The organism is Anaeromyxobacter sp. Red801, assembly GCF_049201065.2.
GTDB lineage: Bacteria > Myxococcota > Myxococcia > Myxococcales > Anaeromyxobacteraceae > Anaeromyxobacter.
The window spans coordinates 1,800,844-1,857,240 of record NZ_CM181236.1; the positions used below are offsets into that span (position 1 = coordinate 1,800,844).

At 75.2% G+C, this 56,397-nt stretch carries 49 protein-coding genes and 3 pseudogenes (1 of these 52 only partly in view); 36 read left to right on the top strand and 16 right to left on the bottom strand.

Annotation, left to right across the window (positions count from 1 at the left end; translation table 11 throughout):
• Nucleotides 1-54: 54 nt before the first annotated feature.
• From ACOQFB_RS08180 to ACOQFB_RS08195, 4 genes and pseudogenes are all read right to left on the bottom strand, one after another.
• The gene (locus ACOQFB_RS08180) at nt 55-315 is read right to left on the bottom strand and encodes a hypothetical protein (protein WP_421610221.1); all 261 of its coding nucleotides are present in this window, start codon (nt 313-315) and stop codon (nt 55-57) included.
• Nucleotides 316-324: 9 nt separating this feature from the next.
• The gene (locus ACOQFB_RS08185) at nt 325-1,215 is read right to left on the bottom strand and encodes an MBL fold metallo-hydrolase (protein ID WP_494492575.1); all 891 of its coding nucleotides are present in this window, start codon (nt 1,213-1,215) and stop codon (nt 325-327) included.
• A gap of 57 nt (nt 1,216-1,272) precedes the next feature.
• A pseudogene (locus ACOQFB_RS08190) lies at nt 1,273-1,623 on the bottom strand (ComEC/Rec2 family competence protein); the annotation flags it as partial.
• A 20-nt stretch (nt 1,624-1,643) separates the two neighbouring features.
• Nucleotides 1,644-2,627 (bottom strand): annotated as a pseudogene (locus tag ACOQFB_RS08195) (ComEC/Rec2 family competence protein); the annotation flags it as partial.
• Nucleotides 2,628-2,821: 194 nt separating this feature from the next.
• Here ACOQFB_RS08195 and ACOQFB_RS08200 point away from each other — a divergent pair.
• From ACOQFB_RS08200 to cysS, 3 genes and pseudogenes are all read left to right on the top strand, one after another.
• Nucleotides 2,822-3,337 (top strand): CarD family transcriptional regulator, encoded by a 516-nt coding sequence (locus ACOQFB_RS08200; protein WP_011420328.1) that lies wholly within the window; start codon nt 2,822-2,824, stop codon nt 3,335-3,337.
• 177 nt (nt 3,338-3,514) lie between these two features.
• Nucleotides 3,515-4,675 (top strand): 2-C-methyl-D-erythritol 4-phosphate cytidylyltransferase, encoded by a 1,161-nt coding sequence (gene ispD, locus ACOQFB_RS08205; protein WP_059436985.1) that lies wholly within the window; start codon nt 3,515-3,517, stop codon nt 4,673-4,675.
• Nucleotides 4,676-4,710: 35 nt separating this feature from the next.
• Nucleotides 4,711-6,155 (top strand): annotated as a pseudogene (cysS, locus tag ACOQFB_RS08210) (cysteine--tRNA ligase).
• A gap of 30 nt (nt 6,156-6,185) precedes the next feature.
• Here the strand turns inward: cysS and ACOQFB_RS08215 are convergent.
• The 3 genes from ACOQFB_RS08215 to ACOQFB_RS08225 form a co-directional block, all read right to left on the bottom strand.
• The gene (locus ACOQFB_RS08215; RefSeq protein ID WP_059436987.1) at nt 6,186-6,377 is read right to left on the bottom strand and encodes a hypothetical protein; all 192 of its coding nucleotides are present in this window, start codon (nt 6,375-6,377) and stop codon (nt 6,186-6,188) included.
• Between the two features lie 88 nt (nt 6,378-6,465).
• Nucleotides 6,466-6,669: a cold-shock protein gene (locus tag ACOQFB_RS08220; protein WP_059436988.1), complete on the bottom strand. Its 204-nt coding sequence runs from the start codon at nt 6,667-6,669 to the stop codon at nt 6,466-6,468.
• 133 nt (nt 6,670-6,802) lie between these two features.
• Complete coding sequence (locus ACOQFB_RS08225; RefSeq protein WP_421610219.1) at nt 6,803-8,035, bottom strand: MXAN_6577-like cysteine-rich protein; 1,233 nt, start codon at nt 8,033-8,035, stop codon at nt 6,803-6,805.
• A 114-nt stretch (nt 8,036-8,149) separates the two neighbouring features.
• Here ACOQFB_RS08225 and uvrB point away from each other — a divergent pair, with 114 nt between their 5' ends.
• The gene (uvrB, locus tag ACOQFB_RS08230) at nt 8,150-10,249 is read left to right on the top strand and encodes an excinuclease ABC subunit UvrB (RefSeq protein WP_421610218.1); all 2,100 of its coding nucleotides are present in this window, start codon (nt 8,150-8,152) and stop codon (nt 10,247-10,249) included.
• Between the two features lie 168 nt (nt 10,250-10,417).
• Here uvrB and ACOQFB_RS08235 read toward each other — a convergent pair whose 3' ends face one another.
• Together ACOQFB_RS08235 and ACOQFB_RS08240 are read right to left on the bottom strand one after the other, a co-directional pair.
• The gene (locus tag ACOQFB_RS08235) at nt 10,418-11,779 is read right to left on the bottom strand and encodes a sigma-54-dependent transcriptional regulator (RefSeq protein WP_059436991.1); all 1,362 of its coding nucleotides are present in this window, start codon (nt 11,777-11,779) and stop codon (nt 10,418-10,420) included.
• Nucleotides 11,779-13,743: a sensor histidine kinase gene (locus ACOQFB_RS08240; protein WP_421610217.1), complete on the bottom strand. Its 1,965-nt coding sequence runs from the start codon at nt 13,741-13,743 to the stop codon at nt 11,779-11,781. The genes ACOQFB_RS08235 and ACOQFB_RS08240 overlap by 1 nt, the downstream gene beginning before the upstream one ends.
• A 161-nt stretch (nt 13,744-13,904) precedes the next feature.
• Between ACOQFB_RS08240 and ACOQFB_RS08245 the strand changes: the two genes are divergently transcribed.
• From ACOQFB_RS08245 to ACOQFB_RS08290, 10 genes are all read left to right on the top strand, one after another.
• Nucleotides 13,905-15,116 (top strand): c-type cytochrome, encoded by a 1,212-nt coding sequence (locus ACOQFB_RS08245; protein WP_421610216.1) that lies wholly within the window; start codon nt 13,905-13,907, stop codon nt 15,114-15,116.
• A gap of 97 nt (nt 15,117-15,213) precedes the next feature.
• Nucleotides 15,214-17,337: an excinuclease ABC subunit UvrC gene (gene uvrC / locus ACOQFB_RS08250; protein ID WP_421610215.1), complete on the top strand. Its 2,124-nt coding sequence runs from the start codon at nt 15,214-15,216 to the stop codon at nt 17,335-17,337.
• 51 nt (nt 17,338-17,388) lie between these two features.
• A complete protein-coding gene (gene cysK / locus ACOQFB_RS08255) occupies nt 17,389-18,318 on the top strand; it encodes a cysteine synthase A (protein ID WP_059436993.1) in 930 nt (309 codons plus the stop codon).
• On the top strand, nt 18,315-19,253 hold the full coding sequence (gene epsC / locus ACOQFB_RS08260; RefSeq protein WP_059436994.1) for a serine O-acetyltransferase EpsC: 939 nt from the start codon (nt 18,315-18,317) through the stop codon (nt 19,251-19,253). The genes cysK and epsC overlap by 4 nt, the downstream gene beginning before the upstream one ends.
• Before the next feature lie 36 nt (nt 19,254-19,289).
• Nucleotides 19,290-19,910 (top strand): inorganic diphosphatase, encoded by a 621-nt coding sequence (locus ACOQFB_RS08265; RefSeq protein WP_059436995.1) that lies wholly within the window; start codon nt 19,290-19,292, stop codon nt 19,908-19,910.
• A gap of 72 nt (nt 19,911-19,982) precedes the next feature.
• Nucleotides 19,983-20,465 carry a DUF2721 domain-containing protein gene (locus ACOQFB_RS08270; protein ID WP_059436996.1) on the top strand — a complete coding sequence of 161 codons (483 nt, stop codon included), beginning with the start codon at nt 19,983-19,985 and terminating at the stop codon, nt 20,463-20,465.
• A 35-nt stretch (nt 20,466-20,500) separates the two neighbouring features.
• Nucleotides 20,501-20,701: an FmdB family zinc ribbon protein gene (locus ACOQFB_RS08275; protein WP_041453372.1), complete on the top strand. Its 201-nt coding sequence runs from the start codon at nt 20,501-20,503 to the stop codon at nt 20,699-20,701.
• Between the two features lie 145 nt (nt 20,702-20,846).
• Nucleotides 20,847-22,682: a GspE/PulE family protein gene (locus tag ACOQFB_RS08280; RefSeq protein ID WP_421610214.1), complete on the top strand. Its 1,836-nt coding sequence runs from the start codon at nt 20,847-20,849 to the stop codon at nt 22,680-22,682.
• A gap of 40 nt (nt 22,683-22,722) precedes the next feature.
• Entirely contained in the window at nt 22,723-24,222 is a 1,500-nt protein-coding gene (locus ACOQFB_RS08285) for a Ycf46 family AAA ATPase (RefSeq protein ID WP_059436998.1), read from the top strand.
• Entirely contained in the window at nt 24,219-24,881 is a 663-nt protein-coding gene (locus ACOQFB_RS08290) for a GNAT family N-acetyltransferase (protein ID WP_059436999.1), read from the top strand. Before ACOQFB_RS08285 ends, ACOQFB_RS08290 begins: the two co-directional genes overlap by 4 nt.
• On the opposite strand, the gene ACOQFB_RS08295 is transcribed toward ACOQFB_RS08290, so the two are convergent.
• From ACOQFB_RS08295 to ACOQFB_RS08315, 5 genes are all read right to left on the bottom strand, one after another.
• Nucleotides 24,781-25,572 carry an inositol monophosphatase family protein gene (locus tag ACOQFB_RS08295; protein WP_059437000.1) on the bottom strand — a complete coding sequence of 264 codons (792 nt, stop codon included), beginning with the start codon at nt 25,570-25,572 and terminating at the stop codon, nt 24,781-24,783. The genes ACOQFB_RS08290 and ACOQFB_RS08295 overlap by 101 nt on opposite strands.
• Before the next feature lie 103 nt (nt 25,573-25,675).
• On the bottom strand, nt 25,676-27,208 hold the full coding sequence (gene scpC, locus ACOQFB_RS08300) for a succinyl-CoA:acetate CoA-transferase ScpC (RefSeq protein WP_421610213.1): 1,533 nt from the start codon (nt 27,206-27,208) through the stop codon (nt 25,676-25,678).
• Between the two features lie 131 nt (nt 27,209-27,339).
• Nucleotides 27,340-29,943: a 1-acyl-sn-glycerol-3-phosphate acyltransferase gene (locus ACOQFB_RS08305; protein ID WP_421610212.1), complete on the bottom strand. Its 2,604-nt coding sequence runs from the start codon at nt 29,941-29,943 to the stop codon at nt 27,340-27,342.
• A gap of 88 nt (nt 29,944-30,031) precedes the next feature.
• Complete coding sequence (locus ACOQFB_RS08310) at nt 30,032-30,781, bottom strand: HEAT repeat domain-containing protein (protein WP_059437003.1); 750 nt, start codon at nt 30,779-30,781, stop codon at nt 30,032-30,034.
• Between the two features lie 66 nt (nt 30,782-30,847).
• Nucleotides 30,848-31,804 carry a DnaJ C-terminal domain-containing protein gene (locus tag ACOQFB_RS08315; RefSeq protein ID WP_059437004.1) on the bottom strand — a complete coding sequence of 319 codons (957 nt, stop codon included), beginning with the start codon at nt 31,802-31,804 and terminating at the stop codon, nt 30,848-30,850.
• 105 nt (nt 31,805-31,909) lie between these two features.
• Between ACOQFB_RS08315 and ACOQFB_RS08320 the strand changes: the two genes are divergently transcribed.
• The 15 genes from ACOQFB_RS08320 to glyS all read left to right on the top strand — a co-directional run bounded on the left by ACOQFB_RS08320 (nt 31,910) and on the right by glyS (nt 44,086).
• The gene (locus ACOQFB_RS08320) at nt 31,910-32,572 is read left to right on the top strand and encodes a hypothetical protein (protein ID WP_421610211.1); all 663 of its coding nucleotides are present in this window, start codon (nt 31,910-31,912) and stop codon (nt 32,570-32,572) included.
• Between the two features lies 1 nt (nt 32,573).
• A complete protein-coding gene (gene rimI / locus ACOQFB_RS08325; protein WP_059437006.1) occupies nt 32,574-33,053 on the top strand; it encodes a ribosomal protein S18-alanine N-acetyltransferase in 480 nt (159 codons plus the stop codon).
• Between the two features lie 67 nt (nt 33,054-33,120).
• Nucleotides 33,121-34,215: a quinone-dependent dihydroorotate dehydrogenase gene (locus tag ACOQFB_RS08330; RefSeq protein WP_059437007.1), complete on the top strand. Its 1,095-nt coding sequence runs from the start codon at nt 33,121-33,123 to the stop codon at nt 34,213-34,215.
• Between the two features lie 185 nt (nt 34,216-34,400).
• Nucleotides 34,401-34,859, top strand: coding sequence for a hypothetical protein (locus ACOQFB_RS08335; protein ID WP_059437008.1), 459 nt, complete (start codon nt 34,401-34,403; stop codon nt 34,857-34,859).
• Between the two features lie 2 nt (nt 34,860-34,861).
• Entirely contained in the window at nt 34,862-35,209 is a 348-nt protein-coding gene (locus ACOQFB_RS08340; protein ID WP_059437009.1) for a phasin family protein, read from the top strand.
• Nucleotides 35,210-35,214: 5 nt separating this feature from the next.
• Nucleotides 35,215-35,901: a lytic transglycosylase domain-containing protein gene (locus tag ACOQFB_RS08345; protein ID WP_059437013.1), complete on the top strand. Its 687-nt coding sequence runs from the start codon at nt 35,215-35,217 to the stop codon at nt 35,899-35,901.
• Between the two features lie 59 nt (nt 35,902-35,960).
• Nucleotides 35,961-36,593 carry a radical SAM protein gene (locus ACOQFB_RS08350; protein ID WP_059437010.1) on the top strand — a complete coding sequence of 211 codons (633 nt, stop codon included), beginning with the start codon at nt 35,961-35,963 and terminating at the stop codon, nt 36,591-36,593.
• Between the two features lie 146 nt (nt 36,594-36,739).
• A complete protein-coding gene (locus ACOQFB_RS08355; protein ID WP_421610210.1) occupies nt 36,740-37,369 on the top strand; it encodes a hypothetical protein in 630 nt (209 codons plus the stop codon).
• A gap of 16 nt (nt 37,370-37,385) precedes the next feature.
• Nucleotides 37,386-37,856, top strand: coding sequence for a hypothetical protein (locus tag ACOQFB_RS08360; RefSeq protein WP_421610209.1), 471 nt, complete (start codon nt 37,386-37,388; stop codon nt 37,854-37,856).
• A gap of 2 nt (nt 37,857-37,858) precedes the next feature.
• Nucleotides 37,859-38,611 carry a tetratricopeptide repeat protein gene (locus ACOQFB_RS08365; RefSeq protein WP_421610208.1) on the top strand — a complete coding sequence of 251 codons (753 nt, stop codon included), beginning with the start codon at nt 37,859-37,861 and terminating at the stop codon, nt 38,609-38,611.
• A gap of 13 nt (nt 38,612-38,624) precedes the next feature.
• Nucleotides 38,625-39,056 (top strand): helix-turn-helix domain-containing protein, encoded by a 432-nt coding sequence (locus tag ACOQFB_RS08370; RefSeq protein ID WP_421610207.1) that lies wholly within the window; start codon nt 38,625-38,627, stop codon nt 39,054-39,056.
• Nucleotides 39,057-39,092: 36 nt separating this feature from the next.
• Nucleotides 39,093-39,857, top strand: a complete 765-nt coding sequence (gene recO / locus ACOQFB_RS08375; RefSeq protein WP_421610206.1) for a DNA repair protein RecO — start codon at nt 39,093-39,095, stop codon at nt 39,855-39,857.
• A gap of 64 nt (nt 39,858-39,921) precedes the next feature.
• Nucleotides 39,922-40,872 (top strand): carbohydrate kinase family protein, encoded by a 951-nt coding sequence (locus ACOQFB_RS08380; RefSeq protein ID WP_421610205.1) that lies wholly within the window; start codon nt 39,922-39,924, stop codon nt 40,870-40,872.
• A 115-nt stretch (nt 40,873-40,987) separates the two neighbouring features.
• Nucleotides 40,988-41,917 carry a glycine--tRNA ligase subunit alpha gene (locus ACOQFB_RS08385; protein WP_059438555.1) on the top strand — a complete coding sequence of 310 codons (930 nt, stop codon included), beginning with the start codon at nt 40,988-40,990 and terminating at the stop codon, nt 41,915-41,917.
• Between the two features lie 63 nt (nt 41,918-41,980).
• Entirely contained in the window at nt 41,981-44,086 is a 2,106-nt protein-coding gene (glyS, locus tag ACOQFB_RS08390) for a glycine--tRNA ligase subunit beta (protein ID WP_421610204.1), read from the top strand.
• A 230-nt stretch (nt 44,087-44,316) separates the two neighbouring features.
• On the opposite strand, the gene ACOQFB_RS08395 is transcribed toward glyS, so the two are convergent.
• On the bottom strand, nt 44,317-44,523 hold the full coding sequence (locus tag ACOQFB_RS08395; protein WP_494492529.1) for a hypothetical protein: 207 nt from the start codon (nt 44,521-44,523) through the stop codon (nt 44,317-44,319).
• Between the two features lie 572 nt (nt 44,524-45,095).
• On the opposite strand from ACOQFB_RS08395, the gene ACOQFB_RS08400 reads away from it, so the two are divergent.
• The 4 genes from ACOQFB_RS08400 to polA all read left to right on the top strand — a co-directional run bounded on the left by ACOQFB_RS08400 (nt 45,096) and on the right by polA (nt 51,711).
• Nucleotides 45,096-45,515: a hypothetical protein gene (locus tag ACOQFB_RS08400; protein WP_494492530.1), complete on the top strand. Its 420-nt coding sequence runs from the start codon at nt 45,096-45,098 to the stop codon at nt 45,513-45,515.
• Nucleotides 45,512-48,238, top strand: coding sequence for a hypothetical protein (locus ACOQFB_RS08405; protein WP_421610203.1), 2,727 nt, complete (start codon nt 45,512-45,514; stop codon nt 48,236-48,238). Before ACOQFB_RS08400 ends, ACOQFB_RS08405 begins: the two co-directional genes overlap by 4 nt.
• Nucleotides 48,239-48,318: 80 nt before the next feature.
• Complete coding sequence (locus tag ACOQFB_RS08410) at nt 48,319-48,939, top strand: FHA domain-containing protein (RefSeq protein ID WP_059438559.1); 621 nt, start codon at nt 48,319-48,321, stop codon at nt 48,937-48,939.
• A gap of 78 nt (nt 48,940-49,017) precedes the next feature.
• A complete protein-coding gene (polA, locus tag ACOQFB_RS08415) occupies nt 49,018-51,711 on the top strand; it encodes a DNA polymerase I (protein WP_421610202.1) in 2,694 nt (897 codons plus the stop codon).
• Nucleotides 51,712-51,736: 25 nt separating this feature from the next.
• Here the strand turns inward: polA and ACOQFB_RS08420 are convergent, their stop codons facing one another.
• Nucleotides 51,737-52,240, bottom strand: a complete 504-nt coding sequence (locus tag ACOQFB_RS08420) for a DivIVA domain-containing protein (RefSeq protein WP_059438561.1) — start codon at nt 52,238-52,240, stop codon at nt 51,737-51,739.
• A gap of 129 nt (nt 52,241-52,369) precedes the next feature.
• Here ACOQFB_RS08420 and holB point away from each other — a divergent pair, with 129 nt between their 5' ends.
• The 3 genes in view from holB to metG are tightly spaced (each overlapping or abutting the next) and all read left to right on the top strand, a layout consistent with a single transcriptional unit that may run on beyond the window.
• On the top strand, nt 52,370-53,461 hold the full coding sequence (holB, locus tag ACOQFB_RS08425; RefSeq protein ID WP_421610201.1) for a DNA polymerase III subunit delta': 1,092 nt from the start codon (nt 52,370-52,372) through the stop codon (nt 53,459-53,461).
• Entirely contained in the window at nt 53,448-54,845 is a 1,398-nt protein-coding gene (locus ACOQFB_RS08430) for a DNA polymerase III subunit delta (RefSeq protein WP_421610200.1), read from the top strand. Before holB ends, ACOQFB_RS08430 begins: the two co-directional genes overlap by 14 nt.
• Nucleotides 54,842-56,397, top strand: partial view of a methionine--tRNA ligase gene (gene metG / locus ACOQFB_RS08435; RefSeq protein WP_421610199.1) — the 5' portion only. 529 nt of this gene lie beyond the right edge of the window; the window shows 1,556 of its 2,085 coding nt (coding positions 1-1,556); it begins with the start codon at nt 54,842-54,844; its stop codon lies off the right edge, out of view. The genes ACOQFB_RS08430 and metG overlap by 4 nt, the downstream gene beginning before the upstream one ends.

Here is a 56,397-nt window from a genome sequence, read left to right on the forward strand (position 1 = left end):
CGCGGACATCGTGGCCGCGCGGGGGCCGCGCCGGGGCCGCGCCGGGGCCTCGGCTCAGCGGCCGGCGGGGACCACCGTCCAGCGGCTCTCGGCGCGGGAGCGCGCCGACGGGTCGCCCTCGAAGCGGAGGTACCCGTTCATCTCGAGCGTGTCCACCAGCTCCTCGGCCTCGAGGTCGGAGCACCCCAGCTCGCTCGCGACCACGTCGCGGAAGTAGCTCCGGCCGCGCAGGTAGCCGACCGGCGGCTCGGTGCTCGGGATGTGGCGCTGGATGCGCTCGGCGAGCGCCGCCAGGTCGATGTCCTCGATGCTCATGCGCGGAAGCTAGGGCTGCTCCCGCCAGGTGGCCAGGGCGTCCAGCACGGAGCCGGCCTCCACGCGCCGGACCGCCCGGCCGTCGGACAGGAAGCGGACGGCGCCCTCGTCCGTGCGCAGCACCTCGGCGCCCGCGGCCGCCCAGCGGGCCAGCGGCTCCGGGTGCGGGAAGCCGAAGCGGTTGTGCGCGCCCAGGCACGCCACCGCCCAGCGGGCCCGGACCGCGCGCACGAACGGCTCGGTGGAGGAGGTGCGCGAGCCGTGGTGCGGGATCTTCACCACCTCGGCGCGGAGCCCGCCGCGCGCCACGGCCGCCGCCTCGCCGGCCGCCTCGACGTCGCCCGGGAACAGGAACGCGGTCGCGCCGTAGGTGGCGCGCAGCACGAGCGAGGCGTCGTTCGCGGCGAACGGCGTCCGGTCGCCGCCCAGCGCCTCGAAGCGGACCCCGGCGCGCTCCCAGGCCTCGCCCGGCGCGAGCGCGACCGGCGCCAGCGCCGCGAGCACCTCGCGCGCCGGGCCGTCGCCGCGGTCGCCGTTCGAGTACGCGCGGGCGATCGGGAAGGCGCGCGCCACCGCCTCCAGCCCGAGCACGTGGTCCGGGTGCGGGTGGGACACGAACACCGCCTCGAGCCGGCGCACGCCGAGGTCGCGCAGCAGCGGCACGAGGTCCCGGGCGCCCGGATCCGGCCCGCCGCCGGCGGCGCCGCCGCCGTCCACCAGCACCGCGCTCCCGTCCGGCAGCCGGAGCAGCGCCGCGTCGCCCTGGCCCACCGACACGAAGATCACCTCCAGGCCGCCGCGCGCGCGGGCGGCCGCCGCGCGGAGCGGGCCGGGCAGGAGCAGCAGCCCCGCGGCGAGGGTGGCCGCGCCGAGGCGGAGGCGCCGGGGCAGCGCCGGCACGCCGAGGACGAGCGCGGTGGCCGCCGCGGCCGCCCACCCGCCCGGCGAGGCGAGCCCCACCGCGCCCCAGCGCGGCGCGGCGGCGGCGTCCGAGACGGCCCGCAGCGCCGCGGCGAGCGGGCCGGCCACGAGCAGGAACGGCGCCGCCGCGAGCGGCGAGGCCGCCGCCGCCACCGCGGCGAGGGCCGCCAGCGCGGTGAGCGCGGCGCCGAGCGGGATGGCCGCCACGTTCGCCGCCACCCCGAGCAGCGGGAGTTGGCGGAAGTGGAATGCGAGCACCGGGGCGGTGGCGATCGTCGCGGCGACGGTCGCGGCCGCGCCGGACAGGAACGGCTCGAGGAGCCGCGCGCGCCACGTGCCGGGGGCGGGGCGGGGGCCGGGATCGCGCGCCGGAGCGGGGTCGCCCACAGGGCGAGGCCGGCCACCGCGGCGAAGGAGAGCTGGAACGAGGCGTCGAGCAGCGCGGCCGGCTCCACCGCCAGGATCGCGAGCGCCGCGAGCGCGAGCGAGTTGAGCGGGTCGGGCGCCCGGTCGAGCAGCGCGCCCGCGAGGATCACCGCCGCGGCGAGCGCGGCCCGGAGCACCGGCGCCCCGGCGCCGGTGGCGAGCGCGTACAGGAGCGCGCAGGGGAGGGTGAGGGCGGCGGCGAGGCGCCGGGGATCGGCGCGGCCCGCCAGCGCGTCGGCGCGCAGGAGCAGCGCCCGCAGCAGCCGCTCCAGCCCGAACGCCACCACCACCAGGTGGAAGCCGGACACCGCCAGCACGTGCGCGAGGCCGCTCCGCGCGAACGAGGCCGACGCGTCGGGCTCGAGCGCGGCGCGGTCGCCGGTGCCGATGGCGCGCACCAGCGCGGCCTGCTCCGGCGGGAGCCACCGCCCGGCCGCCTCGGCGAGCCGGTCGCGGGCGCGCTCGAGCCGCGAGGCGGCCGCGGGCGCCGCGGTCCGGGCCACCGGCCCCTCCGCGACCGCCACGAGCGCCGCGCCGCCGGCCCGCAGGCGGGCGCCGGGGTCGCGGCCGCCCGGGTTGCGGCGCCCGGGCGGCGCCCGGAGCGTGGCCCGGAACACGACCTCGTCGCCCAGCGCGAGCGGCCACGGGGTGGGCTCCGCCCACGCCTCCAGGAGCGCGCCGCTCGCGGTGCGGACCGGGAAGCGGATCCGGTCCTCCAGGCGGTCGGGCGCGCCCACCACGCGGCCGCGCACCTGCACCGCGCCGCCGGGGGGAGCGGCCGGCGGGACGCGCGCCGAGGCGGCGGCCAGCCAGCCGGCCGCCCCGAAGGCGAGCGGCGCGAGGCGGGGGAGGAGCGCGAGCGGCAGGGCGCCCAGCGCGGCGGGCGGCACGGCGGCGCCCTCCAGCCCCAGGCCCACGCCCAGCGCCAGGCCGAGGGCCGGCAGGAGCAGCGGGCGGCGCGTCACCGGGGCGCCTCCGCGGCCTGCGCACGCCCCATGACGCAGGCGGCCGTCCCAGGGAGGGCGTCGCGAATATGCTCGAAATTTCGAGTGTTATTGACCGTGTCGGGGAGCTGTGGTAGTCTCCCGCGACTAAGCTCCCGCCCCGTAGTCGACCCGTCCGGTCGGCCATCGGCACCGGCGGTGGAGCGGAGGAAGGAATGTCCGCAACGCAGGCTACTCAGGTCGCCCCGAATTTCAAGGTCGGGGACAAGGCCGTCTACCCCGGGCAGGGGGTCGGCGAGGTCATGGGCATCGAGCACAAGGAGGTCGCCGGGCAGCGGCAGTCCTTCTACGTGCTCCGCATCCTGGAGAACGGGATGAAGATCATGATCCCCATGAACAAGGTCGGCTCCGTCGGCCTGCGGGAGATCATCGGGGAGAAGGACGTCCGCCGGGTCTACGGGATCCTCCGGGAGAAGGAGGTCTCGGTGGACTCCACCACCTGGAACCGCCGCTACCGGGAGTACATGGACAAGATCAAGACCGGCAGCGTGTTCGAGATCGCCGAGGTGCTCCGCGACCTCTACCTGCTCCGGTCGGACAAGGACCTCTCGTTCGGCGAGCGGAAGATGCTCGACACGGCGCGCTCGCTGCTCATCAAGGAGCTCGCCATCGCCAAGGCGTGCGACGAGCAGGACGTCGAGGACGACCTGAAGAAGATCTTCAACTGTTGATCCCCCTCCGCGGGACCCGGGGCCGCCGCACGGACGGAAGTCCGCGCGGCGGTCGCGTCTCGGCGCGGATCGCTTGACGTCTGGGCCCGGGTGCGGCACGCGTCCGGGCGGTAGCAGGGGCGGTGCCAGCCGGCGCCGCGGGGACGGGCGGCGCGCGCGCCGCGAGGAGGCGACGAGGTGATCCGCGGCGAGCGCGTGATCGGGATCCTGGCGGCGGGCGGCTCGGGGCAGCGGGCCGGCGTCGCCAAGCAGTGGCTGGTGCTGGGCGGCGAGACGGTGCTGCGCCGCTCGGCGCGGGTGCTCGCGGCCTGCGACGCCGTGGACGGGCTCGTGGTGGTGGTGCCGCCCGGCGACGAGGCGCGCGGCGAGGCGGAGCTGGCCGGGCTGGGGAAGCCGGTGCGCGCCGTGACCGGCGGCGCGGCGCGGGCCGACTCGGTGCGGAACGGGCTCGCCGCCGCGGACGGCGCGGTGGTGCTCGTGCACGACGCCGCCCGGCCGTTCGCGAGCGCGGCGCTGGCGGGGCGGGTGGCCGAGGCCGCCGCGCGCGACGGCGCGGCGCTGGCGGCGCTCCCGGCCACCGACACGGTCAAGCGCGCCGACGCCGGCGCCGAGGTGCCGCGCGTCGTCGAGACGCTGGACCGCCGCACCGTGTGGCTGGCGCAGACGCCGCAGGGCTTCCGCCGCGCGGTGCTCGAGCAGGCCTACGCCGCGGCCGGGCCGTCCGCCTCCGCGGCGACCGACGAGTGCGCGCTGGTCGAGGCGGCCGGGGCCCCGGTCACGCTGGTGCCGGGCGAGGCCGGGAACTTCAAGATCACCGGGCCGGACGACGTGCGCCGGGCCCGCGCGCTGCTCGAGGCGCCGGTCGCGACGGGCGTCGGCTACGACACCCACCGCTTCGCGCCGGGCCGCCGGCTCGTGCTCGGGGGCGTGGAGTTCGAGGGCGACGGGCTGCTCGGCCACTCCGACGCCGACGTCTGCGCGCACGCCATCGGCGACGCCATCCTGGGCGCGGCCGGGCTCGGCGACCTGGGCCGGCACTTCCCCGACACCGACCCGCGCTGGAAGGGCGTCTCCTCGCTGGCGCTGCTCCGCGAGATCGCCGCGAAGGCGGCCGAGCGCGGCTGGCGGGTGGGCAACTGCGACGTGACGCTGGCCGCGAAGCGGCCGAAGATCGCGCCGCGCGCCGAGGAGATGCGCGCGCGGCTGGCCGGGGCGCTCGGGATCTCCCCGGCCCAGGTCAACGTGAAGGCCACCACCGGCGAGGGCATGGGCTTCGTCGGCCGCGAGGAGGGCGTCGCCGCGCACGCGATCGCCCTGCTGGTGCGCGCGGCCGGCTGAGCCGGATCCCCGCCGACGAACGGGACACGACAGAGATGAGCATCCAGGTCCACGACACCCTGACCGCGCAGAAGCGCGAGCTGGTCCCCCTCGAGCCGGGCAAGCTGCGGCTCTACGTGTGCGGGCCCACCGTCTACGACTACTCGCACCTCGGCCACGCCCGCTGCTACGTGGTCTGGGACGTGGTGGTCCGCCACCTGCGCGCCCGCGGCCTCGAGGTGCGGTTCGTCCGCAACTTCACCGACGTGGACGACAAGATCATCCAGCGCGCCAACGAGCGCGGCGAGGATCCCATCGCGCTCGCGGCCCGCTTCGCCGACGCGTTCCACGAGGACATGGACGCGCTCGGGAACCTGCGCCCGGACGTCGAGCCGCGGGTGTCCGGCCACATCCCGGAGATCGTCGCGCTCATCGCGCGCCTGGTGGAGCGGGGCTTCGCCTACGCCCCCGGGAACGGCGACGTCTACTACGCGGTCCGCAAGTTCCCCGAGTACGGGCGGCTCTCGAAGCGCAACCTGGACGACCTCATCGCCGGGGCGCGGGTGGAGCCGGGCGAGGCCAAGCGCGACCCGCTCGACTTCGCGCTGTGGAAGGCGGCCAAGCCGGGCGAGCCGGCCTGGGACTCGCCCTGGGGCAAGGGCCGGCCGGGCTGGCACATCGAGTGCTCGGCCATGACGCAGAAGCACCTGGGCGCGCCCATCGACCTGCACGCCGGCGGCAAGGATCTCGTGTTCCCGCACCACACCAACGAGATCGCGCAGTCGGTGGCCGCCACCAGCGACGGCCTGCACGCCGAGGACTTCGCGCGGTACTGGATGCACAACGGCTTCGTCCAGATCGACGACGAGAAGATGTCGAAGTCGCTCGGCAACTTCTTCACCATCCGCGACGTGCTGGCGCGCTTCGACGGCGAGGCGCTGCGCTTCTTCCTGCTCGGCACGCACTACCGCCGCGACTTCAACTTCTCCGACCAGGTGCTGGCCGAGGCCGAGCGCCGGCTGGCCGCGCTCTACGAGACGGTGGAGAAGGCCGAGCGGCTGGGCGCGGGCGTGGAGCCGGGCGCGGAGCCGGCGTTCGTGGAGCGGGCGCGCGCCGCGCTCGACGACGACTTCAACACGCCGCAGGTGCTGGGCATCGTGGCCGAGGCGTTCACCGAGGCGAACGCCCTCGCCGACCGCAAGGGCAAGAGGTCGCCCGAGGAGAAGGCGCGGCTGGCCGCGTTCGCGCGCGGCGCGCGCGCCGTGGGCGCGGTGCTCGGGATCCTGGGCCGCCCGGCGGCGCAGGCGCTCTCCGCCATCCGCGACCGGGCGGCGGCGCGGCGGGGCATCGACGGGGCCGAGGTGGAGCGGCTGATCGCGGAGCGCGCGGCGGCGCGGGCGGCGAAGGACTTCGCGCGCTCCGACGCCGTCCGCGACGGCTCCTGGCCCGCGGCGTCGTCCTGATGGACGGGCCGCAGGGCACGACGTGGAAGGTGGAGTAGGGGCGGGACGCGCCGCGACGGCGCGCGCCCTCAGTCCTCGAGCGGCGGCTGCGGCCCGGGGATGATGCCGGCGATGTCCGGATCCTCGCCGGGCGCGAGCGGGTTCGACTCGCGGGTCGCCTTCTCGCGCTTGCGCTGCTCCTTCTTCTCTTCCTTGTGGCGCTGCTTGTCTCGCCGCGCCGCTTCCTTCTGCCGCTTGGTCGCTCCGGGGTGGAAGGCCATGGTGTGCGCTCCTTCGAGGTTGGGGGCCTAAAGCGCGAAGGCCCGGCCGAGCGGCCGGGCCCCCACGACGTGCGACTCCGCCCGGCGGCTACGCCGCCCGGACGTTCGCGGCCTGCAGCCCCTTGGGGCCCTTCTTCACCTCGAACTCCACCCGCTGCCCTTCCTGCAGGCTGCGGAAGCCCTCGGCAACGATCGCGGTGTGGTGGACGAACACGTCCTCGCCGCCGCCGTCCTGGGAGATGAAGCCGAAGCCCTTCGCATCATTGAACCACTTCACAGTACCACTCGCCATCTGCACACTTCTTTCCGTGTTCGTCCGGGATGCACTTCCCGTCGGCCCCGAGCCGCGCCAGAGGCGTGGGACCCCTGTAACGTAGCCGCAGGGTGGTGAAAAGTCGAGCAGGTTCCAGGGGGACCGGGCCCGGCTAGTGCCAGGCCACCCCGCCCGCGAAGGGACAGGCGGCGATCGCGCAGGACCCGACGTTGCTGACGGTCGCGAGCCCCTTCATCGGGCTGCCGGCGTAGCACCAGACCGCCGCCTGGGTGCCCGTCTCCCGGCACAGGCAGAACGTGCCGCAGACCGTGTTCCCGTCGTAGGTCGTGCCCGTGGCGCTCCAGGCCAGGGCCGCGAGGACGGCCTGGGCCTGGGTGTGCTCGTCGAGGGCGCCGCAGTCGTAGTACGTCTGGCCGAAGCCGTTCTCGTGGGGGGTCTGGCAGGCGGTGCCGGACTCGCAGCAGCCGGTGCCCGGGCAGCAGGCCCCGCCGCACGCGAGCGGCGCGCCGGCCGGGCACAGGCAGCGGCCGCCGGTGCAGGCGGTCCCGGGCGCGCAGGCGGTCCCGCAGGTGCCGCAGTTCGCCGCGTCGGTCAGGAGGTCGGTGCAGACCGCGGCGCTCCCGGTCCCGCACACGACCTTGCCGGCCGGGCACGCGCAGGTCCCGTCCACGCAGGTCTGGCCGGCGGCGCAGGCGTGGCCGCACGTGCCGCAGTTCCTCTCGTCCAGCGCCAGGCTCACGCACGTCTGCGGCGAGCCGGTCACCGGGCAGACGTCGGGCAGGGCGTCCGGGCACTGGCAGGCCCCGCCCAGGCACACGTCGTTCGTGAGCGGGCAGACCGTCCCGCAGGCGCCGCAGTTCGTGGCGTCGATGCGGAGGTCGGTGCAGACCGCGCCGCAGGCGGTCCGCGGCGGGCTGCAGGTGCAGCTCCCGGCCGCGCAGTCCGGCGCCGGCTGCCCGCACGCCACGTCGCAGGCGCCGCAGTGGGCCGGGTTCACCTGGAGGTCCACGCACTCCGGCTTCGCGCCGGGGCACGCGGTCGCCCCCGCCGCGCAGGCGCAGGCGCCCCCGGCGCAGGTGCCGGGGCCGCAGGCGTGGCCGCAGGCGCCGCAGTTCGCCGCGTCGGTGGCCGGGTCCACGCACCGCCCGGCGCAGGGGATCTGCCCGGCCGGGCAGGCGCACGCGCCGGCGGTGCAGGCCGCCCCCGCCGCGCACGCGTGGAGGCAGGCGCCGCAGTGGATCGTGCTCGACTGGAGGTCCACGCAGGTGCCGCCGCAGTCGGTCTGGCCGGCCGGGCACGACTTCTTCGTGCCCCCGTTGCAGGCTGCGAGCGCGAGCGCGAGGGCCAGGGGGACGGCGCGGACGGTGCGGGCGAGGGGGTGCATGGGGGCCTCCCGGAACGGGGCTCCAGATTACTCTGGGTGGGAAGGGAAAGGGGGGCGCGGAGCGCGCGGCAAGCGGCCGCTGAACCCGTCGGGGAGGGCTGTTAGATTCCCGCGGTGCCCTTCGATCTCCAGAGCGCGTACCAGCCCACCGGCGACCAGCCCCGGGCCATCACCGAGCTGACCGACGGCCTGCGCCGCGGCGAGCGCCACCAGGTGCTGCTCGGCGTCACCGGCTCCGGGAAGACCTTCACGGTCGCGAACGTGGTCGCCCAGGTGAAGCGCCCGACGCTCGTCATCGCCCACAACAAGACGCTGGCGGCCCAGCTCTACGCGGAGTTCAAGGAGCTCTTCCCGACCGCCGCGGTGCACTACTTCGTCAGCTACTACGACTACTACCAGCCCGAGGCGTACGTCCCCTCGACCGACACCTACATCGAGAAGGACTCGTCCATCAACGACGAGATCGACCGGATGCGGCACGCGGCGACGCACGCGCTGCTCACCCGGAACGACGTGCTCATCGTGGCCTCGGTGTCCTGCATCTACGGCCTCGGCACCGCCGAGGCGTACCACGGGCTCCTGCAGCGGCTCGAGCGCGGGCAGGAGTTCCTGCGCGACCGCTTCATCCGCTCGCTCATCGACATCCAGTACGAGCGGAACGACCTCGACTTCCACCGCGGCACGTTCCGGGTGCGCGGCGACACCATCGAGGTGTTCCCGCCGTACGAGGAGGACCGCGCCGTCCGCATCGAGTTCTTCGGCGACGTGGTCGAGTCCATCCACGAGTTCGACCCGCTCCGCGGCGTCACGCTCGCCGAGCTGGACAAGGTCGCGATCTTCCCGAACAGCCACTACGTCTCGGCGCCGGACGTCCGGGCGCGCGCCATCTCCGGCGTCCGGGAGGAGCTGCGCGAGCGGCTCGGCGAGCTGAAGGCGGCGAACAAGCTGGTGGAGGCGCAGCGGCTCGAGCAGCGGACGATGTTCGACCTCGAGATGCTGGAGCAGATGGGCTTCTGCCCCGGCATCGAGAACTACTCGCGCTGGCTCTCCGGACGGAAGGCGGGCGACCCGCCGCCGTGCCTCCTCGACTACTTCCCGGACGACTTCCTGCTCGTCATCGACGAGTCGCACCAGACCGTCCCGCAGATCGGGTCGATGTACCGGGGCGACCGCTCGCGCAAGGAGACGCTGGTCGAGTTCGGGTTCCGGCTCCCGTCGGCGCTCGACAACCGGCCGCTCAAGTTCGAGGAGTTCGAGGCGCTGGTCCGGCAGGCCGTCTACGTGTCGGCCACGCCCGCCGCCTACGAGCTGGAGAAGGCGCAGGGCGTGGTGGTGGAGCAGCTCATCCGCCCCACCGGCCTGGTGGACCCGCAGATCGAGGTCCGCCCGGTGGGCTCGCAGGTGGACGACCTGCTCGGCGAGGTGCGCAAGCGCGCCGAGGCGGGGGAGCGGGTGCTCGTGACCACGCTCACCAAGCGCATGGCCGAGGACCTCACCGAGTACTTCACCGACGTGGGCGTGCGCTGCCGCTACCTGCACTCGGACATCGACACCCTCGAGCGGAGCGCGGTCATCCGCGACCTGCGCCGCGGCGAGTTCGACGTGCTCATCGGCATCAACCTGCTGCGCGAGGGGCTCGACATCCCCGAGGTCTCGCTGGTGGCGGTGCTGGACGCGGACAAGGAGGGCTTCCTGCGCTCCTCGGTGTCGCTCATCCAGACCATCGGGCGCGCCGCGCGCAACGTGAACGGCCGGGTGCTGCTCTACGCCGACGCGATCACCGCCTCGATGCGCCAGGCCATCGACGAGACCACGCGGCGCCGCGAGATCCAGGAGCGCTACAACGCCGAGCACGGGATCACGCCCACCACGGTGAAGCGGAACATCAGCGACCTCGGGATGGCGGTGGTCGAGGCGGACTACGTCACCGTGCCGCTCGCGGCCGAGGAGGGCGCGGAGTACCGGCCCGAGCAGCTCCCCGAGATCGTCGCGGCGCTCGATCGGGAGATGCAGGACGCCGCCCGCGCGCTCGAGTTCGAGAAGGCGGCGCAGCTGCGCGACCGGGTGCAGGCGCTGAAGGACCTGCAGCTCGGGCTGCCGGCGCGCGCCGCCGGGTCGAGGGGCTCGCTCGGGAGCGGCGCGGTGGCGAGCGCGGCCGCGATGGGCAAGCTGCGCGGGGCGAAGCGGCCCATGCAGCGCCGGCGCCGGCGCTGAGCCCTCAGAGCGCGTGAATCAATCCCCGGACCGAGCCAGGCGGTCGAGACGCGAGCAGCGCGAGGCGCGACGACCGAGCATGCCCCGAGGCATGTGAGGGAGGAGCAACGACGCGATGCGACGCGGATCGGCCGCCGCGGCGACGGGAGGGGATTGGTTCACGTGCTCTCAGTCCTGGACGCCCCAGCGCTTCAGCTTGCGCCACAGGGTGGACTTGTCGATCCCGAGCGCCCGCGCCGCCTCGGCGCGCCGGCCCCCGCAGCGCTCCAGCACGCGCAGGACGTGCTCGCGCTCCGCGTCGTCCATGGCGAGCGGCCCGGGCGCCTCCGGCTCCGCGTCCTCCGGCGCCCCCGCGGCGCCGGCCAGCGAGGCCGCGGGGCCGACCAGCAGCGAGGCAGGCGACAGGAGCGGCCCGGGCTCGAGGATCAGGGCGCGCTCGATCACGTTCTCGAGCTCCCGGACGTTGCCGGGGTAGTCGTAGGCGGCGAGCTTGGCGAGCCCCTCCGGCGAGATCCCGGTGACGGCGGGGTTCACGTGCCGGTGCTTGCGCAGGAAGTGCCCGGCCAGCGCGGGGACGTCCTCGCGGCGCTCGCGCAGCGGCGGGATCGGCAGCGTCACCACGCCGAGCCGGTAGTACAGGTCCTGCCGGAAGCGCCCCTCGCGCGCGGCGCGCTCCAGGGGCTCGTTGGTGGCGGCGATCACGCGCACGTCCACCGGGATGGGCGCGGTGCCGCCCACCCGCTGCACCGTCCGCTCCTGCAGCACGCGCAGCAGCCGCACCTGGAACGCCGGCGTGGTCGCGCCGATCTCGTCGAGCAGGATGGTCCCGCCGTCCGCCGCCTCGAAGTACCCGGCGCGCCGGGTCACCGCGCCGGTGAACGCGCCGCGCTCGTGCCCGAACAGCTCGCTCTCCAGCAGCGTCGCCGAGAGCGCGCCGCAGTCGACCGGCACGAACGCGCGCCCGGCCCGCGGGCTCCACGCGTGCAGCAGCCGGGCGAAGACCTCCTTCCCGACGCCGGTCTCGCCCTGGATCAGCACGGTCGAGTCGGTGCGCGCCGCCCGCCGGGCGATCTCCAGGAGCGGCGCCATGCGCGGGTGCGCCGACAGGACCACGCCCTCCGGGCCGCCGGGCGCCGCCGCCTCCTCCTGCAGCCGCACCCGGGCGACGAGGCGCCGCCGCTCCAGCGCGCGGTCGAGGCGGAGCGCCACGTCCTCCGGCTCGAACGGCTTCGCCAGGTAGTCCTCCGCGCCGCGCTTGATCGCCTCGACGGCGCTCGAGAGCGAGGAGTGGCCGGTGATCACGAACACCAGCACCTCGGGGTCGAGCTCGCGCGCCCGCGCCAGGACCTGGATCCCGTCCATGCCGGGCATCCGGAGGTCGGTGAGCACGGCGTCGGCGCCGTGATCGGCGAGGTGGCGCAGTGCCGCGGCGGGGTCGCCGAACGCGCGCACCTCGTGCGCCGGGGAGAGCAGCCGCACCAGCACGCGCTGCGCGACCGGATCGTCGTCGACCACCAGCACGCGGGCCATCAGGCGGCCTCCGCCGGGAGCTCGACGGTGAACGTCGCGCCGCGGCCCGGGGCCGAGTCCACCCGCAGCGCGCCGCCGTGGCTCCGCACGATGCCGTAGCTGACCGAGAGGCCGAGCCCGGTGCCCTGGCCGACCTCCTTGGTCGTGAAGAACGGGTCGAAGATGCGGGGCAGGTGCTCGGGGTCGATGCCGGCGCCGTGGTCGGTCACGCGCACCGAGACGCGGCCGTCCGCGGCCGCGGTCGACACCTCGACCCGGCCGCCCGGGCCGGAGGCGTCGATCGCGTTCAGCAGCAGGTTCACGAACACCTGCTCGAGCTGCGCGGCGTCCACCACCGCCGGCCGCGCCGGCCCGGGCTGGAACGCGAGCGCCACGCCCTTGCCCTCGGCCCGCAGCCGGACCAGCTCCAGCGCGCCGTGCACCAGCGCGTCCACGTCGTGGGCGGCGAGCGCGGGTGGCTGCCGCCGCGCGAAGCGGAGCAGCCCCTGGATGATGGCGCTGCAGCGGCGCGTCTGCTCGGTCACGTCGGCGAGGTCCTGCGAGAGCGCCCGCGGGTCGGCCGGCCCGGCCTCGAGGTCCCGCTTCGCCAGCGACGCGAGCGCCCGGATGTTGGAGAGCGGCGTGTTGAGCTCGTGGGCGAGGCCGGCCGCCATCTCGCCGATCGAGGCGAGCTTCTCGGTCTCGCGGAGCTGCCGCTCGGAGCGCTCGCGCTCGGCGAGGTGCTCCCGCATCACCGCGGCCATCCGGTTCACCGCCTCGCCCACCACCGCGATCTCGCGGCCGCCGCCCACCGGCACGCGCACCGAGAGGTCCTCGCCCAGGCGCCGGACGCCGTCGGCGAGCGACCGCAGCGGCCGGGTGAGCGTGCGCGACATGAGCAGGGCGGCGAGCACCATGCCGGCGAGCACCACCACCGAGAGCCCGACCACGGTCGCGCGCAGCCGCGCCACCGGGCGCGCGAAGTGCGCCTCGCGCGCCGCCAGCACGATCACCCACCCGCGGTCCTCGCGCGCGTAGGGCGAGTAGTAGACGTGCGCGAGGAGGTCGCCGGTCCCGGGCTGGACGCCGAGCCCGGCGTCGCTGGCCATCCACGACCGGACCACGTCCCCGGGGTACTGCTTCCAGGCGGTGACGTGCGTCCCGGTCTGGTTGCCGAACTCGCAGCCGCCGTCGGGGTGGAACAGGTAGATGCCGGAGCGATCCGGGTCGGCGAGGTTCCGCTCCACCAGGAACGCGGAGCCCTGCTCCGGCGGGATGAGCCGGTTCAGCAGGGCGCCGACCTGGGCGCCCCAGACGTTCACGACCAGCACGCCGGCGCGGGCGCCGGACGGGAACGACAGCGGCGTCGCGAAGCGGACCATGGCGGGGCACCACGCCTCCTCGCCCTCCACCCGGCCGCGCTCCAGGTTCGAGACGATCACGGTCCCGGGCGCCGCGCGGACCGCCTCCTCGAAGAACGGACGGCCGCGAATCGACTGGATGGCGGGCAGGCCGAGCGGCCCGCGCCGCGCCGAGGTGGCGGCGCTGACCTTGCCCTCGCGCACCTTGAGGACCTCGCTCCCCTCGGCGTCGACGACGCGGACGGCCTGCAGGGCCGGGTCGAGCCGCTGCGCCGCCAGGAAGCTCGCCGTCACCGCCGCGAAGGCGGCGCCGTCCGTCGGGCCCCGCTCCGCGGCCGCGAGCGCGGCGGCGACCTCGGGGGAGGCGGCCAGGGCGGCCGCGGTGCGCTCGCCGTGCCGGACCAGCTCCTGGACCTCGCGCGCGGATCCGGCGGCGAGCGTCCGGATGTGCGACTCGGTGCGGCTGCGCAGCAGGCCCTCTGCGACGCCGAGCACGACGAGCGAGAACGCGACGAAGGACGGGATGCCCACCCCCAGCATCGTCGCCAGCATCCGGGCGCCGATCCCGGCACGGCGGGCGCGACCGTTGCGCTCCTGCAACCTCGGCGCGTCCTCGCGTTGCATCCTGCAATCCTCCGGTGCCGCCCCGGCGGCGTGCGGTAAAAATCCGCTTGGGGCGGCGGGAGCTTACCACCAGGGCCCCGGCGGCACGCGCCTGGAAAGAGGCACCGGCCGTGCCCGCGAGGCGGGCCACGCCGGCGCCCCGCCCGGCGAAGGAGGCCACCATGCTCCGTGCAGCCCGGTCCGCCGCGCTCGTCGCGGCGATCCTCTCCCTCGCGGCCTGCAGCGAGTCGCGCTCGCGCGCCGCCGCCCCGGCGCCGTCCCCCGCCGACCCGCAGCCGGCGCCTGCGCCGGCGGATCCGCAGGCGGCGTACCTCGCCGCCCGCCGGGCCGAGGTGGCGGCGATGCCCGACCCGCCCTCGGCGCTCCCGCAGAGCACCGGCGCGCGGCAGGAGCTCGCCTACATGATCGAGCTCGGCGAGAGGCTGCTGCGCGAGACGAACACGCACCCGCTCACGGCCCCGTACGTCGGGGCGTCCGGGCTCACCTGCAGCTCCTGCCACCTGGACGCGGGGAGGAAGAAGGCCATCGCCTCCACCTTCATCGGCGCCGCCGCGTCGTTCCCGGCGTTCAACGACCGCGACGGCGGCGTGATCACGCTGCAGGATCGCGTGAACGGCTGCTTCATGCGCAGCATGAACGGGACGCGGCTCCCGGAGAACTCGGAGGCGCTGCTCGCGATCGTCTCGTACATCAACTGGCTGTCGCAGGGCTTCCCGCTGCAGCCGGACCCGGACCGCGCCGTCTCCTCGCTGAACCGGTCCTTCCCCAACCCGGCCATCAAGGCCATGGCCCTCGCCGGCAAGGCGGTGGCCGCGAACGGCGCGTCGATCTACGACTCGCGCTGCGCGCCGTGCCACGGCGTGCACGGGGAGGGCCTCGTGGGCGCGCCGCCGGTCTGGGGCGAGCGCGCGTACAACCGGGGCGCGGGGATGGCGAACAACGTCCAGGCGGGCAGCTGGATCCAGTTCAACATGCCGCCGGCGGAGGAGCTGACGCTCACCGACCCGGAGGCGCTCGACGTGGCGGCGTTCGTGAACGCGCAGCCGCACCCGGCGTTCGTCGAGGCGGAGCACCTGCCCGGCGGCGGCGCCGGCTACGGCGGGGCGGAGATCGTGTACCACTACGGCGCCTCGTTCACCGCCGAGCAGGTCGCGGCCCGCGTCCCCTCCGGCCCGACCGCCGACCCGGCGCTGGACGGCGCGGCGCTGTACGCGGCCCGCTGCGCCGCCTGCCACGGCCCCCTGGCCGGCTCGGCGGTCCGGGGCCGCACCGCGGCGCAGATCTCCGCCGCGATCGCCGGGCTCGGCTCCATGGCCGGCCTGAAGGACCTCTCCGCCGCGCAGGTCGAGGCCGTCGCCGCGGCGCTGCGGTAGCGGACCGGCGGGCGGGCGCCGCACGGGCGTCCGCCCGCCGCCCGTCCGTGCGGACGGGCGTGATCCGCGCGCCGTTTCCGGGTAATTCCTTGCCCGGATGGACGCGAACCTGCGCAGGAAGCTGGACGAGCTGCCCGCCGAGCCGGGCTGCTACCTGATGAAGGACCGGGCCGGCGAGGTGGTCTACGTCGGCAAGGCGTCCAGCCTGCGCTCGCGCGTGCGCTCCTACTTCGACCCGGGCCGGGGCGACCAGCGCGCGTTCGTGGCGCTGCTCGACGACCTGCTCGGCGACCTCGAGGTGATCGTCACCCGCTCCGAGAAGGAGGCGGTGCTCCTCGAGAACGAGCTCATCAAGAAGCACCGGCCGCGCTTCAACGTGCGGCTGCGCGACGACAAGGACTTCATCGTCCTGAAGCTGGACGAGCGCCACCCGTACCCGCGCCTGGAGGTGCGGCGGGCGCGGGAGAAGCGGCAGCCGGGGGCGCGCTACTTCGGCCCGTACTCCTCGGCCTCGTCCATCCGCGAGACGCTTCGGATGGTGAACCGCCACTTCCAGCTCCGCACCTGCAGCGACCACGTCTTCGACCACCGCAAGCGGCCGTGCATCCTGTACCAGATCCACCGCTGCCCGGCGCCGTGCGTCTACGAGGTGCCCGCGGAGGAGTACCGGCAGTCGGTCGAGGACGCGGTGGAGTTCCTGGAGGGCCGCGAGGGCGAGCTGGTGGAGCGCCTGCGCGGCCGCATGGCGGGCGCCGCGGAGGGGCTGCGGTTCGAGGAGGCGGCGCGGCTGCGCGACCAGCTCCAGGCGGTCGAGCGGAGCCTGGAGAAGCAGCGGGTGCTGATGTCGGACCGCGGCGACCGCGACGTCATCGGCCTCTACCGCGAGGGGCCGGACCTGGTGGTGCAGGTGCTCTCCATGCGCGCCGGCAAGCTCGAGGACGCGCAGGCGCACCCGTTCCGCGAGCAGGAGTTCCCCGCCGAGGAGATCCTGTCCTCGTTCCTCTCGCTCTACTACGAGCACACCGACGCGCCGGACGAGATCCTGGTGCCGCTCGAGCCGGTCCAGGCCGAGGCGCTCGCCGACGTGCTCTCGGAGCGGCGCGGGCGGCGCGTCCGGCTGCTCACCCCGCAGCGCGGCGCGAAGGCCGACCTGCTCGACGTGGCCCGCCGCAACGCGGAGCAGGGGTTCCGGGCCTGGCACGAGCACGACGAGCGGCGAGAGCAGGCGCTGGCCTCCCTCGCGAAGGCGCTCCACCTGGCGCGGCCGCCGCGCTGGATGGAGTGCTACGACATCTCGACGTTCCAGGGCGCCCTCGCGGTCGGCTCGGGCGTGTCGATGAAGGACGGCGAGCCGGACAAGGCCAACTACCGCCGGTACAAGGTGAAGGCGGTGGCGGGGCAGGACGACTTCGCCATGCTGCACGAGGTCATCACCCGCCGGCTGCGGCGGGCGCTGGGGGAGGGGCAGCTCCCGGACCTGATCGTCATCGACGGCGGCAAGGGCCAGCTCAACGCGGCGCTGGCGGCGGCGAAGGACCTGGGCGTGCCGACGCGCCCGTCGCCGGGCAACCCCGACGCACCGTTCGTGGAGCTGGTGGGGCTCGCCAAGAGCCGGCTGGTGGACGGCCCGGCGCTCGGGACGGCGCGGGTGGTGGCGCGGCGCGGGCGGCGCGCGGAGGCGCGCCTCGCGGACGCCGCCGAGGCGGCGGAGAAGGGCTTCGTGTCCGAGCTGGCGCGCAGCCCGGAGCGCGTGTTCCTGCCCGGCCGCAAGGACCCGGTGGTGCTCCGGCAGAACTCCGCCGAGCTGTTCCTGCTGGCGCGCCTGCGCGACGAGGCGCACCGCTTCGCCATCACGTTCCACCGCAAGCTGCGCCGCGAGCGCAACTTCCAGAGCGTGCTCGAGGAGATCCCCGGGATCGGCGAGGGCCGCAAGCGGGCGCTGCTGCGCCACTTCGGCGCGCTGCGCCGGGTCCGGGAGGCGACGCCGGAGGAGATCGCGCAGGTGGAGGGCTTCGGGCCGAGGCAGGCGGCGGCCGTCCACGCGTTCTTCCACCGGCCGGACGCGCCGCCGGTCGCCGCCGACGCGCCGCCCGGCGCGCCGGACGCCGCGCCCGCCGGGGGTCCCGCCGACGCGAGCCCGGAGGCGGTGGTCGCCGCCACCGAGGCCGAGATCGACGCCGCGCTGGCCGACGAGGATGCGTCCCCGGAGCCCGCCGCTTAAGTCGGACGGCGACCGGCCGGTTTGATAAGGTCGGGCTCCCGAGGAGACGACATGCGGATCGCGGACGACGTCACGAAGCTCATCGGCAACACGCCGCTGGTGCGGCTGAACCGCGTGATGGACGGGGCGGGGGCGGTGGTCGCGGCCAAGCTGGAGATGCAGAACCCGGCCGGCAGCGTGAAGGACCGCATCGGCCTGTCGATGATCGAGGCGGCCGAGCGCGAGGGGAGGATCAAGCCGGACACGATCCTGCTCGAGCCGACCAGCGGCAACACCGGCATCGGTCTGGCGTGCGTCGCGGCGGCCAAGGGCTACAAGCTCGCGCTCCTCATGCCCGAGACCATGAGCATCGAGCGGCGCAAGCTGCTGGCGGCGCTCGGGGCGGAGCTCATCCTGACGCCCGGCCCCGAGGGCATGAAGGGCGCCATCCAGCGCGCCGAGCAGCTCGCCGCGAAGGACCCGCGGTACCTCGTCCTCCAGCAGTTCGAGAACCCGGCCAACCCCGAGGTCCACCGGCGCACCACCGCCGAGGAGATCTGGCGCGACACCGACGGCGAGGTGGACGTGCTCGTGTGCGCCACCGGGACCGGCGGCACCGTGACCGGCTGCGCGCAGGTGCTGAAGCCGCGCAAGCCGTCCATCCGCATCGTGGCCGCCGAGCCGGCCGACTCGCCGGTGCTCTCCGGCGGCAAGCCCGGGCCGCACAAGATCCAGGGCTGGGGCGCCGGGTTCGTGCCGAAGGTGCTGGACACCAAGCTCCTCGACGAGATCGTCACCGTGCGTCACGAGGACGCCGGCGACATGGCCCGGCGGCTCTGCCGCGAGGAGGGGCTCCTCTCCGGCATCTCCGACGGCGGGGTGGCCTGGGCCGCGCGCGAGGTCGCGCGGCGGCCGGAGAACGCGGGCAAGCTGGTGGTGGCGGTCCTGCCGGACACCGGGGAGCGCTACCTCTCGACCTGGCTCTGGGAGGACGTGAAGTGAGCGACGGCGTGAAGGCTCCGGCGGCTCCGGCGGTGGACCAGGTGGCGCTCGCGCCGGTGGTGGACGCGCTCTGCCGCGACGCGGCGGCGGCGTTCGGCGCCGGCGGGCGGGTGACGCTGCCGTCGCGCGAGGCGGTGATCCGGGTGGTGGAGGACCTGCGGGCGGTGCTGTTCCCGGGCTACTTCGGGACCAGCGACCTGCACGACGAGAGCCTGCACTACTTCGTGGGCGCCACCCTGGCCCGCGCCATGCGCGCGCTGGAGGAGCAAATCCGGCGCGGGTTCGCGTTCACCGAGCGGCACGACCTGAACGGCTGCACGCACTGCTTCGAGGAGGCGCAGGCGATCACCAAGGCGTTCCTCGCGCGCGTCCCGGAGATCCGTCGCCTGGTCGCCTCCGACGTCGAGGCCACCTACGAGGGCGACCCCGCGCTGAAGAGCCGCGACGAGGCCATCTTCGCCTACCCGGGCATGATGGCGGTGACCAACCAGCGCATCGCCCACGAGCTCCACGTGCTGGGCGTGCCGCTCATCCCGCGCATCATCACCGAGCACGCGCACACGCTCACCGGCATCGACATCCACCCCGGCGCGCGGATCGGCGAGCGCTTCTTCATCGACCACGGCACCGGCGTGGTGATCGGCGAGACCTCGATCATCGGCGACCGGGTGCGGCTGTACCAGGGCGTCACCCTGGGCGCGAAGAGCTTCCCGCTGGACGAGAACGGCAACCCGATCAAGGGAATCGATCGGCACCCCATCGTCGAGGACGACGTCGTGGTATACGCCGGCGCCACCATCCTCGGCCGGATCACCATCGGCAAGGGGTCGTCGGTCGGCGGCAACGTCTGGGTCACCTCCAGCCTGCCGCCCGGCAGCCGCGTCACCCAGGCCGAGGTCCGGGAGCAGCGCTTCGCGCACGGCGCGGGCATCTGATCCGGCGCGCCCGCGCCCCTGAAAGGACTCACCGCAGTGGCCTACCACCCGTGGCACGACGTGGAGCTGCCTCGCTTCGTCGAGGATCCGATCCCCGCCATCATCGAGATCCCCACCGGCTCGAAGGTGAAGTACGAGCTGGACAAGAAGTCCGGGCTGCTGCTCGTGGACCGGATCCTGTTCTCCGCGGTGCACTACCCGGCGAACTACGGCTTCGTGCCGCGCACCTACTGCGACGACGGCGACCCGCTCGACATCCTGGTGCTCTGCTCCGAGCAGATCCAGCCGCTCGCCATCATGCAGGCGAAGGTGATCGGCGTGATGCAGATGCGCGACGACAAGGGCCAGGACGACAAGCTCATCGCCGTCCACGCCGACGACCCGAACTACGCCGACTACTCGGACGTCTCCGAGCTGCCGCAGCACCGCCTGCGCGAGCTGCAGCGCTTCTTCCAGGACTACAAGGCGCTCGAGAACAAGAAGGTGCTGGTCCGCGCACCGCAGGGGCGCTCCGAGGCGCTCGAGGTGCTGCGCGACGCGATCCGCCTGTACGACAGGGACCGCGCGCGGCTCATGGGCACGCCGGGCCCGTCCGCGCCCGAGGCGCCCCGCGCCCGGCGCCCGGCCCGCGCCGGCAAGGGCGGCCGGCGCCGGTAGCGCCCGGTCCCCCGCCCGCGGGGGAGGGGAGCGGCCCGGCGGCGCGCCCGCCCGTGTGCATCTTGGACGCCGGTGGGCGCGCTCCAGCAGATCGCGGCGGCGGTGACGCCGGCGGTGATGGTCTCCGCCTGCGGGCTCATCGCGCTCGGCCTCGACAACCAGACCGCCCGCATGGCCGCGCGGCTCCGCGACCTGGCGCGCGAGTGGCGCGGGCTCCCACCGCACGCGGCGCGGCGGGCGACGCTGGCGCAGCAGGTCGAGGTGCTGGACCGCCGCCACGGCCTCTACTCGCGGGCGCTGCTGCTCAACTACGGCGCGCTCTTCGCGTTCGTGGTCACCTCCCTGCTGTGGCTGGCCCAGGCGTACTGGGCGGTCCCGCCGGAGCTGCCGGTGCTGGTGTTCGGCCTGGGCGTGGCGATGCTGGCCGCCATGGCGGTGCTGGTCATCGCGGCCATCACCCTGGCGCGCAGCACCATCGAGGCCGAGGCGGGGGAGGTGCTGCGGGAGCGCCGGGCGCCGCCGGATGGGGGGCGGCCTGCGCCCGCCCGCGGCTGAACCCTTCCGGCCCGGACCGGCTCCCACCCCGCGCGATGCCCATCTACGAGTACGCCTGCGCCCGCTGCGGCAAGTCCTTCGAGACGCTCATCATCCGGCGGTCCGACGAGGCCGAGGTCGCGTGCCCGGCGTGCAACGGCCGCGAGGTGTCCCGGCAGATGTCGCGGCCCGCGGCGGCGCGGACCGGCTCGGACGGCGGCGGCGCGCCCGCGCGCGGCTGCGGCCCGGTCGGTTGAGGCATCTGAGCCGCTCGCCCGGTCGGGCGAGTCCCCCTCCCAGGAACCCTTCGCCGAGGCGCGCGCACGCCGGCGTCGCCGCACCCACACGCCGGCCGGTGCGCGCGCTGGGTCGCGCGCCGGCGCCGCGGTAGAATCCCGCGGCGTGCCAAGGACCTACCGCGCCACCGACTACACCCTCGAGTTCGTCGCCGATCTCCTCGCCAGGGAGGGGATCCTCACCGACGACGCGCGCCGCACCGCCACCGCCCGCGAGGGCGTGCAGCGCGCGCGCCTGCTCCGCGACGGCGCCTCCCGCAGCGGCGGGCGGGCGCTGCGGCGCGCCGAGCTCTCGCCGGTCGAGGTGCTCGCCTCGTTCGAGTTCCCGGACGCCCGGCGCGACGCCGAGCTGGTGGACGAGGACAAGGCCACGCAGGCGGTGGCGAAGGCGGTGGGGATCCCCTACCGCAAGATCGACCCGCTGAAGCTCGACGCCCAGCTCATCACCCGGACGCTGTCGCGCCCGTTCGCGCGCAAGCACGCGGTGCTCCCGCTGGAGCGCCGCAACGGCTCGCTGGTGGTGGCGGCCGCGAACCCGTTCGACCGGGAGCTGCTCGAGAACCTGCGCGGCCTGACCGGCGCCGAGGTCGAGCCGGTCCTCTCCTCGCCCTCCGACATCCACCGCGCCATCGCCGAGGTCTACGGCTTCCGCCAGCAGATCTCGCAGGCGCGCGTCGAGCTGGAGGGCGGCGCCGGCGCCCCGGACGTCACCAACCTCGAGCAGTTCGTGAACCTGTCCGGCATCGACGCGCTGGAGGCGTCGAGCGAGCCGGTGGTCGCGGCGGTCGAGTACCTGCTGCACTACGCGTTCGAGCAGCGCGCCAGCGACATCCACCTCGAGCCGCGGCGGGAGGAGTCGATCATCCGCATGCGGATCGACGGCGTGCTCCACCCGGTCCACCGCATCCCCAAGGCCGTGCACGGCGCCATCGCCAACCGGTTCAAGATCATGAGCCGGCTCGACATCGCGCTGAAGCGCCCGCAGGACGGGCGCATCCGCACCGCCCGCGGCGACGCCGAGATGGAGCTGCGCGTCTCCACCGTCCCCACCACCTTCGGCGACAAGGTCGTGATCCGCGTCCTCGACCCGACCGTGCTGGTGCGCGACCTCTCCGAGCTGGGGTTCCTCCCCGACGAGCGCGACCAGTTCGAGCGCTGGCTGCTGCGGCCGCACGGCCTGGTGATCGTGACCGGCCCCACCGGCAGCGGGAAGACCACCACGCTCTACTCGGCGCTGCAGGCGCTCGCCTCGCCGGAGGTGAACGTCGTGACCATCGAGGATCCCATCGAGATGGTCCACGAGGACTTCAACCAGATCGCCGCCAACCAGAAGACCGGCACCGGCTTCGCCGAGGCGCTGCGCCACGTGCTGCGCCAGGATCCGGACGTGGTGATGGTGGGCGAGGTCCGCGACGCCGAGACCGCCGCCCAGGCGGTGCAGGCGGCGCTCACCGGGCACATGGTGCTGACCACGCTGCACACCAACGACACGGTCAGCGCGGTGGCCCGCCTGCGCGACCTGGGCGTGCCGAGCTTCCTCATCGCCGCCACGCTCACCGGCATCGCCGCGCAGCGGCTGGTCCGGCAGGTGTGCCCGTCCTGCGCCGAGGACGTGCCGCTCACCGCCGACGAGGTGCACGCGCTGGGCGTGCCGCACCCCGAGGACCACGCCGGCAAGCTGCTGGCCCGCCGCGGCCGCGGCTGCCCGAAGTGCCGCTTCACCGGCTACTACGGGCGCAGCGGCATCTTCGAGGTCCTCCCGGTCAACGCGCGCCTGCGCCACCTGGTGGCGGAGGGCGCCACGCCCGAGGCGCTGCTCCGCACCGCCCGCCAGGACGGGCTGCGCCCGCTCCGCGATCACGCGGTGCGCAAGGTGGCCGCGGGCGTCACGTCCTTCGAGGAGGCGATGCGCGCCACCGCCGACGCCGAGGCGGCGCCGTGAGCGCGACGGCGCGGATCCTCGTCCCCCCGGTGAGCGAGCCATGAGCGTCTCCTCCGAGATCGCCGAGCTGTGGTCGGCGGGCACCCCGATCCTCTACCTGGTCACGCCGGAGGAGGACCGCGCCGTGGCCGCCTGCCAGGCGGCGGCCGCCGCCTTCGACGCGCGCTGCGCGGTGTGGTCCTCGCACCGCGGGCTCGACCCGTTGGCGCCGGGCGCCAAGGAGCCGGCGGCGCTGCTCGACGCGCTCCTGCGCGCGCCGGCGCCGTTCCTGGCGGTGGCGCTCGACTTCCACCACGCGCTCGCCTCGCCGGCGGTCGCGCGCCAGCTCCGCGACGCGCTGCCCCGCATGGCCGCCGAGGGGCGGTGCCTGGCGGTGGTGGCCCCGCGCCTGGCGCTGCCGGACGGGCTCGGCACCGACGCCGCGGTGATCCGCGTGCCGCTGCCCGACGACGCCGAGCTGGGCGCGCTCCTGGAGGTGGTCCAGGCGGGCCTCGCGCACCCGGCCGCGCCGCCGCCGCTGCCGGCGGAGGTGCGCCACCGCGCGCTGGTGGCGGCCCGCGGGCTCTCGGAGGCGCAGGCGCGCCGCGCGTTCACCCGCGCGCTGCGCCGGGACGCGGCGCTGGGGCCGGAGGGCATCGGCGCGGTGGCGGCCGAGAAGAAGCGGCTGCTCGCGCGCGACCTCGGCCTCGAGCTGGTCGACGCGACGGAGCGCCCGGAGGACCTGGGCGGGCTCGGCGCGTTCAAGGGCTGGATGGACGAGCGCGCGCTCGCGTTCGACCCGGACGCCTCGCGCTTCGGGCTCCCGCCGCCGCGCGGCGTGCTGCTCGTCGGCGTGCAGGGCTGCGGGAAGTCGCTGGCGGCCAAGGCCGCGGCGGCGCGCCTGGGCGTGCCGGTGCTGCGGCTCGACCTCCCGCGGGTGCTGGGCGCGCAGTCCGGCGCCGAGGAGGGGCTGGCGCGCGCGCTGGAGGCGGCGGAGGCGCTCGCGCCGGTGGCGCTCTGGGTGGACGAGATCGAGAAGGGGTTCGCGGGCAGCGCGCCCGGCGACGGCGGCGAGCCGCGCGCGGCGCGCCTGCTGGGCGCGTTCTCCACCTGGCTGCAGGAGCGCAGGGGGCCGGTGTTCGTGGTGGCGACCGCCAACGACGTCTCGCGGCTGCCGCCGGAGCTGCTGCGCCGCGGGCGCTTCGACGAGCTGTTCTTCGTGGACCTCCCGGACGCGGAGGCGCGCCGCGAGATCCTGGCGCTGCACCTGCGCCGCCGCGGCCGCGAGCCGGGGGCGGTGGACGTCGCGGCCATCGCCGAGCTGTGCGCCGACTACTCCGGCGCGGAGCTGGAGCAGGTGGTGATCGGGGCGCTGCACCGCGCCTACGCGCTCGGGCGCGAGCTCGAGACCGCCGACCTCCGCCGCGTGGCGCAGGACCTCGTCCCGCTGTTCCGGACCTACGAGGAGCAGATCAAGGCGCTGCGCGAGTGGGCCCGCGGGCGGGCCCGCGTGGCCGGCCGGGCCGGCGCGGTGGTGGACCTGTTCCGGCGGGTGCAATGACCGGCGCGCGCCTGGAGATCCGCCCGGCCAGCCCGGAGCGCTGGGCCGACCTGGAGCGGCTGTTCGGCCCGAACGGCGCCTGCGCCGGCTGCTGGTGCATGTGGTGGCGGCTCCCGCGCGCCGCGTTCGACGCGGGCAAGGGGGAGGGCAACCGCCGCGCGCTGAGGGGGCGCGTCGCGGCGGGCGACGTCCCCGGGCTGCTCGCCTACGACGGCGAGACGCCGGTGGGCTGGGTGGCGCTCGCGCCCCGCGCCGACTACCCGCGCCTCGGCGCCTCGCGGATCCTGGCCCCGGTGGACGCGGAGCCAGTCTGGTCGATCACCTGCTTCTACGTGGCGCGCTCGCACCGCCGGCGCGGCGTGACCCGCGCGCTCGTGGACGCGGCCGAGCGCCACGCCCGCGAGGCGGGCGCGAGCATCCTCGAGGCCTACCCGGTGGACCCGCGCGGCGCGACCGCCTCGGCGTTCCTCTACACCGGCCTCGCCTCCACCTTCCGCGCGGCCGGCTTCGAGGAGGTGCTGCGGCGCAGCCCGACGCGGCCCATCGTCCGCAAGCTGCTCACCGCGCCGCGAGCGCCCGCAGCACGTGGTCGTGCACCAGGCCGTTCGACGCCACGCAGCTCCCCGACGCGACCGTCGGCCTCCCGTCGAGGTCGGTGAACCGGCCGCCGGCCTCCTCCACCAGGATCTTCAGCGGGGCGAGGTCCCACAGGTTCACCCCGGCCTCGACCCACGCCTCGGCCTCGCCCTTCAGCACCAGCGCGCAGCCGGCCAGGTCGCCGTAGCAGCGCGCCGCCTGCGCCGAGATCGCGAGCGCCGCCACCCGCTCCAGCATGGGCGGGCGGAACAGCACGTGCGGCTCGCCGAGCGACAGCGTGGCGTCCTCCCAGGCGGCCAGCCCGGAGACGCGCAGGCGCGCCGGGGCCGCGCCGCCGGCGCGCAGCCAGGTGCCGAGGCCCCGGGCCGCCCAGTACACCTCGCCCAGCGCGGGCAGGGCCATCGCGCCGGCCACGATCTCGCCGCGGTGCTCGCAGGCCACCAGCGGGCCCCAGAAGCCGCGCCCGCGGGTGAAGCCCTTCGTCCCGTCGAGCGGGTCCACGATCCAGCGGGTCTCGCCGGCGCCGGCGTGCTCGCCGGTCTCCTCGCCCAGGAAGCCGTGATCGGGGAACGCGGCCCGCACCACCGCCAGCACCGCCGCCTCCGACTCGCGGTCGGCCGCGGTGACCGGGCTGCGGTCCGGCTTGCGCTCCACGCGCACGCCGCGGCGGAAGTGGGCGAGGCTGGCCGCCGAGGCGGCCTCCGCCGCCGCGCGGGCGGTGTCCATCGCGCGCTGCAGGTCGAGCTCGGGCATGCGGGGAGCCTAGCGCGGCGGCGGGGACGCGCCGCCGGAAAAAGCGCGCGGCGGCCGCCCGGGAGGACGGCCGCCGCGGGTGCGACGGGCTATCGGAGGCCGGCTACTTCTTCGGGCGCATGTCGCCCGTCTCGAGGTAGCGCGTGTGGAACGAGAACGCCTCCTTGAGCATGTGCGGCGTGTGCTTCCCGAAGCTGCCGCTCTTCATCGAGCGGTTGTAGTAGTCCCAGAGGATCGGGCGCCAGTCGGGGTGCGCGCACTTCTCGATGACTTCCTTCGCCTTCTGCTTCGGGCTCTTCCCGCGCAGGTCGGCGAAGCCGTACTCGGTCACGATGCCGTTGACCTCGTGCTCCGTGTGGTCGATGTGCGACGCGAACGGGACGATGGCCGAGATCTTCCCGCCCTTCGCGACCGACGGGGACATGAAGATCGTGTACGCCGAGTTGCGGGCGAAGTCGCCCGACCCGCCGATGCCGTTCTCGATGCCCTTGCCCACGATGTGGGTCGAGTTCACGTGGCCGTAGATGTCGGCCTCGACGAACCCGTTCATCGCGATGCAGCCGAGGCGGCGGATGACCTCGGGGTGGTTCGACACGTCCTGCGGGCGCAGGATGATCTGCTTGCGGTAGCGGTCGATGTTCTTGTTGAACCGCTCCTGGCCCTCGGGCGAGACGGAGAACGCCGTCGCCGACGCGATCTTGAGCTTGCCGGAGTCGAGGAGGTCCAGCATGCCGTCCTGGATCACCTCGGTGTAGCTCATCATGTTCTCGAAGTGCCCCTCGTTCAGGCCGACGAGCACCGCGTTCGCGATGTTGCCGACGCCCGACTGCAGCGGGGTGAGGCTCTTCGGGAGCCGGCCGGCCTTCACCTCGCCGTCGAGGAAGTCGAGGATGTGCTGGGCGATCCGCTTGTGATCCGCCTCGGGGGCCTTGAAGGGCGCGTTGCGGTCGGGGTTGTTGGTGACCACCACCGCCGCGACCTTCGAGACGTCGATCTTGAGCGTGGGCGACCCGACGCGGTCATCGGCCCGGAGGACCGGGATCGGCGTCCGCTCGCCGTGGCGGCCGGTGACGTTGAGGATGTCGTGCATCCCCTCGAGCCGCTCGTCCTGCCACTCGTTGACCTCGAGGATGTACTTCTCCGCGACGTCGAAGTAGGCGGTGTTCGCGCCGCACGAGGACGAGAAGACGAGCGAGCCGTCCTCCTTGATCTTCGTGACCTCGACGATGGCGAAGTCGATCTTGTTGTCGGGGCGCCCGTAGTACCCGTAGCGCACCAGCGAGCCGGCGTGGCTCAGGTGCATGTCCTGGTACTCGATCACGCCCTCGTTGATCTTCTGCCGCATGACGGCGTCGCCGTTGTACGGGAAGCGGAAGCTGACCGACTCCGTCAGGCCCATGGCCTGGTCGAGCTCGGGGCCGGTCGAGGCGCCGGTGAGGGCGGTGACCTTGAAGGCCTTGCCCTTCATCCGCTCCTCGATCGCGCGCTTGGAGAGCGCGATGGGCACGGCCTTGGGATAGCCGGCGCCGGTGAAGCCCGACATGCCGAGGATGGCGCCGTTGGGGATGAGCCCGGCGGCTTCTTCGGCGGACATCACCTTCGCCTTGAGGCCCTTGTGGAGAATCCGATCCGACATGCGTTCAGCCTCCTAGGTTCCTGCTGCTGTCACGGAAAGCGCGGGTACGACCGAGAGTGCTGCGACACACCTGCTGTGGGTGGCGCAGAGTAACGCGAGCACGGGTCCGTGGGGAAGGGGCGGAACGCTTCTCACATCGCCAGATGCGGAGCGATTCCGTCCATGATGGCGCGGAGTTCCGCGGTCGACGACGGCCCGGCGAGCCTCAGCTTGCCCGCCTCCTCCGCGATGACGCGCTGCGAGATGAGCCACTCCAGCGCGTTCTCCAGCGTGGCCTTCGAGACGGCCTCGCGGACGGCGATCCGGCCGGACAGGAACTCGCCGCGGCCGCGCTCCATCGCCTCGCGGACGAGCGCGCGGCGGTCGAGCGGCGCCTGCCGCGGCGCGTCGGAGCCGAGGGCGGCGAGGGCGGCCGCCGCGGCGAGGTGGTACGCCTCGAGGTAGGCCCGGACCAGGTCGGCGAGGAAGGCGAGGGCGGTGGTCTCGGGGCCGGGCAGCACCCGGCCCGCGGCGCAGTCCACCGCCCGCACCCGCACCAGGAACGCGAGGTTCGACTCGAAGATCTCGTCGAAGCTCGCGCCGCTCCGGTACATGAACTCGAGCTTGAACAGCCGCGAGAGCCACAGCGCCCGCTCGCGGACCTCGGCGGCCGCCGAGCCGCCCGGCCCGCCGGCGCGCGCCGCGGCGGCCACCAGCGCGGGCGCGACGTAGCGGTGGATCACCGCGTTGCGGTGGTAGTCGAGCAGCGGCCGCTTCTCGTCCACCACCTGGTAGATGGTGTCGCCCGCCGCCACCTCCACCCGCACCAGCCCGTCCTGCGCCAGCCGCCGCACCGCGTCGGCGATGGGGCCGGCCTGGCGCGGATCCGAGGGCGCGCCGGCGAGGTCGCGCGCGAAGCGGGCGCCGCCCTCGGCAGCCACGTAGCGGAGCAGCTCGACCCGCCGCGCCACCTCCTCGGACCCGAGGCCGCGCCGCACGTGCGAGAGCAGCGCCGCGGACACGAGCCCGACCGGCGTGATGGTGACGGCGCGGCTGATCCCGTACGCGATGCGGTTGGCGAGCCCCTGCACCAGCTGCCGCTTCGCCTCCGCGGCCTCGCCCGCCCCGGCGGCGGCGGCGGGCGCGGCGCGCCGCTCCGCCTCGCCGCCCCAGGCCTCGTCCACCGCCAGCGAGGCGGCGCGCGCGCCCAGCCGCTCCGCCGCCAGCTGGCGGAGCGAGATGGGCGTCTCGAACTGCACGTAGAGCCGCTCGTAGCGGCGCAGGAGCACGCGCGCCGCGCCGAGCAGGCCGCGCAGGCTCTCCTTGCGCTTCTCGCCGCCGGCCAGCTCCTTCGCGTAGCTGGAGGCCTCGATGAGCCGCTCGTAGTCGATCGCCACCGGCACGAACAGCACGTCGTCGGCGGCGCCGTCGAGCCAGGCGTCCACCTCCATCGACACCAGGCCGGTCTTCGGGAACAGGAGCTTGCCGGTGCGGCTGCGCCCGCCCTCCACGTAGAACTCCTGCGGGAAGCGATCGCGCAGCAGGTGCTTCACGTAAGCGCGCAGCACCGCGGTGTAGACGCGGTCGCCCTTCACCTTGCGCCGGATGAAGAACGCGCCGCCGCGGCGGGCGATCCCGCCGAACGGCCAGAACGCGAGGTTGATGCCGGCCGCGATGTGCGGGGGCGTCATCCCGTTCTCGTAGAGCAGCCACGAGAGCACGAGGTAGTCCACGTGGCTCTTGTGGCTGGGGCAGAGCACGATGGGCGCGTCGGCGGCGGCGCGGCGCAGCCGGGCCAACCCCTCGTCGTCCACCTCGACGCTGGTGTAGAGCCGGCGGAAGAACCACGACAGCAGCGTCCGCATCACGCCCACGAACACCGGGTCGTAGTTGCTCGCGATCTCGCGCAGGTCCTTCTCGGCCTCGGCCACCACCGCCGGCGCGGGGCGGCCGCTCCCGGCCGCGACCGCCTCGATGGCCGCGCGCAGCGAGCGGTCGCGCAGGACCTTCTCGCGCACGCGGGAGGGCGCCTTGAGCGGCGGGCCGACCGCGGTGCGGAACTCGCGGGCGAGGTGCTGGTGGAGCGCGCCGCGCACGCGCAGCGCCACCGAGGCGTCGGGCTCGGCGGCGCGCTGGGCCAGGTACTCCTTGAGGTCGAGCGCGCGCCCCACGTCGAACACCGCGCGCCGGAACGCGCGGAGGAACGCGATCGCGTTCGCGAGGGCGCTCGGCGACTCGGGCGAGCCGTAGAGCACGTCCCAGATCGACCCCTGCAGGCGCTGCGGCCGGCGGCTCCACACCAGCAGCACCGGCACGAGGAACACCGGCTGGAAGAGATCGCGCTGCTGCCGCACCAGCGCCGCGAGCGGGTCCCTCTCGGCGGCCGGCCGCCCGAGGAAGACGAGGCTGGACTCGCCGGCGGCCACCGCGTCCTCGAAGGCGCGGCGGGTCCGCCGGACCCGCGCCAGCCAGCCGGCGACGCCGTGGAAGCCCTGCGCGGCGCGGAGCGGCGGCAGGCCGGCGCGGCGCAGGAACCAGCGCAGGTAGAGGAAGCCGAGCAGGCCGGGCGAGCGCATCACGAACACCAGGCTGCCGCGCGCGGCGAGCGCGCGGAGCGTGGCGATCGCGTCGCGGGGGATCTTGACCGGCGCGAACCACCGGCCGAGCAGGCCGCCGCCCTCGCCGAGGCCGGCATCCGCGGGCGCGGACGGCGGCGGCGTCGAGCCGTCCGGCTGGGGATCCGAGGCCTTCGTCACGGCGCGCGAGTGTATTACAGCGGTGGCGGCTCGCGGGCGGATTCCGCCCGGATATCCCGTGCCTGCAGGCCGGGCCGCGGGTCGGCGATCACCCGCGCTTCTTCACCCGGCCCTCGCGGTCCAGGTAGAACGGCTCGACCAGCAGCGCCTCCACGCTGGGGCGGTGGCCCTTCACGTCCGCCCCGAGCCGCGCCAGGGTCTCCAGCACCTCGCCCCGCACCCGCGCGTTGTCGCGGTCGCGCAGCAGCAGCTGGATGAGCGCGTCGCGCGCCGGCTCGCTGGGCGCGCGCCCCGAGAGCACGCGGGCCGCGCCGATGCGCACGTCGTCGGAGAAGTCCTCTAGCAGCGGGAGCAGGGCGGCCTCGAGGCCCGCGTCGGCCTCCGGCCCGGCGTGCTCGGCGAGCCAGGTGAGCAGGACCAGCTTCTTCTCCGGGTCGCGCGTGTAGGAGCGGGAGAGGCGCGCCAGCTCCTTCACCACGATGTCGATGACCTTCTCCGGCGGCGCGATCTGCGCGAGCACCCGCAGGCCCCACGCGATCCCGGACTCCTGCTCGCGCAGGAACGCCTCCACCGGCCCGAGCGCCTCCTGGCCGGCGGCGACCAGGATCCCGCGCGCGGTCTCCTTCTCCTCGTCGTCGGTGATGCCCGGCTCGGCGCGGACGGTGAAGCGCAGGCAGAGCGTGCCCAGCGCGCCCGGCGTGGCCAGCTCGCCGAGCTGCTCGATCACCTTCTGGCGGTTCTCCGGCGGGCCGTAGCGCTCGGTGAGCTTCTTCGCGAGCTTGCGGAGCTGGTTCTGCTCCCGCTCCTCCTTCGACCCGAACAGATCGAACAGTCCCATCCGACCTCCGAAACCCCCGCTCGACCCGCGTCCGGCCCCCGCGGGAGCGGACGGAGGCACGAGGTTCTACAACGAGATGCCCGCCCGCGGATCGTCCTTGTACAGCTCGGCCAGCGGCTTCACGGCCTTGTGCAGCGCCGGGCCGTCCGGCGGCAGCCGCACCTGGACCACCGCGTAGAGGTCGCCGCGCGCCCCGCCCCGCAGGTCCGGCATCCCCTTGCCGCGGAGCCGGAGCTGCATCCCGCTCTGGGCGCCCGGCGGCACGCGCAGCCGCACCGGGCCCTCGAACGTGGGCAGCTCCACCTCGGCCCCGAGCGCGGCCTCGGGGATGGTGACGGGGAGGTCGAGGTAGAGGTCGCGCCCCTCCCGCCGCAGGTGCGGGTGCGGCCGCAGCCGGACCTGCAGGTACAGGTCGCCGGCGGGGCCGCCGTGGACCCCGCGCCCGCCCTGGCCGCCCAGGCGGATGCGCGAGCCGTCGGTGACGCCGGCCGGGATCTTCACGCGCAGCGTGCGGCCCTCCACGCGCAGGTCGCGCTCGGCGCCGAGCACCGCGTCGCGCAGGTCGATGGCGATCTCCGCCTCCGCGTGCGCGCCCTGCGCCGGGATCGGGCCCCGCCGCACCCGCCCGCCGCGCGCGCCGCCGAACAGGTCGCCGAAGATCGACCCGAAGTCGAACGCGCCGTAGTCGCCCACGTTCACGGTGGAGAAGTCGCCGAAGTCGAAGGGCATGCCGCCGTTCGGCGCGCCGTGCCGCTTCCACTGACGGTACTGCTCGGCCTTCTTCTCGTCGAACCCGGAGCGCAGCGAGTCCGGCCCGAACTCGTCGTACAGCCTCCGGCGCTTCTCGTCGGAGAGCACCTCGAACGCCGCCGTGACCTCCTTGAAGCGCTCCTCCGCCGCCTTGTTCCCCGGGTTCACGTCGGGGTGGTACTTCCTGGCGAGCTTGCGGTAGGCGCGCTTGATCTCGTCCTGGGTCGCGGTGCGTGGAACTCCGATGATCTCGTAGAGGTCGCGCTCTGGCACGCGGGGAAACGTAACGCTCCCGGGCGGGAGGTCAAATCGCGGCGCCCCCGGGCGGCGCGCGCGGACGGGCTCCCCACGGCGCCCGCGCTGACTACAATGGGGCCCATGCTCCTCTCCCTGCTCCTCGCCGCGGCCGCGGCGGCCCCGGCCCCGCCGGCGGGCGCGCGCGTCGTCGAGCAGGTGGTGGCGGTGCTGCGCAACCCGGCCGGCGCGGCGCCGCGCCCCATCACGCTCACCCGGCTCGAGGCCGAGGCCCGCGTCGCGCTCGTCTCCCGCGGCGGCGCCGAGGCCGCGTTCCGGCCGCTGGACGCGGAGGTGCTGCGCGCCACCCTCGACTGGCTGCTCGACGAGATGCTGGTGGCGGACGAGTCGGCCCGGCTGCGCCTCGACGCGGTGGACCGCGAGGCGCTCGAGCCGGCGCTGCGGCGGTTCCGCGGGCGCTTCGCGGACGACGACGCCTACCGCCGGTTCCTCGCCCGGTTCGAGCTGGGCGAGGAGGACGTGGCCGCGTCGCTGGCCCGGACCCTGGAGGTGGAGCGCTACCTCGGCACGCGCGTGGGCCGGGGAGTGCGCGTCGGCGACGACGAGGTGGACGCGGCGCTGCGGGCGCGCGGCGCGGCGGCGCCGTCGCGGGAGGCCGTCCGCGCCGGGCTCGCCGAGGAGCGCGCCCGCGCGCAGGCGCAGGCGCTGATCCGCGAGCTGCGCGCCCGCGCCGAGATCCGCGTGCTCGATCCGGCGCTGCGCCGCGAGCCGGCGAGGGGGAGCTGACGTGCGCAGGCCGGCCGATCCCGCGCCCGAGCTCCGGTTCCGCCCGATGCGGACGGCGGACCTCGATCGCGTGGTGGACATCGAGAAGGACGGGTTCCGCAACCCGTGGTCGCGCCAGCTGCTCGAGCGCGAGCTCGGGCACGCGTGGTCGAGCACGCTGCTGGCGGTGGAGGACGGCCCGGGCGGCGAGGTGGTGCTCGGCTTCATCGTCTTCTGGCTGGTGCACGACGAGCTGCACGTCCTCAACATCGCGACCGCGCTCGAGGCGCGGCGGCGCGGGGTGGGGCGCGCCCTCATGCTGGAGGGGCACCGGATCGGCCGCGGCCGCGGCGCGGTGCTCGCCACGCTGGAGGTGCGCCGCTCCAACCTGCCCGCCATCGAGCTGTACCGCTCGCTCGGCTACCGGCAGGTCGGGATCCGCCCCGGCTACTACGCCGAGGAGGGCGAGGACGCGGTCGTGATGACCGCGGAGCTGGGGTAGGCGGCCGGCCGCGGCGGGCGGAGGCGGGCTGACAGGCGGCCCCCCGCTGGTGTAAGCAGGCCGCCCCATGCTCTGGCCAGCCCTGCGGTCCGTCCTGTTCCAGCTCGACCCGGAGCGCGTGCACCACCTCGCGCACTGGGCGCTGCGCCGCGTCCCGACCGCCCTGGCCCGCGCGCGCCGGCCTGCGCCCATCCCCGCGCTCGCCGTCCGCTGCATGGGGCTCGACTTCGACGGGCCGATGGGCCTGGCGGCGGGCTTCGACAAGGGCGACGTGGCGCTGCCGGGGCTCTTCGCCCTGGGCTTCTCGCACGTGGAGATCGGGACCATCACGCCGCGGCCGCAGCCGGGCAACGACCGCCCGCGCCTGTTCCGCCTGCCGGAGCACCGCGCGCTCCTCAACCGGATGGGCTTCAACAACGAGGGGATGGAGGCCTGCGCGCGCCGGCTCGCGGCGCTCCCCCCGGGCGCGCGGCTCGGGCCGGTCGGGATCAACGTCGGGAAGAACAAGGCCACGCCCAACGAGGACGCCGCCTCCGACTACCTCGCCTGCATCGAGTGGCTCCACCCGTACGCCGACTACCTGGTGGTCAACATCTCCTCCCCCAACACGCCGGGCCTGCGGCAGCTCCAGGAGCGCGACGCGCTGGACCGCCTGCTGCGCGCCTGCGTGCGCCACCTGGCGGAGCGGGCGCCGGGCAAGCCGCTGCTCGTGAAGCTCGCGCCCGACCTCTCCCCCGAGGCGCTCGACGAGGCGGTGGACGTCGCCATCGCGGCGGGCGCGGCCGGGATCGTCGCGACCAACACCACGCTCTCGCGGGCCGGCGTCGAGCGCCACCCGCGCGCCCCCGAGGCGGGCGGGCTCTCCGGCGCGCCGCTCGAGCGCCTCGCCACCGAGGTGGTGCGGCGCTGCTACGCGCGCGCCGCCGGGCGGGTCCCGATCGTCGGGGTGGGCGGGGTGATGGACGCGGAGGGCGCGTACGCGAAGATCCGGGCCGGCGCCACGCTGGTCCAGGCCTACACCGGGCTCATCTACGGGGGCCCCGGGTTCGTGGGCCGGGTGAACGCCGGCCTGGCCCGGCTGCTCGAGCGCGACGGCTTCAGCACCCTTTCGGACGCCGTCGGTGCGGACCACCGACAGGGCGGCGGGAAGGCGGCGGGGTAGGCAGGCGTTGAGACGTACGGCCGTCCCCAGCAGGTCGTTTACGTTCCCTCGTTCGGGAACGACCATGTAGGGACCTGAAGGTTGACGCAGTGCGGTGGGGTCTTGAGACGCCTGACGCAACGCGTTACGGTCGGGGCAGATGGGGTGGCAGGAACGCCACGCCGGCCGAAACCCGGAGGTTCCACATGGCCGAGATGCAGAGGATCGAGAAGCTGAAGGTTCCGGAATTCTTGAGAGAGCCCCTCGAGGCGGCGCAGGTCCGCTTCGGCCAGATCGAGGAGGAGGCCCAGCGGGTGCTGAAGGACCTCATGGTCAGGGGACGTGCGGGGAGGAAGGACATCGAACACATCATGCAGCGGCTGTCCCGGCAGGACTGGAACCTCCCCGAGATGAAGCACCGGCTGGGGAAGCTCCGGGAGCAGGGGGTGGAGCGGGCAGCCGAGTGGCGGGGGAAGGCCGAGACGTTCCGCACGGAGGCGCTGGAGCGGGTGACGGAGCTCCAGACGCGCGCGGTCGCGTTCCTCGGCGTCGCCACGCGGGATCAGGTGGAGGAGCTGAGCCGAGAGCTGGAGCGCCTCGCGAAGCGCCTCGATCGTGCGGAGAAGGGTCGCCGCAACGCGAAGAAGGCCAGGGCGGAGGGCTAGCGATGCCGGACATCCAGAGCATGTTCAAGGACGCCTGGTCCAGCGCGCGCGCCGGGGTGACCGCCGCCGAGGCCGAGGCCGAGAAGGTGCTCGGCCGGATCGGCGTCTCGACCGAGGGCGTGCGGCGGCAGGCCCGCGAGCTGGGCGAGCGGATCGACCGCGAGCGGCGCGGGCTCGAGCGCGGCCTCGACGACGTGGTGCGCCGGGCGGCGAACCGCTTCCGCATCCCGACCCGCGACGACCTGGAGACGCTGCAGCGTCGCCTCGACGCCGTCGCCGAGCGCGTGGAGGCGCTGTCCCGGCGCGAGCCGGCGACGCCGCCCGCGCCGCGGCAGGAGCAGGGGGAATAGTGCGGATGCCGCGGCTCAGCGGGCTCCTCGGGGCCGCCCTGGCCATCACCGCGTGGGTGGTGGTCGCGGCGTTCCCGCGGACGCTCTCGCACGAGCCGCGGTCGCACCGCTCCGGCGAGCCGGACTGCGGCGCGACCGGGTGCGAGCCCGAGGCCGATCCGCTGGTCGAGGCCATCGACGCGCAGATCGCCGCGCGGATGCCCGGCCTCCCCGAGGCCGACCGCACCCGGCTGGCGAGCACCATCGTGCTCGAGGCCGAGGCGGCGCGGATCGACCCGCTGCTGGTGCTCGCGCTCATCGAGGTCGAGTCGTCCTTCGACGCCCGCGCGCTGTCCGGGGCGGGCGCGAAGGGGCTCATGCAGCTGCGCGAGTCCACCCTGCGCCGGGAGCTGGAGCGGGTGGGCCTGCCCGCGGGCGACCCGCACGATCCGGTGCTGAACGTGCGGGCGGGCGTGCGCTACCTGCGCCGGCTCCTCGACGCCTTCGGGCGCGAGGAGGTGGCGCTGATGGCCTACAACGCCGGCCCGAACCGGATCCTCGGCTACCTGCGCGAGGGCGCGATCCCGCAGCGCTTCCACGTGTACCCGCGCCGCGTGAAGGCGGAGCTGCGCCGGATCCGCCGCGACATCGGCGACGAGCGCCCCGCCGCGGCGGTGGCGGCCGCCGCCGCGCCGGCCCCGGTGGCCGAGTAGGGCCGATCTCGGTTACACCCTGTCCCCGTCCGCCCGGCGCCGCCGGGCGCCAGGCTCCCATGCGCGTCACCGAGATCTTCTTCAGCATCCAGGGCGAGGGCTCCCGCGCCGGCCGCCCGTGCGTGTTCGTCCGCTTCACGGGCTGCGACCTGCGCTGCGGCTACTGCGACACCGCCTACGCGTTCCACGGCGGGGTGGACATGGACCGCGCCGCCATCCTGGCGGAGGTGGCCCGGCACCCGGCGCGCTTCGTCTGCCTCACCGGCGGCGAGCCGATGCTCCAGCGCGAGCTGCCCGACCTCGCCCGCGACCTCGTCGCGCGCGGCTACGAGGTGGCGGTCGAGACGCACGGGCAGCGGCCGCTGGACGCGCTCCCGGCCGAGGCGATCCGGGTGGTGGACGTGAAGACCCCCGGCTCGGGCGAGGTCACCACCGACTTCGCCTACCTCGATCGCCTCCAGCCGCACGACGAGGTGAAGTTCGTGGTCTGCTCGGAGGAGGACTTCCGCTGGTCGCGCGAGGTGGTGCGCCGCCACGCGCTGGAGGGGAGGGTGCAGGTGCTCTTCTCGCCGGCGTGGGGGCAGGTGGCGCCGCGCGACCTGGTGCGCTGGATGCTGGAGAGCGGCCTCGACGCGCGCCTCTCGCTGCAGGTGCACAAGGTGATTTGGGGCCCGGACGTGCACGGCGTGTAGCGCCGCCCGCGGCCGCGCGGCGCGCTGGAATACGGACGCCCGCTCGCGCGTCCAACGGGCGATCGCGCAGTGCCCACCCTCACGCCGCCGCGCGCACGCCCGCTTCCTTGACGCGGCGGGCCGGGCGGGGCTAGCTAGGCGAACGGATGCGCCCACCCGCTCTCGCGCTCGCCGCCGCGCTCGCCGGCGCCGCCGGCCCCGCCTTCGCGGGCCCCGCCATCACCCTGAACGGCGTCCCCATCGACGGCGCGACCGGCCAGCGCTTCGAGGGCGCGACGGTCGTCATCGACGATCGCGGCGACGTGCACATCGAGGCGCGCGGCTACGCGGCGCGCCCGGCCGGCGACCCCGCCCCGCGCAGCGCGCCCGTCGCGGCGGTGGGCGCCGCGGCCGCGGTCGCCGCCGCGAGCGCGCCGGCCCGGCTCTCCCACCGCTACTTCCTGGTCACCGAGCACGCCCAGCCCGGCGCCCGGTACGACCTGGCGGTCTTCGTGAACGCCCAGTGGATCCGCGAGGTGAAGGCGGGCGAGCCGCAGGTGGTGATGGAGCTCACCCGCTGGCTGAACCCCGGCCCGAACCGGCTCGTGCTCGCGGCCACCCGGCGCGCCGGCGGCCCGCCCGCGCCGTCCCCCGCCGCCCTGGCGCTGAAGGCGGTCGTGGGCGAGGGGACCGTCGGCGGCGGCCGGGTGGTCATCGACAACCCGCTGGTGGAGCTGACGCGCACCGCCGGCGAGACCGAGGACCGGACCGAGGAGTTCGTGGTGGAGGCGCGCTAGCGCCGAGGGGGGCGACGTGTTCGTGCCGGACCCGAGCATCACCCACCTTCCCGCCACGCGCGAGCAGGTGGTCGCCGTCATCGAGAGCATCAACCAGCCGCAGGTCTCCGTCCCCGGCAAGGCGCCGCAGGCGGTGGTGGGCCACCTCTGCGGCGTCCGCAACACGAACGGCACGCTGTCCATCTACGTCGGCCTCCACCTGGTGCGCACCGGCGAGAACGTCGTGTACGTGCACGACCGCCGGCAGCTCACGGTGGAGGAGTACCGCCAGGTCGAGATCGAGGGCCTGCAGTTCCTCGAGTCGATGGGCTTCATGCTCGACAACCTGAACTTCCGCAACCTCACCCCCGACATGCAGGAGCAGGCGCTGCGGCGGACGCCGCTGTTCGCGCCGCCCCGCCCGGCGGCGCCCGCCGCCACCGCGCCCGGCGGCGCCGCCGCGCCCGCCGATCCCGCGCGCCTCGCCCGGCTGCTCGCCTCGTTCTGATCATGCGCCCCACTTCGCTCGCCCTCGCCGCCGTCCTGTCCGCCTCGCTCGCCTGCGCCCACGCCCCCAGCGCCAAGGAGCGCCGCGGCGCCGAGATCCACCACGACCTGGGCGTGGAGGCGCTCCGCGCCGGGCGCGCCCAGGAGGCCCTGCGCGAGTTCGACCAGGCGCTCGCGGCGGTGGAGGAGTTCCCGGAGGCGCACCTCGGGCGCGGGCTGGTGCTCGAGCTCGGGTTCGGCCGCCTCGAGGAGGCGGAGAAGGCGTACCGGCGCGCCCTGGCCCTGCGCCCCGGCTACTCCGAGGCGCACAACAACCTGGGGCAGCTCCTCGCCAAGACCGGCCGGCTGCAGGCCGCGGTGGCCGAGTTCGACCTCGCGCTCGCCGACATGATGTACCGGGAGCCGTACGTGGCCCGCTGCAACAAGGGCCAGGCGCTCTGGCGCATGGGGCGCAAGGACGAGGGGCTCGCCGAGCTCCGGACCTGCCTGTCCATGGCGCCGCGCTACTGCGACGGCCGCCGCGAGCTGGGGCGGATCCGCCTCTCGGAGGGGCAGGTCAAGGAGGCCATCGAGGAGCTCGACGCCTACGCCCGCAACTGCGACCAGCGGCCCGACGCGCACCTGCAGCTCGGGCTGGCGCGGATGAAGGCCGGCGACGTCGCCGGCGCGCGCGCCGCGTTCGAGCGGTGCCAGGCCATCGGCGACGGGACCAACGAGGGCGAGGAGTGCCGCCGGAGCCTGGGCCGCCTCCAGTGACGCCGGGGACGCCATGACCGACGAGCACGACACGCCCGCGCCGGACGCGCCCGCCGCCGGGGCGCCCGAGCCCGAGGCGGCGCCGGCCGAGGAGGGCCTGCCCGCGTTCGGCCGGTGGCTGGCGCGCGAGCGCGAGCTGCGCGGGCTGACGCGCGACGAGGTCACCCGCGCCATCAAGCTCGCGCCCGGCGTGGTCGAGGCGCTCGAGTCCGGCGAGGAGGCGCGCATCCCGCCGCGCGCGTACGTGGTCGGGTACCTCCGCGGCTACGCGGCCGCGGTCGGGCTCGATCCGGACGAGGTGGTGCTGCGGTTCGAGGAGGCGGCGGGGCCCGTCGAGGCGCGCGCCCGGCGCGCGCGGCGCGGCGCCGACCCGCGCGTGCTCGCCGGCGCGGCCCTGGCGCTGGCGGTGGCCGCGGCCGCCGCCTGGGCCATGCTCGGCCGTTGAGGCGCGCGCGCCGCGTCGCCGGTAGGATGGCCTCGCATGGACCGCGTGAAGCTCACCGGCGTGGTGCTCCGCGCCGTGGACTACGGCGAGTCGGATCGCGTGGTGACGCTGCTCACCGCGGAGCGGGGCAAGGTCTCCGCGTTCGCGCGCGGGGCGCGGGCCTCGCGGCGGCGCTTCGGCGGCGCGCTGGAGCCGTTCACGCTGCTCTCGGCGGAGGTCCGCGAGCGCTCCGGCTCGGACCTCCTCGGCCTGGACTCGGTCTCGGTGGTGCGCGGCTTCGGCGCGCTGCGCGGCGACCTCGGGCGGATCGCCTGCGCCGGCTACGCGGCCGAGCTGGCGCGCGAGCTGGTGCGCGACCACCAGCCCCACGACGACCTCTTCGCGCTGCTGGTCGCGTACCTCGACGCGCTGGACGCGGGGCCGCCGCGGCCGGCGGCGCTGCGCGCCTTCGAGCTGGGCGCGCTGCGCGCCGCCGGGCTCATGCCGCGCCTCGACGCCTGCGCGCGCTGCGGGGCGCCCGTCGGCGACGGCCCGGTGCGCTTCGACGCGGGGGAGGGGGGCGTGCTGTGCCCGGCCTGCGCGCCGGGCGTCCCGTGCACGTTCCCGCTCGCGGCCGGCACGCTCGCCGCGCTCCTGCGGCTCCAGGACGGCGGCCTCGCCGCCGCCGCGTCCGAGCCGCTGGCCGCGCCCGCGGGGCGCGAGGCGCGCGAGGCGCTCACCGCGTTCCTGGAGCACCACCTCGGCCGGCGGCTGGCCGCCCGCCGCTTCCTCGACGAGATCGGGCCGCTGCTGGGCGGGTGACGCCCGCCGCGCCGGCCCCGCCACCGCAGCCGCTCCACCGCGCGACGCACGGAGGCAGGACGCCATGAGGGACCTCGACGTGCTGTGCCTGGGCGAGACGCTGGTGGACCTGCTGCCGGATCGCCGCGGATCGCTGGAGGACTGCGCGCGCTTCGAGCCGTGCCCCGGCGGCGCGCCGGCCAACGTCGCCACCGGGCTCGCGCGCCTCGGCGTGCGCACCGGGTTCCGCGGCGTGGTCGGCGACGACCCGTTCGGCCGGATGCTGACGCGGCGGCTCGCCGCCGAGGGCATCGAGGTCTCGCTCCGGCTCGCGCGCGAGCGGCCCACCGGGATGTGGTTCGTGGCGCTCGACGCGGCGGGGGAGCGGACGTTCTTCTCGCCCAACGCGCGCTTCTCCGCCGACAAGCTCATCGCGCCCGCCGACGCCGACCCCGCCGCGATCGGCCGCGCCCGCGTGCTGCACGTCGGGACCTCGGCGCACGTGCTGCCGGAGGGCCGGGCGGCGCTGCGGGCCGCGGTGGAGGCGGCGCGGCGCCTCGGCGTGGAGGTGTCCTTCGACCCGAACGTCCGCGCGCACCTGTGGGACGACCTGGCGCCGCTGCGGGCGCTCTGCCAGGACGTGCTGCCGCGCTGCGCGGTGGCGAAGCTGTCGGAGGAGGAGATCGAGCTCTGCACCGGCGAGCGCGATCCCGGGCGCGCCGCGGCGCGGCTCGCCGGCATGGGCGTGGGAGTCGCCTGCGTGACGCTGGGCGCGCGCGGCGCGCTGGTCCGGCGCGGGGCCGAGGAGGCGCGGGTCGAGGCGGAGCCGGTGGAGGTGGTGGACACCACCGGCGCCGGCGACGCGTTCGTGGCCGGGCTGCTCGCGGCGCTCTCGCGCGGCGCGGCCCCGCTCGCCGACCGGTCCTTCGCCGAGGTGGTCGCGGCGGTGCGCTTCGCGAACCGGGTGGCGGGGCGCGTCTGCACGCGCGTCGGCGCGGTCGCCGGGCTGCCGCGCGCCGGCGAGATTTCCGTTTGACACCCGCACCTTACGGCCCTACGGTGCCCGTTCCCCGGCCCGTTCGCCGCGGCGCGGCCGCCCCGCCGGATGACCCGCGGGGACGCGCCGGCTCGAACGCGAGGAGAGGACGCGCGTGTACTTCCAGGACCTGATCTTGAAGCTCCAGAGCTACTGGGCGAGCCGCAACTGCATCCTCGCGCAGGGTTACGACCAGGAGGTCGGGGCCGGCACCATGAACCCCTCCACGTTCCTGCGCGTGCTCGGCCCGGAGCCCTGGAACGTCGCGTACGTCGAGCCCTCGCGCCGGCCGGCGGACGGCCGCTACGGCGAGAACCCGAACCGCCTCTACCAGCACCACCAGTTCCAGGTGATCCTGAAGCCCAACCCGCCGGACGTGCAGGAGCTCTACCTCGGCTCGCTGCGCGCCATCGGGATCGATCCGCGCGAGCACGACATCCGCTTCGTCGAGGACGACTGGGAGAGCCCGACGCTGGGCGCCTGGGGCCTGGGCTGGGAGGTGTGGTGCGACGGGATGGAGATCACCCAGTACACCTACTTCCAGCAGGCGGGCGGCTTCGAGGTGAAGCCGGTCGCGGCCGAGCTCACCTACGGCCTCGAGCGCATCGCCATGTACCTGCAGGACGTCGAGAACGTGTTCGACGTGGAGTGGGTGAAGGGCGTGAAGTACCGCGAGGTCTTCCACCGGAACGAGGTGGAGATGAGCACCTACTCGTTCCAGGCGTCGGACCCGAAGATGCTGTTCGGGCTCTTCGACACCTACGAGGCGGAGTGCAAGCGGCTCATCGGGCTGAAGCTGCCGCTGCCCGCCTACGACTACTGCCTGAAGTGCTCGCACGCCTTCAACAACCTCGACGCGCGCGGCGCCATCAGCGTCACCGAGCGCGCGGCCTACATCGGCCGCGTGCGCGCGCTGGCGCACGAGTGCGCCAAGGGCTACCTCGACTCGCGCGAGGCGCTCGGGTTCCCGCTGCTCCCGCCGGCCGATCGCAAGCAGGCGGTGGAGGCGGCGCGGGCGGCCCGCGAGGCGCGCGAGTCCAGGTGACGACCCCTCACCCCCGGGCCTCCCTCGCCGCGCGCGGCGGGGGAGCGGGGACGGAACGAGATCATGGCTGACCTTCTGTTCGAGATCGGTGCGGAGGAGATCCCGGCGGGCTTCGTGCCGGGCGCGCTCAGGCAGCTCGAGGACGACCTGGCGAAGGCGCTCGCCGAGGCCCGGCTGGCGCACGGCGAGGTGAAGGCCGTCGGCACGCCGCGCCGCCTGGCGGTCTGGGCGCGGGACGTGGCGCCGAAGCAGACCGACGCGCGCACCGAGGCGTTCGGGCCGCCGGTGGCCCAGGCCTACGACGCCGAGGGCAAGCCCACCCCGGCCGCGACCGGGTTCGCGCGCAGCCAGGGCGTGGACGTCGCGGCGCTGGTCCGCGCGCAGACGCCCAAGGGCGAGCGCGTGGCGGTCACCAAGGTCGAGAAGGGGCGCAAGGCGGAGCAGGTGCTGCCGGCGCTGCTGGAGCGGCTGGTGGCGGGCCTGCGCTTCCGCAAGGCGATGCGCTCGCGCTTCGACGAGGTGACGTTCGCGCGCCCGGTGCGCTGGATGGCGGCGCTCCTCGGCGGCCGCCCGCTCAAGGTGCGCCACGGCGAGGTCACCTCGGGCAAGGTCACCTACGGCCACCGGTTCCTGGCGCCGAACGCGATCGCGCTGAAGGGCACGCCGGACGACTACCTGGCGAAGCTGCGCCGGGCGCACGTCCTCGCCGACCCGGAGGAGCGCCGCGCCGCGCTGCTCGCCGAGCTGGCCCGCGCCGGGAAGGAGGCCGGCGGGAAGGTCCGCGAGGATCCCGCGCTGGTCGAGCAGGTGCTCTACCTGGTCGAGGAGCCGAGCGCGGTGGTCGGCGAGTTCGAGAAGTCGAACCTCGAGCTGCCGCCGGAGGTGGTGATCTCCGAGATGCGCAACCACCAGCGCTACTTCGCGGTGGTGGACGGCAAGGGGCGGCTCAAGAACCGGTTCGTGGCCGTCTCGGCCACGCGCGTGAAGGATCCGGCGGTGGCGCGGCACGGCTACGAGCGCGTGCTCCGCGCGCGCCTCGCCGACGCGCGGTTCTTCTTCGAGGAGGACCGCAAGCGCAAGCTGCACGAGCGCATCGAGGACCTCGGCCGCCGCACGTTCCAGGCGAAGCTGGGGAGCGAGCTGGACCGCGCCCAGCGCATCGGCGCGGTGGCGAGCGCGCTGGCCCGCGCGCTCGGGAAGGACGCGCTGGTGGCCGACCTGCTCGAGGCCTCGCGGCTCGCCAAGGTGGACCTCAACACCGGCATGGTGGGCGAGTTCCCCGAGCTGCAGGGCACCATGGGCGCGCACTACGCGCGGCTCGAGGGGCTGAAGCCGGAGATCGCCGACGCCATCGAGGACCACTACAAGCCCATCGGCGCGGCGGAGGAGATGCCGCGCAGCGACCTGGGCGCGCTGGTGGCCGTGGCCGACCGCCTCCACTCGCTCGTCGGCATCATCGGCGTGGGCGAGAAGGCGACCGGCGCCGCCGACCCGTTCGGCCTGCGCCGCGCCGCCATCGGCATCCTGCGCATCGTCATCGCCCGCGGGTACCACCTGTCGCTCGCCGCCGCGGTGGAGCAGACGCTGGACGCGCTCTCCGGGGTGAAGCTCGCCGCCGGCCGCGCGCTGGTGGCCGAGCAGGTGCTGGACTTCCTGCGCGGGCGCGTGCGCGCCGCCTGGACCGAGCGGTTCGACGCGGACCTGGTGGAGGCGGTGCTCGCGGCCGGCTCCGACGACGTGGTGGACGCGCGCCGCCGCCTGGAGGCGCTCGCCGAGGCGAAGGCGCGGCCCGCCTTCGCCTCGCTCGCCGTCGCGTTCAAGCGGGTCGCGAACATCCAGGAGAAGGCGGGCGGCGCCGGCGCCGCCGCGGTGGAGCCGGCGCTGCTGCGCGACCAGGCGGAGCAGGACCTGCTGGCGGCGCTCGAGGAGGTGGAGCAGGAGGTGGGCGCGCGCCGCGCGGCCCGCGACTACCCGGCGGTGCTCCGCACGGTGGCGACGCTGGAGCCGGCGGTGGCGCGCTTCTTCGACGACGTGCTGGTGATGGCCGACGATCCCGCGCTCCGCGCGAACCGGCTCGGCCTGATGCGGCGGGTGGGGGCGCTGTTCTCCGACCTGGCCGACTTCCGCAAGATCCAGGCCGAGGCGCCGGCCCAGGCCAGGGCCGGGTAGGTGGAGCGCTTGACCCTCTCTCGGACGCCGGATTACGGTTCGCACCCCGTGCACCACGTCGCTCGACGCAGCGCCCCGCTCCTCCTGATCTGTCTCGCGGCCGCGTGCGGAAGCTCCGGAACCGCGCCGCTCTCGCCCCTCGATCGCTTCCACTACCCGGTGGGCGTGGCGGTCCGCGGCTCCGCGGGCCAGGAGCAGCTCCTGGTCGTCTCCTCCAACTACGACCTCGCCTACGACCGCGACGAGGGCGGGGTGCTGTTCTCGGTGGGGCCCGAGGCCAGCCCGCAGGACGGGCTCGCCATCGAGGGCGCGATGCGCATGGGCAGCTTCGGCGGCGAGCTGGCCGTGGCCGAGGCGGCCGCGCCGGCGGGGCTCGACACCTCGCCGGACGCCTGCGACCTGCCGCAGTCGGTGGCGCTGGTCGCGTCGCGCGCCACGCGGCAGGTCTACAAGGTGGCGCTCGGCGCCGACGGGTCGCTCACCTGCGGCCCGGACTGCCCGCAGCTGCTGCCCGAGGACTTCCTGGATCCGTTCGGCGTGACCGTGGCCTGCCGCAACGCGCGGCGCCCGCGCGCCTTCGTGACCGCGCGCCGCACCAACCGCGCCGTCTCCCGCCTGGTGGAGATCGACCTCTCCACCGGCGCGCAGCGGACCGCCGACTTCGGCTACGGGACGACGCACTCGGTCGCCTACGACGCGGCGCTCGACCGCATCTACTTCACCAGCAGCGCCGACTACGGCAGCGCCGCGCTGCGCTACGTGGACGTGACGCCCTGGTGCGACCCGCCGCTGTACCTGGCGGAGTGCCACGCGGACGTGGTCAATGTGGGCGAGTTCGTGCGCGGCGCCGACCTCGGCGGGATCGCGCTCTCCAACGCGAACGTGGACGCGGACGGCAAGCCGATGCCGCGCCGCCTCTACATCGGGGCCCGGCTGTTCGACGCGGACCTGGCGGCCAGCCTGGGCTGGCGCCCCGGCTTCGACACCGGCGGCGTGCTCATCGTGCGAGGTGGACGAGGCGCAGTTCGGCGTGCCGGCCTTCCGCTTCATCGGCGCGATCCCGGTCGGCTTCGGGCCGGCCGAGGTGCGCGTGCTCCCGCGGCGGCCCGGGAAGCGCGACGTGGTCGCGATCACGGTGTCGGACGAGGGCCTGCTCTGGATCTACGACGACGACGTCGGCGCCATGGCGCGCGTGTTCGGGCGCGACGAGATCACCGGCGCGCCGCTGCTCGGCCGCGTGCCCTACGGCATCGCCGTCCAGGATCGCGGCACCAGCGCGCGGCTCTACGTCACCGCGTTCGACTCCAGCTTCGTCACCCCGGTGGACGTGCCGCTCGACAACCCGGGCGAGGCGGCCATCGTCGAGGTGGCCGACCCCGCCGATCCGACGCGCCAGGTGCCGCGGCGCCTGGGCCAGGAGCGCCAGTGACCGCACGCAACGCCCTCCTCCTGCTGGCGCTCGCCGCGAGCGCCGGCTGCGGCAGCTCCGCGGCGAAGCCCGATCTCGGGCTGGTGAGCCCGGGCGGCGTGGCCGTGTTCCGCGGCCTCACCACCAAGAACGCGCTCGACCCCGCGCACCCGTACGTCGCGGTGGCGAACTCCGGCCGCGACGAGATCATCTTCATCGACACGCTCGACGACGAGCCGGTGCTCGCGCCGGTGGTGGTCCGGCCGCTCGCGGCGCCGACGCTCCCCGGCGAGCCGCACCCGACCATGCTCGCGTCGGTCGGCCTGCACGACGGCCAGAACGCCGACGGCACCGGCCTGCCCGACCTGCTGGTGGTGGTGTCCCCGGGCTCGTCGCGGCTGCAGCTCGTGGCGACCTGGGACCTGGCCACGCACGTGGTGCAGCCGCCCGAGCCGGACCCGCTCGACCTGGGCGCGCTCGCGCCCGGCGCGCAGGTGCTGGCCGTGATCGCCGTCCCGGTGCTCGAGCCCGGCGCGACCGCGGGCACCTGGCAGGTGGCGCGCGGCAAGGCGCGCGTGGTGGCGAGCCTCGCGGGCGGCCGGCTCGCGGTGGTGGACTTCGCGCGGCAGGCGGACGGGAGCATCGCGCCGAGCGCGGTGCCGGTGCTGCAGGACCTCGGCTTCGAGGCCCTCTCCCTGGCCGAGTCGCCCGACCACGATCGCCTCTACGCGGCCACCGTGGAGGAGGTGATCCCGGGGTCCGGCGTGTACGGCGTCGGCGAGCTCGACACCACCGGCGCGGTTGGCGCCTGGACGCTCCGCGCGCTCGACGCGCGCGTCGGCACCACGCTCGTCGCGGCCGCCAAGGTGACCGAGCGCTTCGTGGGCGTGCAGGACGGCGACACGTTCTGCGTGCGCCAGCCCGGCGAGCCCTTCTGCAAGGCGCCGAACCAGGATCTCCGCGTGTACGCGTTCCTCGACCCGGCCGCCTGCGGCCGGAGCGCGCGGATGCCGTGCGGGCTCGCGGTGATCGACCCGGCCAGCGGCGGCCTCCTGGCCGATCCCACCGGCGAGATGCCGTACCTCCCGCCCATGGCCGTCCCGAGCATCCCGGTGGCCATCGCGATCGCCGGGCCGACCGCGCTGCCGCCCACCAACGAGCCCAGCGACGCGCAGCTCTCCGTCGCGGGCGGCTACATGCTGCTCGCGCCGGGCTCGGGCCAGGTGAAGACCACCGGCGTCGCCGTGCTCGCCTCCGGCGACGGGCGCGTCTACATGGTGGACCTGGCGCGGTGGCACATCCCGCTCAACGCCTCGATCCTGCGCACCAGCACCCGCGCCAGCGTCACCGGCGGCACGGTGTTCTCGCCGTCGCTGGTCGTGCCGGATCCCGAGAACCCGGGCCAGTACCTCGTGAAGCCCTCGCGGCTGCGGCTGGGGCTCTGGGATCTCGTCCAGTGGCCGAAGGTGACGCGCCCGACCGCGGCGCTCGCCTCCAACGCCACCAACATGCCGAGCACGGTGCGCATCACGCCGGGCTACACCGCCACCGACACCTGGACCGTCATGTACCAGGGCCCGCTCCCCGGGCTCTCCGCGCGGGCCGGCCAGACCGGCGCGACCGCCGACGGCCGCCTGTGGCTCGCGGTCCAGACGCCGCTCCCGCGCTCCGACGGCTCCACCCAGCTGGTGGACGTGGCGCGGCTGTTCGACCCCTCGCTGGCGGTGCACGTCGGCGACATCGCGCAGCTGGCGCCCGCCAGCACCGTGACCGCCTGCCTCACCACCGACCCGGACACGGAGGGGCTCAGCACCACCTCGTACGAGACGCGCATCACCGCGATCCTGCCGCCCTCGGCCGCGTACCCCGGCGGCGCGGTGGCGCTCGACGAGGCGCAGCTCATCGACCTGCGGAACCCGGTCGCCTCGGAGCGGCTGCCCGCGACGCCCGAGTGCATCGCCGCGCTGAAGCAGGTCGCCCCGGCGGGCAACATGCTCGTCACCCTCCGCGCGGCGGGCCTCGTCGCGGGCGGCGCCTCGATGGGCTACGTGGGGCGGCCGCAGCTCGAGGCCGATCCCACCGCCGCGGAGCCGTTCGCGCTCACCTACTCGGCGCTGGCGCCGCCCCCGCTCGGCGAGGACGGGATCAGCTGCCCGATCCTGCCCTGGCCGGCCGAGGCGTACGGCCCGAACGCGCCGGCGGCGTTCACCGCCTGCGTGGACGAGGCGTGCCGCTCCGGGTGCGAGCGGCTCGTGCTCGCGCGCAAGGCGCGGCGCCTCTACTACCTCTCCGACCGGTGCCTCGACACCGTGGACGGGCCCAAGGCGAGCGCGACGAAGGGCTGCTGGGTGGACTGGGCGGCCATCGCGGACGCGCTCCCGGACGCGAGCGGTCCCATCGTGTCCTTCCACCTCGGCTGCGCCCAGACGCAGGTGGACGGGAAGGGGGATCCGATCATCGACCCGCGCACCAAGACGGTGGTCGAGGACGTCTGCACCGCCGAGCTCGAGCGCGACATGTCGCTCACGTTCATCACGCAGAGCGGGATCACCTACGCGTACCGCGGCCCGACCTCCGGCTCCAACGCGGCCGCGAGCTTCCCGGTGGCCGCGGCGCCGTTCGACCGCAGCCCGTACCCCGGCAAGCAGGCGGACGGCTACCGGTTCTTCGTGACCTACTCGGAGAACTTCCTCATCGACCTCTCGCCCGGGACCGCCTACAGCACGTCCAAGGTGATCCGCTGATCCCCGCCCGGGGCGACCGCGTTTGACGGCCGCCCTCCGTCTGCTACGGTGGACGGGAGCGGGGTACGCGGAGGGCGCGCATGAAATCCGTCCGGCAGGTCGCGATCGCCGACCACCTGTGGGAGGCGCTCGGGCGCATGGCCGACGAGATGGGCGTCGATCGCGAGGGCCTGCTCAACCAGGCCATCCACGTGTTCGCCCGCCTCAACGGCTACGTGGTGACCGGCGGGGCGTTCGAGCCGCGCACCGAGCCCCCCGGCGCGCCGCGGGGACCCCGGCCCGCCATCCCGCCGCCGTCGCGCGGGAGCTCCGAGCGGCTGGCGGTCGCCGAGCGCGTGCTCCAGACCGCGGCTCGCCTCGAGCGCGCCATCCACGAGCGCACCCCGGGCGCTGGCCCGCCGCCGCTGGGGGAGGGCGCCGGCCAGTCGCTGTCGCTGCGCCGCGACGACGGCTCGGAGTGGGAGGTGGCCCGCGACCGGTTCCTCATCGGGCGCGGGCGCCACTGCGACCTGGTGATCGACAGCGCCAAGGTGTCGCGCGAGCACGCGGCCATCGTCCGCGACGGCGACGCCTGGTTCATCGAGGACCTCGGCTCCGCGAACGGCACCTGGCACGACCAGGAGCGGATCCAGCGCCGCCGCATCGAGGACGGGGACGAGTACTTCGTCTGCGCCGAGCGGCTCCGCTGCGCGCTGAAGTAGCCTCGGGGCGGTCCCGTCCGGCGCCGCCGCGCTTTTCCCGCGCCGCCGCGCGCCCGCGCGGCTACCCTTCACCGCGACATGCCCACCCTGACCCTCATCGACGGCTCGGGCTTCATCTTCCGCGCCTACCACGCGATCCCGCACCTCTCCACCACCAAGGGGATCCCGACCAACGCCGTCTACGGGTTCACCAACATGCTGCTGAAGGCGCTGCGCGAGCACGCGCCCACGCACGTGGCGCTGGTGTTCGACGCGGGCCGCCGCAGCTTCCGCCACGAGATCGACCCCGAGTACAAGGCGAACCGCCCCGAGGCGCCCGACGACCTCGCGGCGCAGTTCCCGCTGGTGCGCGACGTGGCCCGCGCGCTCAACGTGCCGGTGATCGAGGAGCCGGGGTTCGAGGCCGACGACATCATCGCCACGCTGGCCAGCCACGCGCGCGCGGAGGGCTGGGAGGTGGTGGTCGTCACCGGCGACAAGGACTTCGCGCAGCTGGTGGACGGCGGGCTGTCCCTCTACGACCCCATGGCCGAGGCGAGCGGGCGCGGCGGGTGGACCGGCCCGGCCGAGGTCGAGAAGAAGATGGGCGTCCGCCCGGAGCAGGTGGTCGAGTACCAGTCCATCCTGGGCGACAAGATCGACAACGTGCCGGGGATCCCGGGGGTGGGGGAGGTGACGGCCGCGGCGCTGGTCCGCCACTTCGGCACCACCGAGGCCATGCTGGCGCGGCCGGCGGAGATCCCGGCGGCGGTGTCGCGCGGCGGGGAGAAGCTGCGGGACAAGGTGGTCGCGAACGCCGAGCGCATCCGCACCAACCGCCGGCTGGTCGCGCTGCGGCGCGACCTCGACCTGCCGTTCGCGCCCGAGGCGTTCGGCCGCCGGCCGCCCGACCAGGAGCGGGCCCGCGCGCTGTTCTCCGAGCTGGAGTTCTCGCGCCTGGTGAAGGAGCTGCCGCCGCCGCCGCCCACCGCCCGCGCCGAGACCCCGGAGACGATCGACGGCCGCGCCGCGCTCGACGCCGCGGTGGCGGCGCTGGTCGGGGCGGGCGGTCCGGTGGGGCTCCTGCCGGTGCTGGGCGAGGGGCCGCCGCGCACCGCGCCGCTGGTGGGGCTCGCGTTCGCCGGTGCCGGGCGCGCGTTCTACCTGCCGCTCGGGCACCGCTACCTGGGCGCGCCCGCGGCGCTCCCGGCGGCGGACGTGCGCGAGGGGCTCCGGCCGCTGGTGGAGGCGGCGCTGCCGCTGCACGCGCACGACCTCAAGGGCGCGGCGCACGCGCTGGCCCGGCTCGGGCTGGCGCGGTCGGGCCCGGGCGAGGACACCGAGCTGATGAGCCGGCTGCTCCTGCCCACCCGCCGCGAGCACGCGCTGGTGGACGTGGCGCGGGAGCGGACGAGCTGCGAGCTGCCGCGCAGCCCGGCCGACGGGGCGAAGCGCGGGGCGCCGGGCCTGGAGGGGCTCGAGGTGGAGCGGGTGGCGGCCTGGGCCTGCGCCTGCGCCGCGGCGCTGCCGGACCTGGCCGCGAAGCTCGCCGAGGGCCTGGAGACGGAGCGGCTGGGCGCGCTCTACCGCGAGGTGGAGCGGCCGCTGGTGCCCGTGCTGGTGGAGATGGAGCGGGCCGGCATCCTGGTGGACCGCGGCGCGATGGAGGGGATGAGCGCCGAGTTCGGCAAGGCGATGCAGGACCTGGAGGCGCGCATCCACGCCGCCGCCGGCCACCCGTTCAACGTCGCCTCGACCCGCGAGCTGGCGCAGGTGCTGTTCGTGGAGCTCGAGCTGCCCGTGGTGAAGCGGCTCAAGACCGGCCCGTCCACCGACCAGGACGTGCTGGAGAAGCTGGCCGAGCAGCACGCGCTGCCGCGGCTGGTGCTGGAGCACCGCTCGCTATCCAAGCTGAAGGGCACCTACGTGGACGCGCTCCCGCAGCTGGTGGACCCGGCCGACGGGCGCATCCACACCACCTTCCACCAGGCCGGCGCGGCCACCGGCCGGCTCTCCTCCTCGGATCCGAACCTCCAGAACATCCCGGTGCGCACCGAGCTGTCGCGGCGCATCCGCCAGGCGTTCGTGGCGCCGGCGGGGGCAAGGCTGCTCTCGGCGGACTACTCGCAGATCGAGCTGCGCATCCTGGCGCACTACTCCGACGACCCGGGCCTGCTGCAGGCGTTCCGCGATCGCGAGGACGTCCACACCCGCACCGCGGCCGAGACGTTCGGCGTCGCGCCGGAGCAGGTGACCGCGGACCAGCGGCGCATCGCCAAGGTGCTCAACTTCGGCATCGCCTACGGCCTCTCGGCGTTCGGCCTGTCGCAGCGGCTCGACCTGCCGCCGTCGGAGGCGCAGGGGATCATCGACCGGTACTTCACGCGCTACGCCGGCGTCCGCCGCTACATCGACTGGGCGGTGGAGGAGGCGCGCGCCAAGGGCGAGTCGCGCACGCTGTTCGGGCGCGCGCGCGCCATGCCGGAGATCGGCGCGCGCAACCCGGCGCTCCGCAACGCGGCCGAGCGCACCGCCATCAACACGCCGATCCAGGGGACGGCCGCGGACATCGTGAAGATCGCCATGATCCGCGTGCACGACGCGCTGGCGCAGGAGCGGCGCGAGGCGCGGCTGCTGCTGCAGGTGCACGACGAGCTGGTGCTGGAGGTGCCGGAGCGGGAGCTGGAGCCGGTCGAGGCGCTGGTGCGGCGCGAGATGGAGGGCGCGGCCCGGCTGAAGGTCCCGCTCGAGGTCCAGGTCGGCCACGGCCAGACCTGGGCCGAGGGGCACTGAGCGGGTCGCCGGCGGCGGGCGGGCGCTACTCGTCCGCGGCGCGGCGGCGGCCCGGCATCAGCTGCACCGCCTCCTCGCGCGAGGGCTCGCGGAACGCCTCGATGAGCTTGAGGTGGCTCTCGACCAGCGTGCGGACGTTCGCCTCGAACTGGACGCGCTGCCGCTTCAGCTCGTTGATGTCGTCCACGATGCGCAGGAAGCGCGAGTGGGCGCCCTGGACGATCTTCTCGGCCTGGAGCTCGGCGTCGGAGATGGTGATCTCGGCCTCCTTCCGGGCGGAGTCGCGGATCTCCTCGGACGCCTTCTGCGCCGTGACGAGCGTCTCCTGGAGCGCGCGCTCGCGCCCCCGGTGATCGGCGATCTCGTCCGCCTTGCGCTGGTTGTCCTCGCGGAGCGCCAGGTTCTCCTTCACCAGCCCCTCGAACTCGGCGGCGACGAGCGCCAGGAACGCCTCGACCTCCTCGGCGTCCAGGCCGCGGAAGGTCCGGCGGAACTGCTTCTGCGTGATGTCGAGGGGGGTGATGTTCATGGGTCGCTCCGGCGGTCATGATAGCGGCCTGCGGCCGGGTGTCCATCTCGCCCCCGGCCGCCGGGGCGCGGGCGCCGCCCCGGGAAGCGGCCGTGGGTTCCGGCGCTTATGCTATGTTCCGCGCCGCCCATGCCGTTCTCCGAGCTCATCGCGCAGGAACGCGCCGTCGGCTCGCTCCGGTCCGCGCTCCGGCGCGGCTCGCTGCACCACGCCTACCTCTTCGGCGGCCCGGAGGGCGCCGGCAAGGCGCGGGCGGCCCTGCTGCTCGCGCAGGCCGCGAACTGCGAGGGCGGGCAGCCCGGGCCGGGCGGGCTCCGCGAGGACCCCTGCGGCGCGTGCGGCCCGTGCCGCAAGATCGAGAAGGGCCTCCACCCCGACGTCGTGGTGCTCGCCGAGGAGCGGGCCATGGCGAAGGCGGGGCGGTGGGAGCCGAAGAGCGGCCGCGCGCCGTCGAAGGACATCGTGGTGGACCAGGTGCGCGACCTGGTGGACCACCGGCTGGCCATGAAGCGGTTCGAGGGACGGCGGCGCTTCGTGGTCATCGACCCGGCGGACGCGATGAACCCGCAGGCGCAGAACGCGCTGCTGAAGACGCTGGAGGAGCCGCCGGAGGACACCACGCTCGTGCTGGTGGCGTCGAGCCCCGACGCGCTGCTCCCCACCATCCGCTCGCGCTGCCTGCGGGTGAGCTTCCGGCCCCTGCCGGCGGACGCGGTGGCGGCGCGGCTGCAGGAGGGGGGCATCCCGGCCGAGGAGGCGCGCGTCGCCGCGGCGCTCTCGGGCGGCTCGCTGGGCCGCGCGCGCGCCCACGCGGGCGACGCGGCCCGGCGGCCGCTGCGGGCGGTGGCGCAGGCGGCGGCGCTCCGGGCGGACGACGCGGGCGCGTGGCTGGCCTGGGCGGCGGACCCGGGCGCCGACCCGGCCCAGGCGCGCGGGAAGGACCGCGACCGCAAGGCCGAGGTGAAGGAGCTCGCGCCGGAGATCTGCGAGCTCCTGCTGGTCTGGCTCCGCGACGTGCTGGCGGTGCAGGCCGGGGCGGACCGGCTGGCGGTCGCCGACCTCGAGCCGGCCACGCGCCGCGCCGCCGCGGCGCTGCTGCCGGGCGAGGTGGTGCGCCGGCGCGGCGAGGTGCTCCGGACGCTGCGGGCGCTGCGGCAGAACGCGACCTCGCAGCTCGCCCTGGAGCGGCTGCTGATCGGGTGGTTCCATGGCGGCGCCTAGGGGCGGGGGAGGGCGCGCGCGCGCGGCCGCCGGCGCCACGCTGGAGACGTGCCTGGAGGAGGCCCGCGCCGGGCGCCCGCAGCCGGTCTACCTGTTCGACGGGGACGCGTTCCTGTCGCTCCGCGCCGCCCGCGAGCTGGCCGGGGCGCTGGTGCCGGAGGCGCAGCGCGCGCTCAACCTGGTGGAGCTGGACGCCGCCGCCTCGCCCGCCGAGGTGGCCGCCGAGCTGGTCACGGGCGGCCTGTTCGGCGGGGGCAAGGTGGTGCTGGTGCAGGAGCCGGCGTTCCTCACCGCGAAGGAGGACGCCGCCGACGCGTTCCGCGCCGCCATGAAGAGCTGGGCCGACGGCCGGCAGCGCGACGGCGCCCGGCGCCTGCTCGCGCTCGCCGGCAAGGCCGGGATCGGCGCGCGGGCGCTCGCGCCGGGCGAGGACGGCCGGGTGGCGGAGAGCACCCGGCTCGCGCTGGCGGACGAGCTGGGCCTGTCGATGGACGGCGCGGCGGCGGCGTTCGTGGACGCGGCCGCGCGCTACGCGCAGGAGCGCGAGCTGAAGGTGGGCAAGGGCGAGGACGCGGGCGCGCTCGACGCCGCGCTCGCCGCCGGCTTCCCGCCCGGCCACGTCCTCGTGATCGCGGCGGGCAAGATCGACGGCCGCCTGCCGGTGGTGAAGAAGCTCGCCGCGGCCGGGCGCCGGGTGACCACCCAGCTGGAGAAGGAGGGCACCTGGGACGCGCAGCGCCTGGTGCTCGGCCCGGTGCTGGAGGCGCTGCTCGCCGGGACCGGGAAGCGGGTGGACCGCGGCGGCGAGGCGCGCCTGGCCGAGCTGGTGGGCGAGGACGCGCGCACGCTCGCGTCGGAGGTGGCGAAGCTCGCCGCCTACGTGGGCGACCGCAAGGTGATCGGCGCGGCCGACGTGGACGCGGTGGTGACGCGGGTCGCGTCGGATCCGTTCTTCGCGCTGGGCAACGCGGTGGAGGCGCGGGACCTGCCGGTCGCGCTGGGCGTCCTCGACCGCTCCGTCGCCGACGGCGCGAGCCCGTTCATGTTGCTCGGCTCGCTGGCCGCCACGGTGCGGCGGCTGGTGGTGGAGCGGGAGCGCGCCCGCGCCGCGGTGGGAGAGCGGCGCATCGGGTCCTTCAACGAGTGGCAGGCCGAGGTCCTCCCCACCGTCCCCGAGGACGAGCTGGAGGGGAAGAAGCCCTACGGGTTCTGGATGAAGTACCAGGCGTCGGCGCGCTTCGCGCGCGCGGAGCTGCTCGACGCGCTGGCCGGCCTCGCCGAGGCCGACGTCGCCATGAAGAGCGGGCAGGACGGGCGCGTGCGCCTGGAGCGGGTGCTGATCGGCCTGCTCGCCCGCGACAACCGGGAAAGGAGCACCCCTTGAGCCAGCGTCTCCTCGTCACGAGCGCGCTGCCGTACGCGAACGGCCCCATCCACCTCGGCCACCTGGTCGAGTACGTCCAGACCGACGTCTACGTGCGCTTCCGGCGCGCCTGCGGCGACGAGGTCGCCTACGTGTGCGCCGCCGACTCGCACGGCACGCCCATCGAGGTGAACGCCGCCAAGGTCGGGATGACGCCCAAGGCGTTCGTGGAGAAGTACCGCGCCGAGCAGCACGCCGACTTCCGCGCGTTCGGGGTGGAGTTCTCGACCTACTACACCACCGACTCCGACGAGAACCGCCGCTGGGCCTACCGGGTCTACGACGCGCTCAAGGCGAAGGGGCTCATCTACAAGAAGTCGGTGGAGCAGCTCTACTGCGAGACGGACCGCCGCTTCCTGCCCGACCGGTTCGTGAAGGGCACCTGCCCGAAGTGCGGGACGCCCGACCAGTACGGCGACGTCTGCGAGCACTGCGGGACCACCTACGATCCGCGCGAGCTGAAGGACCCGTACTGCGCCATCTGCCGCTCGGCGCCGGTGGTGCGCGCCAGCGACCACGCCTACGTGAACCTGCGCAAGCCCGACGTGAACGCGGTCATCCACGACTGGGTGAACGCCGAGGGGCACCTCGAGCCGGCGGTGCGCGAGCAGGTGAAGGGCTGGCTCTCCGACCTGCAGGACTGGTGCATCACCCGCGACGCGCCGTACTTCGGCTTCCCGGTGACCGACCCCGAGTTCCCGGGCAAGTTCCTCTACGTCTGGGTGGACGCGCCCATCGGCTACCTCTCCTCGGCCGAGCACTTCTTCGCGGCGGAGGCGCCGGAGGGCGAACGGCTGGCGCCGGCGGAGTTCGAGCGGCGCTACCTCGCGGTGGACGCGCCGGCCCGGCTCGAGCACTTCATCGGCAAGGACATCCTGCGCTTCCACGCCGTGTTCTGGCCGGCGATGCTCTGGGCCACCGGGCTGAAGCGCCCGGACCGGATGCCGGTGCACGGGCACCTCACGGTGAACGGCGAGAAGATGTCGAAGTCGCGCGGCACCTTCGTGACCGGCCGGACCTACCTCGAGTCCGGCCTGGACCCGGAGCTGCTGCGCTACTTCTACGCGGCGAACCTGGGCAGCGGCGTCTCCGACCTCGACCTGTCGCTGGACGAGTTCCGCAACCGCATCAACGCCGACCTGGCGAACAACGTCGCGAACCTGGCCTCGCGCGTGGCCGCGCTGCTGCAGCGGCTGCCCGGTGGTGTCACCGCCGCGCTCGACCCGGAGATCGCGGCCGCGACGCGCGAGGCGGTGAAGGGCGCGCGCGCCGCGTACCAGGCGCTCGAGACCCGCGACGTGGTCCGGCTGGTGAGCCAGGCCGCGAGCGTCTGCAACCGGCGCGTGCAGGAGACGAAGCCCTGGGAGGACCCGGCCGGCGACGCGGAGCGGAGCGTGCTCTACACGACCGGCAAGGCGCTCGTCGGCCTCGCCCGCGTGCTCGCCCCCGTCCTGCCGCAGTTCTCGGCGCGGCTCGCCGCGGCCTACGGGCGCCCCGAGCTGCCGGCCTGGAC

Bases quoted from the DNA above. Each gene is read 5' to 3' on its own strand.
- ACOQFB_RS08180 (WP_421610221.1), bottom strand. From the start codon at position 315: ATGAGCATCGAGGACATCGACCTGGCGGCGCTCGCCGAGCGCATCCAG.
- ACOQFB_RS08200 (WP_011420328.1), top strand. From the start codon at position 2,822: ATGTCCGCAACGCAGGCTACTCAGGTCGCCCCGAATTTCAAGGTCGGG.
- ACOQFB_RS08215 (WP_059436987.1), bottom strand. From the start codon at position 6,377: ATGGCCTTCCACCCCGGAGCGACCAAGCGGCAGAAGGAAGCGGCGCGG.
- ACOQFB_RS08220 (WP_059436988.1), bottom strand. From the start codon at position 6,669: ATGGCGAGTGGTACTGTGAAGTGGTTCAATGATGCGAAGGGCTTCGGC.
- ACOQFB_RS08225 (WP_421610219.1), bottom strand. From the start codon at position 8,035: ATGCACCCCCTCGCCCGCACCGTCCGCGCCGTCCCCCTGGCCCTCGCG.
- ACOQFB_RS08235 (WP_059436991.1), bottom strand. From the start codon at position 11,779: ATGGCCCGCGTGCTGGTGGTCGACGACGATCCGGTCGCGCAGCGCGTG.
- ACOQFB_RS08240 (WP_421610217.1), bottom strand. From the start codon at position 13,743: ATGCAACGCGAGGACGCGCCGAGGTTGCAGGAGCGCAACGGTCGCGCC.
- ACOQFB_RS08245 (WP_421610216.1), top strand. From the start codon at position 13,905: ATGCTCCGTGCAGCCCGGTCCGCCGCGCTCGTCGCGGCGATCCTCTCC.
- uvrC (WP_421610215.1), top strand. From the start codon at position 15,214: ATGGACGCGAACCTGCGCAGGAAGCTGGACGAGCTGCCCGCCGAGCCG.
- cysK (WP_059436993.1), top strand. From the start codon at position 17,389: ATGCGGATCGCGGACGACGTCACGAAGCTCATCGGCAACACGCCGCTG.
- ACOQFB_RS08275 (WP_041453372.1), top strand. From the start codon at position 20,501: ATGCCCATCTACGAGTACGCCTGCGCCCGCTGCGGCAAGTCCTTCGAG.
- ACOQFB_RS08285 (WP_059436998.1), top strand. From the start codon at position 22,723: ATGAGCGTCTCCTCCGAGATCGCCGAGCTGTGGTCGGCGGGCACCCCG.
- ACOQFB_RS08290 (WP_059436999.1), top strand. From the start codon at position 24,219: ATGACCGGCGCGCGCCTGGAGATCCGCCCGGCCAGCCCGGAGCGCTGG.
- ACOQFB_RS08295 (WP_059437000.1), bottom strand. From the start codon at position 25,572: ATGCCCGAGCTCGACCTGCAGCGCGCGATGGACACCGCCCGCGCGGCG.
- scpC (WP_421610213.1), bottom strand. From the start codon at position 27,208: ATGTCGGATCGGATTCTCCACAAGGGCCTCAAGGCGAAGGTGATGTCC.
- ACOQFB_RS08310 (WP_059437003.1), bottom strand. From the start codon at position 30,781: ATGGGACTGTTCGATCTGTTCGGGTCGAAGGAGGAGCGGGAGCAGAAC.
- ACOQFB_RS08320 (WP_421610211.1), top strand. From the start codon at position 31,910: ATGCTCCTCTCCCTGCTCCTCGCCGCGGCCGCGGCGGCCCCGGCCCCG.
- ACOQFB_RS08330 (WP_059437007.1), top strand. From the start codon at position 33,121: ATGCTCTGGCCAGCCCTGCGGTCCGTCCTGTTCCAGCTCGACCCGGAG.
- ACOQFB_RS08335 (WP_059437008.1), top strand. From the start codon at position 34,401: ATGGCCGAGATGCAGAGGATCGAGAAGCTGAAGGTTCCGGAATTCTTG.
- ACOQFB_RS08340 (WP_059437009.1), top strand. From the start codon at position 34,862: ATGCCGGACATCCAGAGCATGTTCAAGGACGCCTGGTCCAGCGCGCGC.
- ACOQFB_RS08345 (WP_059437013.1), top strand. From the start codon at position 35,215: ATGCCGCGGCTCAGCGGGCTCCTCGGGGCCGCCCTGGCCATCACCGCG.
- ACOQFB_RS08350 (WP_059437010.1), top strand. From the start codon at position 35,961: ATGCGCGTCACCGAGATCTTCTTCAGCATCCAGGGCGAGGGCTCCCGC.
- ACOQFB_RS08355 (WP_421610210.1), top strand. From the start codon at position 36,740: ATGCGCCCACCCGCTCTCGCGCTCGCCGCCGCGCTCGCCGGCGCCGCC.
- ACOQFB_RS08365 (WP_421610208.1), top strand. From the start codon at position 37,859: ATGCGCCCCACTTCGCTCGCCCTCGCCGCCGTCCTGTCCGCCTCGCTC.
- ACOQFB_RS08370 (WP_421610207.1), top strand. From the start codon at position 38,625: ATGACCGACGAGCACGACACGCCCGCGCCGGACGCGCCCGCCGCCGGG.
- recO (WP_421610206.1), top strand. From the start codon at position 39,093: ATGGACCGCGTGAAGCTCACCGGCGTGGTGCTCCGCGCCGTGGACTAC.
- ACOQFB_RS08380 (WP_421610205.1), top strand. From the start codon at position 39,922: ATGAGGGACCTCGACGTGCTGTGCCTGGGCGAGACGCTGGTGGACCTG.
- glyS (WP_421610204.1), top strand. From the start codon at position 41,981: ATGGCTGACCTTCTGTTCGAGATCGGTGCGGAGGAGATCCCGGCGGGC.
- ACOQFB_RS08410 (WP_059438559.1), top strand. From the start codon at position 48,319: ATGAAATCCGTCCGGCAGGTCGCGATCGCCGACCACCTGTGGGAGGCG.
- polA (WP_421610202.1), top strand. From the start codon at position 49,018: ATGCCCACCCTGACCCTCATCGACGGCTCGGGCTTCATCTTCCGCGCC.
- ACOQFB_RS08420 (WP_059438561.1), bottom strand. From the start codon at position 52,240: ATGAACATCACCCCCCTCGACATCACGCAGAAGCAGTTCCGCCGGACC.
- holB (WP_421610201.1), top strand. From the start codon at position 52,370: ATGCCGTTCTCCGAGCTCATCGCGCAGGAACGCGCCGTCGGCTCGCTC.
- ACOQFB_RS08430 (WP_421610200.1), top strand. From the start codon at position 53,448: ATGGCGGCGCCTAGGGGCGGGGGAGGGCGCGCGCGCGCGGCCGCCGGC.